The sequence below is a fragment of the Enterobacter sp. UPMP2061 genome, assembly GCF_053709615.1.
The window spans coordinates 801,728-857,023 of record NZ_JBSKJP010000001.1 but is presented as its reverse complement, the minus strand read 5'-3'; the positions used below and the strand labels follow the sequence as shown (position 1 = coordinate 857,023).

The 55,296-nt window shown below is 54.8% G+C and carries 61 protein-coding genes and 2 tRNA genes (2 of these 63 only partly in view); 26 read left to right on the top strand and 37 right to left on the bottom strand.

Annotated features, from left to right (window positions below; translation table 11 throughout):
* On the bottom strand, positions 1-585 hold the 5' portion of the coding sequence (locus ACWKXX_RS04135; protein ID WP_261666302.1) for a LysR family transcriptional regulator. It extends 369 nt beyond the left edge of the window; 585 of the gene's 954 nt are visible here — the first part of the coding sequence; the start codon lies at positions 583-585; its stop codon lies off the left edge, out of view.
* 94 nt (positions 586-679) lie between these two features.
* On the opposite strand from ACWKXX_RS04135, the gene ACWKXX_RS04130 reads away from it, so the two are divergent.
* The gene (locus ACWKXX_RS04130; RefSeq protein WP_045615695.1) at positions 680-1,891 is read left to right on the top strand and encodes an MFS transporter; all 1,212 of its coding nucleotides are present in this window, start codon (positions 680-682) and stop codon (positions 1,889-1,891) included.
* Positions 1,892-1,966: 75 nt separating this feature from the next.
* Here ACWKXX_RS04130 and flgL read toward each other — a convergent pair whose 3' ends face one another.
* From flgL to flgB, 11 genes are all read right to left on the bottom strand, one after another.
* Positions 1,967-2,920, bottom strand: a complete 954-nt coding sequence (gene flgL, locus ACWKXX_RS04125) for a flagellar hook-associated protein FlgL (protein ID WP_017384730.1) — start codon at positions 2,918-2,920, stop codon at positions 1,967-1,969.
* A 16-nt stretch (positions 2,921-2,936) separates the two neighbouring features.
* Positions 2,937-4,577: a flagellar hook-associated protein FlgK gene (flgK, locus tag ACWKXX_RS04120; protein ID WP_017384731.1), complete on the bottom strand. Its 1,641-nt coding sequence runs from the start codon at positions 4,575-4,577 to the stop codon at positions 2,937-2,939.
* Positions 4,578-4,652: 75 nt separating this feature from the next.
* Positions 4,653-5,606, bottom strand: a complete 954-nt coding sequence (gene flgJ / locus ACWKXX_RS04115; protein ID WP_454540762.1) for a flagellar assembly peptidoglycan hydrolase FlgJ — start codon at positions 5,604-5,606, stop codon at positions 4,653-4,655.
* A complete protein-coding gene (locus ACWKXX_RS04110) occupies positions 5,607-6,704 on the bottom strand; it encodes a flagellar basal body P-ring protein FlgI (RefSeq protein WP_017384733.1) in 1,098 nt (365 codons plus the stop codon).
* 12 nt (positions 6,705-6,716) lie between these two features.
* A complete protein-coding gene (gene flgH, locus ACWKXX_RS04105; protein WP_003857987.1) occupies positions 6,717-7,415 on the bottom strand; it encodes a flagellar basal body L-ring protein FlgH in 699 nt (232 codons plus the stop codon).
* Positions 7,416-7,472: 57 nt separating this feature from the next.
* Positions 7,473-8,255 carry a flagellar basal-body rod protein FlgG gene (gene flgG, locus ACWKXX_RS04100; protein WP_000625853.1) on the bottom strand — a complete coding sequence of 261 codons (783 nt, stop codon included), beginning with the start codon at positions 8,253-8,255 and terminating at the stop codon, positions 7,473-7,475.
* Between the two features lie 11 nt (positions 8,256-8,266).
* Positions 8,267-9,022 (bottom strand): flagellar basal body rod protein FlgF, encoded by a 756-nt coding sequence (locus tag ACWKXX_RS04095; protein ID WP_047057612.1) that lies wholly within the window; start codon positions 9,020-9,022, stop codon positions 8,267-8,269.
* 20 nt (positions 9,023-9,042) lie between these two features.
* A complete protein-coding gene (flgE, locus tag ACWKXX_RS04090) occupies positions 9,043-10,251 on the bottom strand; it encodes a flagellar hook protein FlgE (RefSeq protein WP_015570832.1) in 1,209 nt (402 codons plus the stop codon).
* A gap of 26 nt (positions 10,252-10,277) precedes the next feature.
* Positions 10,278-10,988: a flagellar hook assembly protein FlgD gene (gene flgD, locus ACWKXX_RS04085; RefSeq protein WP_003857994.1), complete on the bottom strand. Its 711-nt coding sequence runs from the start codon at positions 10,986-10,988 to the stop codon at positions 10,278-10,280.
* A gap of 11 nt (positions 10,989-10,999) precedes the next feature.
* Positions 11,000-11,404: a flagellar basal body rod protein FlgC gene (flgC, locus tag ACWKXX_RS04080; RefSeq protein ID WP_003857997.1), complete on the bottom strand. Its 405-nt coding sequence runs from the start codon at positions 11,402-11,404 to the stop codon at positions 11,000-11,002.
* A gap of 3 nt (positions 11,405-11,407) precedes the next feature.
* Entirely contained in the window at positions 11,408-11,824 is a 417-nt protein-coding gene (flgB, locus tag ACWKXX_RS04075; protein WP_003857999.1) for a flagellar basal body rod protein FlgB, read from the bottom strand.
* 157 nt (positions 11,825-11,981) lie between these two features.
* Here flgB and flgA point away from each other — a divergent pair, with 157 nt between their 5' ends.
* The 3 genes from flgA to flgN all read left to right on the top strand — a co-directional run bounded on the left by flgA (position 11,982) and on the right by flgN (position 13,458).
* Positions 11,982-12,641, top strand: a complete 660-nt coding sequence (gene flgA, locus ACWKXX_RS04070) for a flagellar basal body P-ring formation chaperone FlgA (RefSeq protein WP_023296301.1) — start codon at positions 11,982-11,984, stop codon at positions 12,639-12,641.
* Positions 12,642-12,734: 93 nt separating this feature from the next.
* Entirely contained in the window at positions 12,735-13,028 is a 294-nt protein-coding gene (flgM, locus tag ACWKXX_RS04065) for a flagellar biosynthesis anti-sigma factor FlgM (RefSeq protein WP_003858002.1), read from the top strand.
* A gap of 4 nt (positions 13,029-13,032) precedes the next feature.
* Entirely contained in the window at positions 13,033-13,458 is a 426-nt protein-coding gene (gene flgN, locus ACWKXX_RS04060; RefSeq protein WP_003858003.1) for a flagella biosynthesis chaperone FlgN, read from the top strand.
* Positions 13,459-13,517: 59 nt separating this feature from the next.
* On the opposite strand, the gene murJ is transcribed toward flgN, so the two are convergent.
* The 4 genes from murJ to rimJ all read right to left on the bottom strand — a co-directional run bounded on the left by murJ (position 13,518) and on the right by rimJ (position 17,353).
* A complete protein-coding gene (murJ, locus tag ACWKXX_RS04055) occupies positions 13,518-15,053 on the bottom strand; it encodes a murein biosynthesis integral membrane protein MurJ (protein WP_261666303.1) in 1,536 nt (511 codons plus the stop codon).
* A gap of 129 nt (positions 15,054-15,182) precedes the next feature.
* Positions 15,183-16,106, bottom strand: a complete 924-nt coding sequence (locus ACWKXX_RS04050; protein WP_261666304.1) for a Gfo/Idh/MocA family protein — start codon at positions 16,104-16,106, stop codon at positions 15,183-15,185.
* Between the two features lie 2 nt (positions 16,107-16,108).
* Positions 16,109-16,759, bottom strand: a complete 651-nt coding sequence (locus ACWKXX_RS04045) for a YceH family protein (protein WP_047057610.1) — start codon at positions 16,757-16,759, stop codon at positions 16,109-16,111.
* A 9-nt stretch (positions 16,760-16,768) separates the two neighbouring features.
* Positions 16,769-17,353, bottom strand: a complete 585-nt coding sequence (gene rimJ / locus ACWKXX_RS04040) for a ribosomal protein S5-alanine N-acetyltransferase (RefSeq protein WP_003858007.1) — start codon at positions 17,351-17,353, stop codon at positions 16,769-16,771.
* Between the two features lie 236 nt (positions 17,354-17,589).
* Between rimJ and mdtH the strand changes: the two genes are divergently transcribed.
* From mdtH to ACWKXX_RS03995, 9 genes are all read left to right on the top strand, one after another.
* Positions 17,590-18,798: a multidrug efflux MFS transporter MdtH gene (mdtH, locus tag ACWKXX_RS04035; RefSeq protein ID WP_003858008.1), complete on the top strand. Its 1,209-nt coding sequence runs from the start codon at positions 17,590-17,592 to the stop codon at positions 18,796-18,798.
* Positions 18,799-18,897: 99 nt separating this feature from the next.
* Positions 18,898-19,458, top strand: a complete 561-nt coding sequence (locus ACWKXX_RS04030; RefSeq protein WP_017384739.1) for a lipoprotein — start codon at positions 18,898-18,900, stop codon at positions 19,456-19,458.
* A 128-nt stretch (positions 19,459-19,586) separates the two neighbouring features.
* Entirely contained in the window at positions 19,587-20,633 is a 1,047-nt protein-coding gene (gene pyrC / locus ACWKXX_RS04025) for a dihydroorotase (protein ID WP_045333974.1), read from the top strand.
* A gap of 74 nt (positions 20,634-20,707) precedes the next feature.
* Positions 20,708-20,953, top strand: a complete 246-nt coding sequence (gene dinI / locus ACWKXX_RS04020; protein ID WP_003858011.1) for a DNA damage-inducible protein I — start codon at positions 20,708-20,710, stop codon at positions 20,951-20,953.
* A gap of 274 nt (positions 20,954-21,227) precedes the next feature.
* Positions 21,228-21,482, top strand: a complete 255-nt coding sequence (bssS, locus tag ACWKXX_RS04015; protein WP_015570838.1) for a biofilm formation regulator BssS — start codon at positions 21,228-21,230, stop codon at positions 21,480-21,482.
* Positions 21,483-21,596: 114 nt separating this feature from the next.
* Positions 21,597-22,715: an N-methyl-L-tryptophan oxidase gene (gene solA, locus ACWKXX_RS04010; protein WP_284329784.1), complete on the top strand. Its 1,119-nt coding sequence runs from the start codon at positions 21,597-21,599 to the stop codon at positions 22,713-22,715.
* Positions 22,716-22,765: 50 nt separating this feature from the next.
* Positions 22,766-22,879, top strand: coding sequence for a YceO family protein (locus tag ACWKXX_RS04005; protein WP_003858014.1), 114 nt, complete (start codon positions 22,766-22,768; stop codon positions 22,877-22,879).
* Positions 22,880-23,105: 226 nt separating this feature from the next.
* On the top strand, positions 23,106-23,672 hold the full coding sequence (locus tag ACWKXX_RS04000) for a cytochrome b (RefSeq protein ID WP_261666305.1): 567 nt from the start codon (positions 23,106-23,108) through the stop codon (positions 23,670-23,672).
* A 1-nt stretch (position 23,673) separates the two neighbouring features.
* Positions 23,674-24,252, top strand: coding sequence for a YceI family protein (locus tag ACWKXX_RS03995; RefSeq protein WP_017384744.1), 579 nt, complete (start codon positions 23,674-23,676; stop codon positions 24,250-24,252).
* Between the two features lie 38 nt (positions 24,253-24,290).
* Here the strand turns inward: ACWKXX_RS03995 and trhO are convergent, their stop codons facing one another.
* The gene (gene trhO, locus ACWKXX_RS03990) at positions 24,291-25,340 is read right to left on the bottom strand and encodes an oxygen-dependent tRNA uridine(34) hydroxylase TrhO (RefSeq protein WP_015570841.1); all 1,050 of its coding nucleotides are present in this window, start codon (positions 25,338-25,340) and stop codon (positions 24,291-24,293) included.
* A 218-nt stretch (positions 25,341-25,558) separates the two neighbouring features.
* On the opposite strand from trhO, the gene ACWKXX_RS03985 reads away from it, so the two are divergent.
* From ACWKXX_RS03985 to ACWKXX_RS03975, 3 genes are all read left to right on the top strand, one after another.
* Entirely contained in the window at positions 25,559-26,485 is a 927-nt protein-coding gene (locus ACWKXX_RS03985; RefSeq protein WP_003858019.1) for a Kdo(2)-lipid IV(A) acyltransferase, read from the top strand.
* A 141-nt stretch (positions 26,486-26,626) separates the two neighbouring features.
* On the top strand, positions 26,627-27,862 hold the full coding sequence (gene mdtG / locus ACWKXX_RS03980) for a multidrug efflux MFS transporter MdtG (RefSeq protein ID WP_017693650.1): 1,236 nt from the start codon (positions 26,627-26,629) through the stop codon (positions 27,860-27,862).
* Between the two features lie 79 nt (positions 27,863-27,941).
* Positions 27,942-28,316 (top strand): MysB family protein, encoded by a 375-nt coding sequence (locus ACWKXX_RS03975; protein WP_015570844.1) that lies wholly within the window; start codon positions 27,942-27,944, stop codon positions 28,314-28,316.
* Positions 28,317-28,323: 7 nt separating this feature from the next.
* On the opposite strand, the gene ACWKXX_RS03970 is transcribed toward ACWKXX_RS03975, so the two are convergent.
* The 3 genes from ACWKXX_RS03970 to mdoG form a co-directional block, all read right to left on the bottom strand.
* Positions 28,324-28,551, bottom strand: a complete 228-nt coding sequence (locus ACWKXX_RS03970) for a YceK/YidQ family lipoprotein (protein ID WP_015570845.1) — start codon at positions 28,549-28,551, stop codon at positions 28,324-28,326.
* A gap of 63 nt (positions 28,552-28,614) precedes the next feature.
* Positions 28,615-31,143, bottom strand: a complete 2,529-nt coding sequence (mdoH, locus tag ACWKXX_RS03965; protein WP_015570846.1) for a glucans biosynthesis glucosyltransferase MdoH — start codon at positions 31,141-31,143, stop codon at positions 28,615-28,617.
* A complete protein-coding gene (gene mdoG / locus ACWKXX_RS03960) occupies positions 31,136-32,689 on the bottom strand; it encodes a glucans biosynthesis protein MdoG (RefSeq protein ID WP_015570847.1) in 1,554 nt (517 codons plus the stop codon). Before mdoG ends, mdoH begins: the two co-directional genes overlap by 8 nt.
* 255 nt (positions 32,690-32,944) lie before the next feature.
* Between mdoG and mdoC the strand changes: the two genes are divergently transcribed.
* Positions 32,945-34,084, top strand: a complete 1,140-nt coding sequence (gene mdoC / locus ACWKXX_RS03955) for a glucans biosynthesis protein MdoC (protein ID WP_017384749.1) — start codon at positions 32,945-32,947, stop codon at positions 34,082-34,084.
* 41 nt (positions 34,085-34,125) lie between these two features.
* On the opposite strand, the gene ymdB is transcribed toward mdoC, so the two are convergent.
* The 5 genes from ymdB to csgB form a co-directional block, all read right to left on the bottom strand.
* The gene (gene ymdB / locus ACWKXX_RS03950) at positions 34,126-34,662 is read right to left on the bottom strand and encodes an O-acetyl-ADP-ribose deacetylase (protein ID WP_015570849.1); all 537 of its coding nucleotides are present in this window, start codon (positions 34,660-34,662) and stop codon (positions 34,126-34,128) included.
* 79 nt (positions 34,663-34,741) lie between these two features.
* Positions 34,742-35,062 carry a type 1 fimbrial protein gene (locus tag ACWKXX_RS03945; RefSeq protein WP_017384751.1) on the bottom strand — a complete coding sequence of 107 codons (321 nt, stop codon included), beginning with the start codon at positions 35,060-35,062 and terminating at the stop codon, positions 34,742-34,744.
* 153 nt (positions 35,063-35,215) lie between these two features.
* Positions 35,216-35,548, bottom strand: coding sequence for a curli assembly chaperone CsgC (gene csgC / locus ACWKXX_RS03940; RefSeq protein ID WP_017384752.1), 333 nt, complete (start codon positions 35,546-35,548; stop codon positions 35,216-35,218).
* 55 nt (positions 35,549-35,603) lie between these two features.
* Complete coding sequence (gene csgA, locus ACWKXX_RS03935; protein ID WP_003858043.1) at positions 35,604-36,059, bottom strand: curli major subunit CsgA; 456 nt, start codon at positions 36,057-36,059, stop codon at positions 35,604-35,606.
* 39 nt (positions 36,060-36,098) lie between these two features.
* Entirely contained in the window at positions 36,099-36,554 is a 456-nt protein-coding gene (csgB, locus tag ACWKXX_RS03930; RefSeq protein WP_017384753.1) for a curli minor subunit CsgB, read from the bottom strand.
* Between the two features lie 743 nt (positions 36,555-37,297).
* On the opposite strand from csgB, the gene csgD reads away from it, so the two are divergent.
* From csgD to csgG, 4 genes are read left to right on the top strand one after another with little or no spacing between them, the layout of a single operon-like run.
* Entirely contained in the window at positions 37,298-37,948 is a 651-nt protein-coding gene (gene csgD / locus ACWKXX_RS03925; RefSeq protein ID WP_017384754.1) for a biofilm master transcriptional regulator CsgD, read from the top strand.
* Between the two features lie 4 nt (positions 37,949-37,952).
* On the top strand, positions 37,953-38,342 hold the full coding sequence (gene csgE, locus ACWKXX_RS03920) for a curli production assembly/transport protein CsgE (protein ID WP_003858052.1): 390 nt from the start codon (positions 37,953-37,955) through the stop codon (positions 38,340-38,342).
* A gap of 26 nt (positions 38,343-38,368) precedes the next feature.
* Complete coding sequence (gene csgF / locus ACWKXX_RS03915; RefSeq protein WP_261666306.1) at positions 38,369-38,785, top strand: curli production assembly/transport protein CsgF; 417 nt, start codon at positions 38,369-38,371, stop codon at positions 38,783-38,785.
* Between the two features lie 26 nt (positions 38,786-38,811).
* Positions 38,812-39,645 (top strand): curli production assembly/transport protein CsgG, encoded by an 834-nt coding sequence (csgG, locus tag ACWKXX_RS03910; RefSeq protein ID WP_003858055.1) that lies wholly within the window; start codon positions 38,812-38,814, stop codon positions 39,643-39,645.
* Between the two features lie 43 nt (positions 39,646-39,688).
* On the opposite strand, the gene ACWKXX_RS03905 is transcribed toward csgG, so the two are convergent.
* The 4 genes from ACWKXX_RS03905 to ghrA form a co-directional block, all read right to left on the bottom strand.
* Entirely contained in the window at positions 39,689-40,171 is a 483-nt protein-coding gene (locus ACWKXX_RS03905; RefSeq protein WP_072203222.1) for a DUF1097 domain-containing protein, read from the bottom strand.
* A gap of 96 nt (positions 40,172-40,267) precedes the next feature.
* A complete protein-coding gene (locus ACWKXX_RS03900; protein ID WP_017693653.1) occupies positions 40,268-40,822 on the bottom strand; it encodes a TorD/DmsD family molecular chaperone in 555 nt (184 codons plus the stop codon).
* Between the two features lie 19 nt (positions 40,823-40,841).
* A complete protein-coding gene (locus tag ACWKXX_RS03895; RefSeq protein WP_261666308.1) occupies positions 40,842-41,579 on the bottom strand; it encodes a phosphatase in 738 nt (245 codons plus the stop codon).
* A gap of 84 nt (positions 41,580-41,663) precedes the next feature.
* Complete coding sequence (ghrA, locus tag ACWKXX_RS03890) at positions 41,664-42,602, bottom strand: glyoxylate/hydroxypyruvate reductase GhrA (RefSeq protein WP_261666309.1); 939 nt, start codon at positions 42,600-42,602, stop codon at positions 41,664-41,666.
* A gap of 229 nt (positions 42,603-42,831) precedes the next feature.
* On the opposite strand from ghrA, the gene ACWKXX_RS03885 reads away from it, so the two are divergent.
* A tRNA-Ser gene (locus ACWKXX_RS03885) sits at positions 42,832-42,919 on the top strand.
* 120 nt (positions 42,920-43,039) lie between these two features.
* Here ACWKXX_RS03885 and ACWKXX_RS03880 read toward each other — a convergent pair.
* Positions 43,040-43,945 (bottom strand): LysR family transcriptional regulator, encoded by a 906-nt coding sequence (locus ACWKXX_RS03880; protein ID WP_015570854.1) that lies wholly within the window; start codon positions 43,943-43,945, stop codon positions 43,040-43,042.
* A 109-nt stretch (positions 43,946-44,054) separates the two neighbouring features.
* Here ACWKXX_RS03880 and ACWKXX_RS03875 point away from each other — a divergent pair, with 109 nt between their 5' ends.
* From ACWKXX_RS03875 to ACWKXX_RS03865, 3 genes are all read left to right on the top strand, one after another.
* Positions 44,055-44,915, top strand: coding sequence for a pirin family protein (locus ACWKXX_RS03875; RefSeq protein WP_261666310.1), 861 nt, complete (start codon positions 44,055-44,057; stop codon positions 44,913-44,915).
* A gap of 19 nt (positions 44,916-44,934) precedes the next feature.
* On the top strand, positions 44,935-45,612 hold the full coding sequence (locus ACWKXX_RS03870; protein WP_003858068.1) for an isochorismatase family protein: 678 nt from the start codon (positions 44,935-44,937) through the stop codon (positions 45,610-45,612).
* A gap of 137 nt (positions 45,613-45,749) precedes the next feature.
* Positions 45,750-45,837 (top strand) — tRNA-Ser (locus ACWKXX_RS03865).
* 244 nt (positions 45,838-46,081) lie between these two features.
* Here the strand turns inward: ACWKXX_RS03865 and ACWKXX_RS03860 are convergent.
* From ACWKXX_RS03860 to efeU, 5 genes are all read right to left on the bottom strand, one after another.
* Entirely contained in the window at positions 46,082-47,587 is a 1,506-nt protein-coding gene (locus ACWKXX_RS03860; protein ID WP_017384761.1) for an alanine/glycine:cation symporter family protein, read from the bottom strand.
* Between the two features lie 418 nt (positions 47,588-48,005).
* On the bottom strand, positions 48,006-48,797 hold the full coding sequence (phoH, locus tag ACWKXX_RS03855; protein WP_017384762.1) for a phosphate starvation-inducible protein PhoH: 792 nt from the start codon (positions 48,795-48,797) through the stop codon (positions 48,006-48,008).
* 500 nt (positions 48,798-49,297) lie between these two features.
* Positions 49,298-50,581, bottom strand: a complete 1,284-nt coding sequence (efeB, locus tag ACWKXX_RS03850) for an iron uptake transporter deferrochelatase/peroxidase subunit (protein ID WP_261666311.1) — start codon at positions 50,579-50,581, stop codon at positions 49,298-49,300.
* Positions 50,582-50,584: 3 nt separating this feature from the next.
* Positions 50,585-51,712 carry an iron uptake system protein EfeO gene (efeO, locus tag ACWKXX_RS03845; protein WP_261666312.1) on the bottom strand — a complete coding sequence of 376 codons (1,128 nt, stop codon included), beginning with the start codon at positions 51,710-51,712 and terminating at the stop codon, positions 50,585-50,587.
* A 40-nt stretch (positions 51,713-51,752) separates the two neighbouring features.
* Positions 51,753-52,586 carry an iron uptake transporter permease EfeU gene (gene efeU / locus ACWKXX_RS03840; RefSeq protein ID WP_261666313.1) on the bottom strand — a complete coding sequence of 278 codons (834 nt, stop codon included), beginning with the start codon at positions 52,584-52,586 and terminating at the stop codon, positions 51,753-51,755.
* 251 nt (positions 52,587-52,837) lie between these two features.
* Here efeU and ACWKXX_RS03835 point away from each other — a divergent pair, with 251 nt between their 5' ends.
* The gene (locus ACWKXX_RS03835; RefSeq protein WP_017384766.1) at positions 52,838-54,022 is read left to right on the top strand and encodes a NupC/NupG family nucleoside CNT transporter; all 1,185 of its coding nucleotides are present in this window, start codon (positions 52,838-52,840) and stop codon (positions 54,020-54,022) included.
* A 72-nt stretch (positions 54,023-54,094) separates the two neighbouring features.
* Here the strand turns inward: ACWKXX_RS03835 and ACWKXX_RS03830 are convergent, their stop codons facing one another.
* Positions 54,095-54,514, bottom strand: coding sequence for a DUF3574 domain-containing protein (locus tag ACWKXX_RS03830; protein WP_017384767.1), 420 nt, complete (start codon positions 54,512-54,514; stop codon positions 54,095-54,097).
* A gap of 72 nt (positions 54,515-54,586) precedes the next feature.
* Positions 54,587-55,296, bottom strand: the end of a protein-coding gene (gene putP / locus ACWKXX_RS03825; protein ID WP_017384768.1) for a sodium/proline symporter PutP. The gene runs 799 nt beyond the window's last position; 710 of the gene's 1,509 nt are visible here — the last part of the coding sequence; the start codon falls outside the window, past its right edge; it ends in the stop codon at positions 54,587-54,589.

Genomic DNA, 55,296 nt, shown 5'->3' with positions numbered 1-55,296 from the left:
CAAATCTTCCGGCGTTTTAACCGCGGGATAACGGGCCAGTAATTCCGGTGAAGCCACCACCGAGCGCGGCACTTCAGCCAGCAGCACGGACACGGTCGCCGGATCGATTTCCACACCCACCCGAATAGCACAGTCAAGGTTGTCGCCGAGGAAATCAACCGAGTGATCGTTGAGCATCCACTCAACAGAAAGCTGGGGATAGCGCTGTAAAAATTCGGTTAACGGTTTCAGAAGCTGATCCTGGCCAAACGCGTGCGGGGCGCGCACCCTCAGCACCCCAACCGGTTCATCTTCCGTCTGCCCTACCTCGTCTTCCAGCGCCAGCCAGCTGTCAATCACCCGTCGGGCATGCTGATAGCAGCGTTCGCCGTCATCGGTCAGCCGGGTCGTATGGGTTGTGCGCAGCATCAGACGTACTCCCAGCATGGTCTCAAGCGACTGCAACCGTCTGCTCACCGTGGCCTGGGTTGTTGCCAGCTGACGTGCCGCCGCAGAAAGAGACCCCGCCTCCACAATGCGAACAAACGTTCGCATCAGTTCTACCCGATCTATACGCTCAGACCTTTTCATACCATTTTTACCCATACGCCACACGTATAAGCGTTTTACCACCGCGCCCGCTACCGTCGCAAGGCGTACTGATAAAAAATAGCCGCACACGACGAATGAGGAACATCTTATGAACACAACTACCACCCGGGCCGTAAGCCGCTGGGTAATCTTAATGCTGGCGCTCGGTGCGGGCTTTAGCGTGGCATCCATCTATTATGCCCAGCCTCTTCTGCCGCTGATGGGCTCAGACCTGCATCTGAGCATCGAAGGCATGGGCATGGTCCCGACGCTCACCCAGGCGGGTTATGCCCTGGGCATCCTGTTTCTGCTCCCGCTCGGCGATCGTCATGACCGCAGAACGCTGATCCTGATAAAAAGTGCGGTTCTGGCGCTGTTCCTGCTGGGTTGTAGCCTGACCGGACAACTGCACTCCCTGCTGCTCACCAGCCTGCTGATTGGCATGGCCGCCACCATGGCGCAGGATATTGTCCCGGCCGCAGCGATCCTCGCGCCGGAAGGTAAACAGGGAAAAACGGTCGGCACGGTGATGACCGGCCTGCTGCTGGGGATTTTGCTCTCCAGAACCGTGAGCGGCGTGGTGGGTGAGGCCTTTGGCTGGCGGGTGATGTATCAGCTGGCTGCTGCAAGCATTGCCTTTGTCGGCGCGGTGATGTGGGCCGTACTCCCACGTTTTGCTATTCACTCCACGCTGAGCTATCCCGCGCTGATGCGTTCCATGGAGCACCTGTGGCGTCGTTACCCGGCACTGCGTCGCGCGGCGCTGGCTCAGGGTTTTCTGTCGATTGCCTTTAGCGCATTCTGGTCAACGCTGGCGGTCATGCTGCTGGAACGGTATCATCTTGGCAGCGCCGTAGCGGGTGGATTTGGTATTGCCGGAGCCGCTGGTGCGCTGGCTGCACCGCTGGCAGGGGGTCTGGCAGATAAGCTGGGCGCCGGTAAAGTGACCCAGCTGGGTGCCGCGCTGGTGACCCTCTCGTTTGCCCTGATGTTCATGATGCCGGCACTGGGTGTACACGGTCAGTTGATCCTGATTGCCCTCTCCGCGGTCGGTTTCGATCTCGGCTTGCAGTCCAGCCTCGTGGCCCACCAGAACCTGGTCTACAGCCTTGAGCCGCAGGCCCGCGGACGCCTGAACGCCCTGCTGTTTACCGTCATTTTCATCGGAATGGCGCTGGGTTCGGCATTAGGCAGCAATATCTATACGCTGGCAGGCTGGTCTGGCGTGGTGGCTCTGGCAACCCTGTGTGGTGCCATTGCGCTGGCTATCAGAGTGATTGAAAGCGCCCGGGTGCTGTCCGCACAGGCAGAACGTGTGTAAAAAAAATGCCCAACCCGGACGGGTTGGGCAGTCAAAACATGCCCAGTTTCAAGACATGTCAAACAGGTCAGAGTCTTATTTGTTCATCTGGAACAAAGACATACCCTGCATATCGCTAAAGGCTTTATACGAGGCCTGCAACGCCGCCTGCTGCATGGTGTAGGACGAAATCACCGAGTTCCAGTCCACGTCAACCAGGTTACTCATCTGCTGCGTCTGACCCAGCGCGCGGTCTTCACCCAGAGCGTCCAGCTTGCCCAGCTCATCCAGCTTGATGCCGAGGTCGGCGCGCACGGTCAGCACGTTGTTGAGGGAGTTGCTCAGGCCACGGTTGGCTTTATCAATAGCCGCCGTAAACGCCTCGGCTTTCGTTTCGTCCTCCCCAATCGGCGTATTCAACGCTTCAATTGCGGAGTCGAGGATCTTGAACAAATTCGTTTCCGGCGCACTACCATCTGGCTCTGGCTTGGCATTGCTGGTGAAGCTATCGAAAACTTCAGTGCCCGTATGGCTAATTTGCATCGTGCGCGCGGAGTCAACCTGCTGGCTGATTGGCGTTCCGCCGCCCTTATAATCACCCGTCGCCTGGTCGAAAGCCGCCGCTTCGGTCTTGTAACCGGAAAAAATATAGCGACCGTTACCGTCCGTGCTGTTAGCCAGGTTCATGAGCTGATCGCGAATACCTTGCAGGTTCGTGGCCAGCGAAGCGCGGTCATCGTCACTTAACGTACCGTTGCCCGCATTGACAATCTTTTCCTGAGCAGCCTGGATGGCGGTTGTCACTTGCGATAACACGTTCTCTTCCAGCGAGACTTTCGTCGTAGCGAAGGAGCGTGCCAGCGCATACTGGCTGTTTTGCGTTTGAGCCTGAGAGAGCACAACGGCCTGCGAGGCGGCAATCGGATCGTCAGACGGACGGTTGATACGCTTCCCCGTAGACATCTGCTCGCCGTAGCTGAGCCAGAGACTTTGGGAGTTCGTCACGCCGCGCATGCTTTGCTCATACATCATTTGAGTACTAATACGCATTTTTTATGCCTCAGCCTTAGCGGATATTGATCAATGCATCAAACAGCGTGCTCGCCGTTTGCAGCACCTGCGCATTCGCCAAATAGTACTGCTGATAGCGTTGCAGGTTGCCATACTCTTCATCCAGGTTAACCCCGGAGATTGACTGCTGTTGTTTGGTCAGCTGCGTCACCACGTTAACTTTGGTTTCGCTGCTGGTTTTCAGCGACGCCGTGGTGCTGCCCACCGTACTGACCAGCGCGGCATAAGCATCGTTAAAGGTTTTGTTCCCTCCCACCAATTTGGCGCTCTGTAAATCCAGCAGCTTCTGGCCATTGGTATTGTCGCTTTCACCGCTTCCTTTCGCGGAGGCCATCGCCAGTTTGGATTCGTCGCTGATCGCTACGTCCATATTCACAATGACGTCATTCACCGGTTTGACGATGAAACTGTCTTTATTATCGGCTGAGCCGCTAATCTTAACGTTGAGACCATCAAACGACAGATTACCGCTGGCGTCAGGCTTGGCCGTGAAGCTGGTATTGTCCGACAGACGCGTGATTGTCCAGTCAGTACCGTTGTACTCAACTTTATAGTTTGTCGCCTGGACCTTTGTACTGTCCGTCATCGTGGCCGTAACGGACGCGCTTCCGGTGTTTTTACCGTTACTCAGCACTGCCGGAGAGCCAAAATCAAACAGCTTGCCGCCTGCATCCCCGTTGGCATCAAAGCCAGCCTGGTGCTGGGTATTCATGGCATCCGCAAACGCCAGCGCCATCTGGTTAAGGGTGTTTCGCGCCTGATCCAGATCCTGAGAACGGAACGTTAACAGCCCCCCAAGCGACCCCGTGGTGATCTGTTTTTCTGAGATCTCCACGTTGCCCGCTGCGGTATCCACATACGCAATTGTTGTACGCGCTGGGTCCGCACTGGATTTCACCGCCGCCAGCTGGCTGGCGTTGCTGCCCTGTACCAGGGTGTAACCGTTGGCGATAGAGATGTTGTAGGTGCCGCTGTCCTGTACGGTGACGTCCACACCGACAATCTTGTTCAGTTCACTCACCAGCTGATCGCGCTGATCGAGCAGTTCATTCGGGGATGCGCCCGCACCGACGCCAGTCAGCCGGGAGATCTGATCGTTAAGATTGGCAATCTGTTTCGCGTAGTTATTGATCTGATCGACGCTGGTAGAAATCGCCGTATTGACCTGCGCATCCTGATCGCGGAGATATTGATCGTTGGTTTTAAACTGGTTTACCAGGCCATCCGCCTTCCCGAGTACCGTCTGGCGAGCAGCCGGATCTTCTGCGTTACTCACCAGCGTTTGCAGGCTTTTAAAGAAATCCTGGAGGTTGGCAGAAAGCGAGTTCGTGGTATCAGAAAGCACGTCGTCAATTTTTGACATCTGCTGGTAGCGCGTGGTCAGCCCACTGCTCTGGTTCTGCGCCGCGCGCAGCTGGTTGGTGATAAACGCATCATATTCACGCTGAACACCGGAGACATAGACCCCGTTACCCACCCAGCCACCGCCGGTCAGGGTGCTGTTTGATGCCCCCAGAATGGTGGTCTGGCGGGTATAACCTGCCACGTTGTAGCTTGAAATATTATTACTGACGGTATTGAGTGCCGACTGCGCAGCACTGAGGCCACTCATGGCGCTGTTAATCAAACTGGACATGGGGGTTCCTTTTATACGTTCAGACACGAGTCCTGATGAAGGTTATCGGCAACCTCCACCGGGACTTGAGAACTTTCAGAACAGATTTTCGAGATCTGTGCTATACGCTTTGCTGACCTTCTCAGACATGGATTTCAGCTGCTGGATCATGCTGGTCAGCTTGCGCGCATAGTTTGGATCGGTCGCGTAGCCAGCATTCTGCAATGCCTGAGCGCCCTGCTCTGGCGTGACGGCCTGGGTCACGGCGGTGTAGCGCGGATTCCGGCTCAGCAGCCCGACATAATCCGACAACGCTTCCAGATACGAGCTGTAGACGCGGAATTTGGCTTTCACCTTCACTGCCGCACCGTTCTCATATTCGGTGGTGGTGATCTCGGTGGTCGGCCCTTTCCAGCTGGAGGTGGCCTTAACGCCAAAGATGTTGAAGCTCGGCTCGCCGTTCTCCCTGCGGATCTGACGTTGCCCCCAGCCCGACTCCAGCGCCGCCTGCGCCAGAATCAGATGGTGCGGCACGCCGCTCTCTTCACTGGCAAGACGCGCCGGGAGGGAGAGCTGCGCCAGGAAGTCTTTGCTGTCGCCGGAGAGCGGCTCGTCACGCGTTTCTGCCGGTTTCGGCATCGCCTTACGCACCATCTGCGTCAGCGCCTGATTTTGATAACTGGTCACCTTTTCCAGATCAAACTTCAGCGGCACCTGCTGCGGGGCCTCTTCAGGCGGGAGCCCCTGAGCGGCTGCGGTCTGCTTCACAATCATATCCGCCAGGCCGAGCCCCTTTCCGGCGGTCATTTGCTGGGCAATCTGCTGATCGTACATGCTGGTGTAAAGCCGCGTGGAATCGCTGCTGAACATGCCATCTTTCGGCAGGGTTTCACGCATGCTTTTCAACATCATCTGTACGAACATGCCTTCCACCTGACGGGCAACCGGGCGGATATTCGCCGCCGGATCCTTGCCCGCTTTGGTTTTCAGCTCGTTGAGCGACTGGGCATCCCAGGCGGCACTGGTCAACAGTTTGCTATCGGTCAGCATTTAGATGATTTCCAGTCTGGCGCGCAGGCAGCCTGCACTTTGCATGGATTGCAGAATGGACATCAGATCCATTGGCGTTGCACCCAGCGCATTCAGAGCACGCACCACGCTGTTCAGGTTGGCGCTGGAGCGCACGCTCTGCAACGAACCGCCGCTCTGTCGTAAATCAATCTGCGTTTGCGGGGTCACTACCGTCTGACCGCCACCAAACGGGGTATCCGGCTGGCTGACGTTGGCCGAGCGGTTAACCGTGACGGAGAGATTGCCCTGCGCCACGGCGCAGCTGTCCAGCGTCACTTCGCGGTTCATCACCACCGAGCCGGTACGGGAGTTGATAATGACTTTCGCATCCTGCACCGGCACGTTCACTTCCATATTCTGGATATCGGCCAGCAACCGCACCTGGTTGCTGCTGCCGGTTGACGTGCGGATCTGCACGGTACGGGCATCCAGCGCGGTGGCGCTGCCGTAGCCCCGGCTGCGGTTGATGGTGTCAGCGATCTGCTGCGCCATCGTAAAGTCTTCGTTATTCAGTTGCAGGTTAATGGTGTTGCCGGTGCCGAACTGGGTCGGCAGCTCACGTTCGATGATCGCGCCGTTGGTAATACGTCCCCCGTTCAGCTGGTTCACCTGCACGCTGCTGCCGCCCGCCGACGCGCCTGCTCCGCCAACCAGAATGTTGCCCTGCGCCAGAGCATACACCTGGCTGTCGACGCCTTTCAGCGGCGTCATCAGCAACGTACCGCCGCGCAGGCTTTTGGCGTTACCCATCGACGAGACAACCACGTCGATGGTCTGCCCCTGACGCGCAAAGGCCGGATAAGACGCGGTCACCATCACGGCCGCCACGTTTTTCAGCTGCATGTTGGTCCCGGCCGGTACGGTAATACCGAGCTGCGAGAGCATATTGTTCAGGCTCTGGGTGGTGAACGGCGTCTGGGTCGTCTGGTCACCCGTCCCATCCAGCCCCACCACCAGGCCGTAGCCAATCAGCGAGTTTTCGCGCACGCCCTGCACGCTGGTGAGATCGCGTATGCGATCGGCCTGCGCAACGGTAGCGACCAGCGACAGCGCCACGGCGAAGAGAAATTTATACATAGGTCACCTCGCTTACATCGGCGATAAGTTAAGGAAGAAGCGTTGCAGCCAGCCCATATTTTGCGCTTCGTTGATGTAGCCGTTGCCGACGTACTCAATGCGCGCATCCGCCACCTGGGTGGACGGTACGGTATTGGTGCCGCTGATGGTGCGAGGGTTAACCACACCGGAGAAGCGAATGAATTCCGTACCCTGGTTAATGGCGATCTGTTTTTCGCCCACCACGTGCAGGTTGCCGTTCACCAGAACCTGGTCAACCGTAACCGTCAGCGTTCCGCTGAAGGTGTTGCTGGCGTTCGCACCACCTTTACCGTTAAAGGTGTTGCCGCCGGAGGCTTCCACATCCGCACGGGCGTTGCCGAACAGCCCTTGCAGATAGCGCGGCACGGTGTCGAAGCCAAAATTGGTTTTGCCATCGCGGCTGGCGTTCGCCGACGAGCTCTTACTCGCACTGACGTTTTCCTGCAACACAATGGTCAGCGTATCGCCAACGTTACGCGGACGACGGTCTTCAAACAGCGGCTGATAACCGTAGTTAATCGGCTGCGCGGTCTGGAAAATAGAGCCGTTCACCACCGGCGCGGGGCCGGGAACGGGTTGGGCGGTAGTCGCACCCTGTACCAATGGTTTAGACGGGATCCAGGCACACCCGCTGAGGGTGACGGCCAGAACAGTCAGGATCGGATAACGAAACGCCGCGTTTTTTTGCATTGCCTTCATCTTCGAAAACAGGGAGCCGGTGCGACGTTTACCGCACCGGGCTACACCTTAGAGTTGCGTCAGTTTTTGCAGCATCTGGTCGGTCGTCGACACTGCTTTACTGTTAATTTCATAGGCGCGCTGGACCTGGATCATATTCACCAGCTCTTCCGCCACGTTAACGTTCGAGGTTTCCACATACCCCTGATACAGCAGCCCCGCCCCGTTCAGGCCCGGGGTACTTTCATTTGGCGTGCCGGAAGACTGCGTTTCGGTGTAGAGGTTCTCGCCGATGCTTTCCAGTCCGGTATCGTTCATGAAGGTGGTCAGGTTGAGCTGTCCAACCTGGACCGGCGCGGCCTGACCTTGCTGAGTGACGCTGACGATGCCGTCACGACCAATGGTGATACTCAGCGCGTTCGCCGGTATGGTGATCGCAGGCTGAACCTGGAAACCGCCCGCCGTCACCAGCTGGCCGTTCTGATCCACCTGGAACGAACCATCGCGGGTATAGGCGGAGGTCCCGTCAGGCAGCTGCACCTGGAAGAAACCCTGACCTTTAATGGCAACGTCTTTACTGTTGTTGGTCTGGGACAGGTTGCCCTGGCTGTGCAGACGCTCGGTGGCGACCGGGCGCACGCCGGTACCAATTTGCAGACCGGACGGCAGCGTGGTTTGCTCAGAAGACTGCGCCCCTGGCTGACGAATCGTTTGATAAAGCAAATCTTCGAAAACCGCACGCTGGCGCTTGAAACCATTGGTGCTGACGTTTGCCAGGTTGTTGGCAATCACATCCATATTGGTTTGCTGTGCGTCCAGACCGGTTTTCGCGATCCATAAAGAACTGATCATAGGGAGTCCTGTTAACTCATAGCCAGAAGTTGGTTAGCCTTGCCTGCGTTTTCATCGACGCTGCTGATGATTTTCATCTGCATTTCGAAGCGGCGGGCGCTGGCGATCATGTCGGTCATGGCTTCCACCGGTTTGACGTTACTGCCTTCCAGCACGCCGGACATCACGCGGATGGTCGGGTCGGCCTGTAACGTGGCGCCACGCGTGGCCTGCGCCGCCTGGGTCAGACGGAACATCCCGTCATCGCCACGCTGCACTTCGTTGCCTTCCGCTTTCACCAGCTTCAGACGACCGACAGGCGCAACGGTGTTCGCCGGGTCGCCCGGGTTTAACGCCGAGATCGTCCCGTCTGCCGCAATGGTCAGCTCTGACCCTTCCGGCACCGTCAACGGACCGGCTTCGCCCATCACCGGATGCCCCTGAATCGTCAGCTGCCCGGTGGCGCTCACCTGGATATTACCGTTGCGGGTATACCCTTCCCGGCCGTCAGCCGTTTGCACCGCCAGCCAGCCGTCCTGCTGAAGGGCAACGTCCAGCGGACGCGCGGTGTAATCCATCTGGCCTGGCGTCATGTCGGCGCCCGGCGTGGAGGCGGTGACCAGCGTACGCGTGGGCAATGACAGCCCTTCTACCGGCACCGCACGCAGCGCGTTGAGCTGCGCACGAAAACCTGGCGTGGAAGCGTTCGCAAGGTTGCTGGCGGTAACAGCTTGCTGATTGAGCGTCTGGCTTGCTGCGCCCATCGCTGTATATATTGCGTGATCCATTGCGCTTTCCCGTCAGCTGCTTAACGCAGGTTAACCAGCGTGTTGAGGATCTGATCCTGGGTTTTGATGGTCTGCGCGTTGGACTGGTAGTTACGTTGCGCGACGATCATGTTCACCAGCTCTTTACTCAGATCGACGTTGGAGGCTTCCAGCGCACCGTTAGTCAGCGTGCCGAAGTTACCGGAACCCGCGGTTCCCAGCAGGGCAACCCCGGAAGACTGCGTGGCAGACCAGACGTTATCCCCTTCGGATTTCAGGCCTTCGTTGTTGGCGAAGTTTGCCAGTACGATCTGGCCCAGCACCTGGGTCTGTTCGTTCGAATAGTTACCGACAACGGTACCGTCATCGTTGATCTGGTAGCTCACCAGATCGCCCGGCTTATAGCCGTTCTGGCTCGTCGCCACGATGTTGTTCGCACCGGTGTTTTGCTGCATGGAGTTGGCGAAGCTCATGTCAAACGTGGCTGGCGTCGCGCCCGGAACGGTGCCCGTTGTGATCTTGATATCATCGCCACCCGTCAGCACACCACTCTCGTTAAAGGTCAGCGTGGTTGCCAGTTTCGCTGCATCTCCCGCTACGCTGCCGTCCTGCGAATACACTTTCCAGGAGTTAGCTGGCGTCTCGTTTTTGACATAAAACAGGTTCATGTTGTGCGCATTACCCTGGCTGTCAAACACCGTCACGGTGCCTTTCTTGTTGTAAGAGTCAGGGTTGGACGGATCGAAGGCGACGGTTGGCGCGGTATCGGTGGAGTTCAGGTTGATCTGCTGAGAGGCAGTGGTGGTGGACTTCGCCGCCATCAGCGTCGTTGGGATGGAGATCGCCTGCGGATTCGCACCGGTTTGCACCGTAGGCGGTGTGCCGGCAACCGGATAACCGGTTAACTGAAGCCCCTGCATGTTCACCAGGTTACGGTTTTCATCCAGCTTGAACTGGCCGTTGCGGCTGTAGAACACGGAACCGTTGGCATCCACCATACGGAAGAAACCGTTCTGGCTGATGGCGACGTCCAGACCGCGACCGGTGTTGGTGGTCGTCCCGTCGGTGAAGTCCTGGGTGATACCCGCCACCTTCACGCCCAGACCCACTTTAGAGCCTGCAAACATATCTGCAAAAGACGCAGAACCGGATTTAAAACCATAGGTCGCGGAGTTGGCGATGTTGTTGCCAATGACGTCCAGGTTGGTGGCCGCAGCATTCAGGCCGCTGACCGCTTGAGAAAAGGCCATGACTTACTCCTGATAAGTATTAAGGCTTAGATAATCTGCCGAACTTCGTCGAGTGTGGTGGTACCGGAGGTACCCAAATCCAGTTTGTTGCCATCGCTACCCTTGATGACGCCCTGAACCAGGGCAAACTGTAGCGGCTGAGCCACCAGCTGAGTGGTGCCGTTGCTGGCGCTAATCGCAACCTGATACGAGCCGTTAGGCGCTTTAGTGCCGTCGGTCAGGCTGCCATCCCAGGTAAAGGTATGAACGCCCGCTTTAAGCTCGCCAATCTCAATCGTGCGCACCACGTTGCCGCTGGCGTCTTTGATTGTGGCGGTGACTTTGTCGGCCGGCTGCTGCAATTCAACGCCAAACGGCGTCGTGGTGGTGGTGGAGGTGCCATCGGTAGTGCTGGTGCCCGCCAGAATCGTGGTCCCCGGGATCATCACCCCGTGACCGATCAGGTTGGCGGCCTGCAAGGACTGGCTGTTATCGATTTGACCGGAGACCGAGCCGAGCGTAGTGTTCAGTTTCTCAATGCCGCTGACGGTACTGATCTGCGCAAGCTGCGTGGTCAGTTCGTTGTTCTGCATCGGATTGGTCGGATCCTGATTTTTCAGCTGCGCCACCAGCAGGGTCAGAAAGCTGCTCTGTAAATCGGAGGCATTGCTCCCGGTGAGAGAGCTAGAACCGGTCGCACTGCTGGTGCTGTTGACGCCGGTATTTGTCGGGTCATTCACGTTTACGGCGATGGACATGCGTGTCTCCTTTACTGGCCGAGAGTGAGTGTTTTGAGCATCATGCTCTTCACGGTATTAAGCACTTCGACGTTTGCCTGGTAGCTGCGCGACGCGGACATGGAGTTCACCATCTCCCCGACCACATCCACGTTCGGCATTTTCACGTAGCCGCTGGCATCCGCGAGCGGGTTGCCTGGCTCGTAAACCAGCTTGTCGGGTGCCTGGCTCTCAACCACGTCCGCCACTTTTACGCCGCCCGTTGCCGCACCCGGTGCAGCATCAACCTGGAAGACAACCTGTTTAGCGCGATACGGTTGCCCGTCAGGGCCGGTCACGCTGTCGGCGTTGGCCAGGTTACTGGCGGCCACGTTCAGTCGTTTGGACTGCGCCGTTAATGCCGAACCGGCGATATCAAAAATATTCAGCAAGGCCATTTACTAATTGCCCCCCTGTAGGACGGTCATCATGCCTTTAATTTGCCCGCCGAGTAGCGTCAGACCTGTCTGGTATTGCAGGCTGTTATCGGCAAACTGTGTGCGCTCCCGGTCCATGTCGACGGTGTTACCATCAAGTGAGGGCTGATCGGGAATACGGTAAAGCAGGTCGGTCGTTGGCGCGGTCATCGCCTGAGCGGGAATATGACGTGAGGATGTCAGGGCCAGTGAGACACCCGTTCCTTCGGCACGTCCACGCTCCATCACTTTTTTGAGTTCACTGGAAAAATCAATATCGCGCGCCTGATACCCGGGGGTATCCGCGTTGGCGATATTGGCGGCTAAAATCTCCTGCCGCTGGGCGCGTAAATTGAGCGCTTCCTGCTGAAAACGTAACGCGGCGTCGAGTTTATCGAGCATGTCTCCTCCGCTGATGAGAAAATTTCAGTTCACAGCTTAAATCTCACCCCGTCTCCCCTATCGACGGAATAAGCGCAAAATGCGTCGCTATTTGTTGCGTTGATGGAAAACCACTGCGGGTAGAATTTGCTAAATTCTGGACATGGTGGAACGTGCGATGCGGACTTTTAAACGTGGCCTGGCGGCGACCCTACTGCTTTTAAGCCCTCTGGTGCAGGCTGAGGGGTTAGAGGACCAGCTCAATGCATTCTTTGCGCAGAAGTTGGCCGGTTTCAGCGATGACGTACGCGTGACCGTGCGCACCCCGCCTAACCTTTACCCTTCCTGCGAAGCCCCGTCATTTAGCGTGACCGGCAGCACCCGCTTATGGGGCAACGTGAACGTGCTGGCGCGTTGCGCCAACGAAAAACGCTATTTACAGGTTGCGGTTCAGGCGACGGGCAATTATGTTGTCGCCGCCGTTCCCATTCCCCGGGGCAGCCTGCTGCAACCTGACAGCGTAACGCTGAAGCGAGGCCGTCTGGATCAGCTTCCACCGCGGACGATGCTGGATATCAACCAGGCTCAGGAGGCGGTCAGCCTGCGCGATGTCGCTCCTGGACAGGCGATACAGCTATCCATGCTGCGCCAGGCGTGGCGGGTGAAAGCGGGACAACAGGTGATGGTGGTCGCCAATGGCGAAGGCTTTAGTATCAACAGTGAAGGAAAAGCGCTGAATAATGCCGCAGTGGCGCAAAATGCCCGGGTCAGAATGTCCTCAGGCCAGGTGGTCAGCGGCACGGTCGGTCCTGATGGGAATATTCTGATTAACCTGTAATCTTTTTAAAGATTTCGCGGCGACTGCCGATAAATATTCAACAAATGATGATGTCAGGCGCAAACGCCGCGAACCCTCGATGAGGACAACACTATGAGCATTGATCGTACATCAGCCCTGAAGCCGGTTAGCACTGTACAACCTCGCGAAACGAATGAGGCTGCCCCGCAAAAAACGCGTCTGGAAAAAACGTCGACGGCTAACAGCACCAGCGTCACGCTGAGCGATGCGCAGTCGAAGCTGATGCAGCCAGGCAGCAGCGATATCAATATGGAACGTGTTGAAGCGCTGAAAACGGCTATCCGTAACGGCGAACTGAAAATGGATACCAGCAAAATCGCTGATGCGCTGATTCAGGACGCACAGAGTTTCCTCCAGAGTAACTAACCGTATGAGTCGACTGTCAGAAATACTGGATCAGATGACGGTGGTCCTGAACGACCTGAAAACGGTGATGGATGCAGAACAGCACCACCTCTCTTCTGGTCAAATCAACGGCAGCGCGTTGCAACGCATAACTGAAGATAAAAGCTCGCTGCTGGCGACCCTGGATTATCTGGAAAAACAGCGACGCGCTGAGCAAGACGCGAAACGCAGCGCCAATGATGAGATCAACGAACGCTGGCAGACCATTACAGAAAAAACCCAGCATCTTCGCGATCTCAACCAGCATAACGGCTGGCTGCTGGAAGGACAGATTATCCGTAATCAGCAGGCGCTTGAAGTGTTAAAGCCCTATAAAGAGCCGGGGCTGTACGGTGCGGATGGTCAGACGGCCACGGCACGTATCACGGGTGGGAAAAAGATTTCGATTTGACGCAGTAGCGGCACGTCATGAAGCGGGGAGCACCTTCTGGTGAACTCCCCTTTTGGCGTTTATACCGTGCGGCGGGTGAACTCTTTCACTTTGAAGCCAAGCACCGCCAGCGTGGCAAAGTACGCCACCACACCGACCACCACCACGGCCATCAGACGCATCAGGCGGTAAGGCATGGTGCCCTGCGCCCACTCAGGCATGACATACAACATGCCAACCAGCGCGGCCGCCATCACCACTACCGCAATCGCCAGACGCAGCAGGAAGCTTGCCCAGCCCGGCTGCGGTGTGAAGATATCCTGCTTGCGCAGCTGCCAGTACAGCAGCCCGGCGTTCAGACAGGCCGCCAGACCAATCGACAATGACAGCCCCGCGTGTTTCAGCGGTCCAATAAACGCCAGGTTCATCAGCTGCGTCATGATCAGCGTCACAATGGCAATCTTAACCGGCGTTTTGATGTCCTGACGTGAATAGAAACCGGGCGCAAGCACCTTCACGACAATCAGCCCCATCAGCCCCACCGAGTAGGCTACGAGCGCACGCTGGGTCATAGCGGCATCAAAGGCGGTGAACTTTCCATACTGGAACAACGACACCGTCAGCGGTTTCGCCAGGATCCCCAGCGCCACCGCGCTTGGCAGCGCCAGCAGAAAACAGAGACGCAGGCCCCAGTCCATCAGGCGGCAGTATTCATCGTGGTTGCCGCTGGCGAAACTTTTCGACAGCGACGGCAGCAGAATAGTCCCCAGCGCCACGCCCAGCACCCCGGATGGAAACTCCATCAGACGATCGGCGTAGTACATCCAGGACACCGAGCCCGACACCAGGAAAGAGGCGAAGATGGTATTGATGATCAGCGAGATCTGGCTAACGGACACGCCGAGTATCGCCGGTCCCATCTGTTTGATAACGCGCATTGCGCCCGCATCTTTGAAATTAATGCGCGGCAGAACCAGCATGCCGATCTTTTTCAGGTGCGGAAGCTGGTAAGCAAGCTGTAACACGCCGCCGACGGTCACGGCCCAGGCCAGCGCCAGCACCGGTGGGTTAAAATGCGGCGCGGCGAACAGCGCAAAGCCAATCATGCTGACGTTGAGGAACGTGGGGGCAAAGGCCGGAACGGAGAAGCGGTTCCAGGTATTCAGGATGGCACCCACCAGCGACGCCAGCGAAATCAGCAGAATATAGGGGAAGGTTATACGCAGCAGTTGCGTGGTCAGGGCAAATTTATCCGCCGTGTCAGCAAAACCCGGCGCCGTCAACATGATCACCCAGGGCGCTGCCAGCATCCCCAGAACGGTCACGATCGCCAGCGCCAGCGTCAGTAATCCAGAAACGTAGGCCACAAAGACGCGGGTGGCATCTTCGCCCTGCTTGCTTTTATATTCGGCGAGGATCGGAACGAATGCCTGTGAGAAGGCCCCTTCGGCAAAAATACGGCGCAGCAGGTTTGGCAGCTTAAAGGCGACGAAAAAGGCGTCAGTCGCCATCCCGGCGCCAAAAACCCTTGCCACAATGGCATCGCGCGCAAAGCCAAGCACGCGGGAAAACATGGTCATCGAGCTGACGGCCGCCAGCGATTTTAATAAGTTCATTAACGTGAAGTTCCACAACCCTACGGATTTCCAGGACGGATAAGCGTTAGCGCCACCCGGCAAAGCCAACAAGCGGCGCTTAGTCTAACCGGATTTCAACGAATTACTATCGGCAGATGTTACAACGCGTTATTCCGACATGGCTTCGCGCCAGAGTCGTTCCACAATGCGCTGCGCCAGAATAGCCTGCTCCCCGGACGTTTCAGGAACCGTCTGATTCTGCACGCAGGTGATGAAGTGACGCGCGCAGCCCACGAAGCCACGCTGCTCCAGGGTGCTTTGCCAGCCGGGAACCGGTAACGCGACCACGCCATTGCGCTTCTCTTCCCGCCACTCTCGCATATCGGTGACGTCATACAGCGCGCCATCCGTAACGGCCTGCACGGACTCGCGCTGGCTGCCCGCCCGACGATGCATGCTGGTCGTCACCTGCAAATGCTCAACGGCAAAATGATGTTCGGCGTAAACCATCTCACCCTGCTCGTTAGTCAGCAGCGTGCCGCTTTGCAGCTGGGCTTTTCCGTTACTCAGCCAAAGGGCCGTATCCACGACGTGGAGATAATCATCCAGCAGCGTGAAGCGCAGGTCGTTCGGCCCCACGCTGTCGGTACGGTGCTTATCCATACGCAGAGAGGCGAACGAGCCGGACTGCGCTTTAAGCTGCTGATAGAGCGGTGCAAAACGGCGGTTGAAGCCGACCATCAGCGTCAACTTTTTACGCGCGGCCAGCTCAATCAGTCGTTCAGCATCCTGTACATTTTCCGCCAGGGGTTTATCCACGCAGACGTGAACGCCTGCGTTAAGCAACTCGCTCACCACCTGATAGTGCGTCGCGGTTGAGGTATGCACAAATACCGCATCACATTCACGGGCTAAATCCTGTAGCGAACCGGCATAAGGGATGCGCCAGGTTTTGCAGATGCGCTCAGCTTTCTCGCGGGTGGGCGACCACGCCCCTTGCAGCGTCCAGTCGGACGCGGCGCCTAAAACGGGCAGCCAGGCTTTTTGCGCAATTCCTCCCAGCCCCACAACACCAATGCGTAATGTTGTCACGATTAATCTCCCAGATGTGCGAGTAACGCATCCAGACGCTGCTTCAGCCCGGCAACCTCGTCTTCCAGGGCTGCCACGCGCGCGGTCAGGCTGTCGTTTGATGCTGGCGTATCAGATTCGACGGCCAGCGCAGAGGCCTCCACGTCGCCGCTAAACAGGTGCATGTAGCGGCTTTCACGCTTGCCCGGCTCGCGGGGCAGACGCACCACGTAAGGACCGTCCTCGCGTGATGCCAGCCCCTCCAGCGTCTGTTCAACGTCCTGCATATCACGAAATTCATGCATGCGAGAGGCGCGTGTGCGCAGTTCACCCGGCGTCTGCGCCCCGCGCAGCAGCAGCGTGGTGATCACTGCCACTTCTGCGGCGCTGAGTTTTAAATCGCCAAATTCGGAATTACAAAAGCGCTGTTCATATTTAGTGACGCGATTACCGAAGCCGCTGACGGTGCGCAGGTAGTGGCGCTTCACCAGCTCGTCAAGGGTATCCTGCACCTCGTGCTCGCCAAGGTTCATCACCGGCTCACGGTTCGTCTTCTGGTTGCAGGCCATCGTGACGGCATTCACGGACAGAGGATACTGTTCCGGCGTGGTGACCTGCTTTTCCAGAAGGCAGCCGACCACGCGCGCTTCGGCGCCATTTAACTGATATTTCATTTTTTCTCCTTAACGACCCGCGGTCCACTCCTGCGTGGTGAGCGCGGTGAGCACATGGTCCCGCCACTCGCCGTCAATCAGCAGATAATCTTTGGCATAGCCCTCTTTCTCAAACCCCAGGCGGGCCAGCAGATCGCCGCTGCGCTTATTGTGCGGCATGTAGTTGGCCATAATGCGATGGATATGTTGCGTGCGCTGCATGTAGCGAATCGCCGCCGTCAGCGCCTCAAACATGAGCCCCTGCCCCTGCCATTTCTGACCGATGGAATACCCGAGGTAACAGGCGTGAAACGACCCGCGTACCACGTTTGAAAAATTGGCAATGCCAACGATCTCTTTCTCTTCCGGATCGAGAAGCGCGAAATAAAACGCACTTCCCTGTTTATGAAATTCCGCAATCATACTGAGGCGCGCCTGCCAGCCAGAGGGGTAGCAGTGGCTCTCGTCCCGAACGGGTTCCCAGGGTTTTAAAAACTGGCGATTCTCGGCGTAATAATCCGCCAGACGCCAGGCATCACGCTCATGCACCAGACGAACGACCAGCCTGTCCGTCGTCAGACGCACTTTTGGCACATTACTGCGATAGCCAAACATCGTTACCACTCCTTCCCGTCGCTTCTGCTCTGCCTGTTAGCTTTACTATACCTGCGCCTGTGCCTTCTGTGAAAACAGTGACATACCATTTTGATCGCTTTTCACATTTTTCGATGAGAACTCTCTATCAAAGCACCTTTTTGATAAAAAAATATTGTCGCCAGCGGGTATGGGAAAAAGCCCGGCGACACCGCAGAATGTTAGCGTGCTCACCTTTTATTTTCCCTGGAGGGGAAATGTCCCGCGTATCACAGGCCAGGAGCCTGGGTAAATATTTCCTGCTCGTCGATAACATGCTGGTCGTGCTCGGCTTTTTTGTCGTTTTTCCGCTTATATCGATTCGTTTTGTCGATCAAATGGGCTGGGCGGCATTGATGGTCGGGATCGCGCTGGGTCTACGCCAGTTTGTACAACAGGGTCTGGGCGTGTTTGGCGGCGCAATAGCCGACCGCTTCGGCGCGAAACCGATGATCGTCACCGGCATGCTGTTACGTGCGGCGGGATTCGCCACCATGGCAATCGCTCATGAACCCTGGCTGCTGTGGTTCTCCTGTTTCCTTTCAGGGATTGGCGGCACCCTTTTCGACCCACCGCGTACCGCGCTGGTGGTTAAGCTTATCCGTCCGCAACACCGGGGGCGCTTCTTCTCCATTTTGATGATGCAGGACAGCGCTGGCGCGGTGGTGGGCGCCCTGCTGGGAAGCTGGCTGCTGCAATACGATTTCCGCCTGGTTTGCGCCACCGGCGCGGTATTGTTTATTCTCTGCGCGCTGTTTAACGGTCTGTTTCTGCCCGCGTGGAAGCTGTCGACGGTGAAGGCGCCTGTGCGGGAAGGGCTTGACCGCGTGCTGAGCGATAAACGCTTCGTCACCTATGTGTTAACCCTGACCGGCTACTACATGCTCGCCGTGCAGGTCATGCTGATGCTGCCCATTATGGTTAACGATATTGCCGGCACGCCGGCAGCGGTGAAATGGATGTATGCCATTGAGGCCTGCCTCTCTCTGACGCTGCTCTATCCGATTGCCCGCTGGAGCGAGCGCCGTTTCCGGCTTGAGCACCGTCTGATGGCCGGGCTGTTGCTGATGACGCTGAGCATGATGCCCATCGGCCTGGTGAGTTCGCTTCAGCAACTGTTTATGCTCATCTGCACCTTCTATATTGGTTCAATCATTGCCGAGCCAGCCCGTGAAACGCTGAGCGCGTCACTTGCCGACGCCCGGGCCCGAGGCAGCTACATGGGCTTCAGCCGTCTCGGGCTGGCGCTTGGCGGCGCACTGGGTTACACCGGTGGCGGCTGGCTGTTTGATGCCGGAAAAGCGCTCCATCAGCCGGAGCTGCCGTGGGTCATGCTCGGCATGGTCGGCTTTATGACGCTGATTGCCCTCTGGTGGCAGTTCAGTGATAAACGCAGCACCCGCGGGATGCTGGAGCCTGGCGCCTGACCCTCTTTCACTATCAGTTTTTTCTGCTGGTTTCTGTTGGATCACCCTGACATACTGGCGTATCAGGACAGATGCGCCGATTTTATGTTGAGGAACGCCATGAAAAAGATCGTTATTGCCGCTGCGTTAATTGTCAGTGGTCTGCTGGTGGGATGTAACCAGCTTACGCAGTACACCGTCAGTGAGCAGGAAATTAATCAGGCGCTGGAAAAACATAATAACTTTTCAAAAGATATCGGCGTGCCCGGCCTTGCGGATGCGCATATCGTCCTGACGAATCTCGCCAGCCAGATTGGGCGCGAGGAGCCTAACAAAGTCACCCTTTCCGGCGATGCCAGCCTCGATATGACCTCGCTCTTCGGCAATCAGAAAGCGGATATCAAGCTGAAGCTCAAGGCGCTGCCGGTCTTTAATAAAGAGAAAGGGGCCATTTTCCTGCAAGAGATGGAAATCGTCGATGCGGTTGTGACGCCGGAAAAAATGAAACCGGTGCTGCAAACGCTGATGCCGTATCTCAACCAGTCGTTGCAGAACTACTTTAACCAACAGCCTGCCTATGTTCTGAGCGAAGACAAGAGCAAAGGCGAATCTCTGGCGAAAAAATATGCCAAAGGGATAGAGGTGAAACCGGGTGAAATCATCATCCCTTTCACCGACTAAACACTCCGGGCGCTCAGGCGCCCGTTTTTTTTAACGGAATAGTGTGCAAACGAAAACGTTTCCGCTTATGATTTGTGTCCGGCAAAAACAGCCCTCTTATGACTGATCTCTTTCAAGCCGGAGCTTCCATGACTGTACAATCCCAGGTTCTCAAAATCCGCCGCCCAGACGACTGGCATATCCATCTTCGTGATGGCGACATGCTGAAAACCGTCGTGCCGTATACCAGCGAAATTTATGGCCGTGCGATTGTTATGCCTAACCTGGTTCCGCCAGTCACTACCGTCGAGGCCGCGATTGCCTATCGCCAGCGTATCCTTGACGCCGTTCCGGCCGGACACGATTTTACCCCATTGATGACCTGCTACCTGACGGACTCGCTGGATCCGAATGAAGTTGAGCTCGGGTTTAACGAAGGTGTATTCACCGCCGCGAAGCTCTACCCGGCGAATGCCACCACCAACTCCAGCCATGGGGTGACCAGTATTGATGCCATCATGCCTGTTCTGGAGCGTATGCAAAAACTGGGCATGCCGCTGCTGGTGCACGGGGAAGTGACCCACGCTGACATTGATATTTTCGATCGCGAAGCACGTTTTATCGAAACGGTCATGGAGCCGCTGCGCCAGCGTCTTCCGGGGCTGAAAGTGGTGTTTGAACACATTACGACTAAAGATGCCGCAGAGTATGTCCGGGATGGAAACGAGCTGATTGCCGCCACCATCACCCCGCAGCACCTGATGTTTAACCGTAACCACATGCTGGTGGGCGGCGTTCGCCCACATCTGTATTGTCTGCCGATCCTCAAGCGCAACATCCACCAGCAGGCGCTACGTGAGCTGGTCGCCAGCGGCTTCCCGCGCGCGTTCCTCGGCACGGATTCCGCCCCGCATGCCCGTCACCGTAAAGAGGCGAGCTGCGGCTGTGCAGGCTGTTTTAACGCCCCGACCGCCCTGGCAAGTTACGCAACCGTGTTTGAAGAGATGAATGCGTTAGACCATTTCGAAGCCTTCTGCTCCCTTAACGGCCCGCGTTTCTACGGTCTGCCGGTCAATGACACGTTCATTGAGCTGGAGCGCAAAGAAAGCCAGGTTGAAGCGTCGATTGCGCTCACCGACGATACGCTGATCCCCTTCCTGGCCGGTGAAACCGTAAACTGGACGGTAAAACGCTAAAAAAATCGCGCCCCCTGTTGTCAAACCGACAATATAACTGTATAAATAAACAGTATATTACACAGGGGGCATTTATGCGTATCGAAGTCACCATAGCCAAATCCACCGTCCTGCCTGCTGGCGCACTCGACGCTCTGGCGGGTGAACTATCCCGACGTATTAACAGCACTTTTCCTGAAAACGATGGCGCCGTAACGGTACGTTATGCGACAGCAAACCATCTTTCCGTCATCGGCGGCGCGAAAGAAGACAAAGAACGCATCAGCGAAATTTTGCAGGAAACATGGGAAAGCGCCGACGACTGGTTCATCACTGATTAAAATTTGCTCCCTCATTGTGTTTTTTTGCCGGGTCGCCCCGGCTTTTTTTCGTTTCGTCTCCTGAAAGTTCAAAATATTTCAGTATCTTCTTAGAAAATCGTGAACAAGATGGCGTTTTATTGTTCGAACAATCCTAAAAAGCATAAAAATGTGTTGCTACCCGTTTATTTTTTCCTTCTGAACCCTTATTAATTGATATACTGAAATTGCTTTCAGAAAAACATGCATTGAACCTCAAAGTCGTTGTCTTCTAACACGCATTAAGGGGGTTATAATGGAAAAGAATAGTGAAGTCATCCAGACCCATCCGCTTGTTGGCTGGGATATCAGCACCGTAGACAGCTACGATGCGCTGATGCTGCGTTTGCACTACCAGACCCCAAATCAGCAAAACCGTGATGAAGCGGAAGTTGGACAGACGCTGTGGCTTACAACAGACGTCGCCCGTCAGTTTATCTCTATTTTAGAAGCAGGCATCGCAAAAATAGAATCTGGCGACTATCAGGAAAATGAGTATAAACGGCATTGACCTTATGCCCCTTTTCACTCAACAGGCACCCTCGCGGTGCCTTATTTATTTCGCTCTTGTATAAGCCCACTTAGTTAATTACTCTGCTAACAAAGCGTTAGTAAAGAGAAGCCTATGAAATACGATTTAATCATTATCGGAAGCGGCTCCGTAGGATCTGCCGCCGGTTATTACGCCACGCAGGCGGGTCTGAAAGTGCTGATGATTGACGCCCACCTTCCCCCCCACTCTGAAGGAAGCCATCATGGCGATACCCGTCTGATCCGTCACGCTTACGGTGAAGGTGAACGTTATGTACCGCTGGTGCTTCGGGCTCAGACGCTGTGGGATGAGCTGGCCACACTCACCGAAGATCGCATTTTTGAGCGCACCGGGGTCGTTAACCTGGGGCCAGCCAGCTCCACGTTTCTGGCGACCGTCGAGGAGAGCGCGAAAGCCTACCGCCTGGACGTCGAGCGTCTGGATGCAAACGGCATCATGGCGCGCTGGCCGGAAATTTCTGTTCCTGAAGACTACATTGGATTGTTTGAAGCCAATTCCGGGGTACTGCACAGCGAAACGGCCATTAAGACCTGGATTGATCTCGCCGCCAAAGCGGGCTGCGCGCAGTTGTTTAACTGTCCGGTCACGGGCATCACCCACCATGCCGGGGGTTCAACCGTCACCACCGCTGAAGGTGAATATACCGCCACGCGCCTGCTGGTGAGTGCGGGAACGTGGGTGACGAAACTGCTGCCGGACCTGCCCATCCAGCCGGTGCGAAAAGTCTTCTCCTGGTTCCAGTCTGACGGGCGTTACAGCAGTCAGAACAAATTCCCGGCGTTTACAGGCGAGCTACCCAATGGCGACCAGTTCTACGGTTTTCCCTCGGAAAAAGACGCGCTCAAGATTGGCAAACATAACGGCGGGCAGGTAATTTCCTCTGCGGAAGAACGCAAGCCTTACGGTGCTTATCCGCAGGATGGTTCCGAAGCCTTCACGTTCCTGCGTAATATCCTGCCGGGCGTAGGCGGGTTGCTTTACGGCGCAGCGTGCACCTATGACAACACCCCAGATGAAGACTTTATCATCGACACCCTGCCGGGACACGATAACACCCTGCTCGTAACCGGGCTCAGCGGTCACGGGTTTAAATTTGCCTCTGTGTTAGGTGAAATCGCCGCCCAGTTTGCGCAGGGGATCACACCTTCGTTTGATCTCAAGCCCTTCGCGCTCTCGCGCTTTAACCGATAATACCTCTACAGGCTCCGAATAACCGGGGCCTGTTTAGCGAGAGGGGCATGATGCGCAGACTGGTGAATTACCTTATCAATAACATACGCGAGCATTTCATGCTCTACATTGTTCTTTGGTCGCTGCTGGCGATCATTGACGTTATCTATATTGTATTCTTCTGAAAATTCTCGCTGACGTTTATTGACACTCCTTTAAATTTATTTAACTTATATTTTTTAAAAAACGTCACCTCAAATTTATTGAACGAAGCGATTGAAATACATTGCGGAAACATATTCAAATTCGCTGAAATAAATTAAATAAAAAACATTATTCATTTTTTTCAGTTGCATTATTTATTTAACCCGTCCATTTTTATTGCTCAGTCATTTGAGAACGGAAATTCATATGCAATGGCGTAACTCCTCCCGTCGCTACGGAATAATATCCATGTGTTTACACTGGCTATTTGCACTTGCCGTTTATGCCATGTTTGGTCTCGGCCTCTGGATGGTGACATTAAGCTATTATGACGGTTGGTATCATCAGGCCCCCGAATTGCACAAAAGCATTGGGGTTCTGCTGATGATGGGTCTGGTTTTTCGCGTGATCTGGCGACATATCTCTCCGCCCCCAACAGCGCCCAAAAGCCATAGCCGACTTACCCGCATAAGCGCTGTTGGCGCGCATATCGCACTCTATGCCCTGCTGTTCGCCATTCTGATCAGCGGCTATCTCATTTCCACCGCAGACGGTAAACCGATCAGCGTGTTTGGGCTTTTTGACGTCCCAGCCACATTGGCTGACGCCGGTTCACAGGCTGACACCGCAGGTGTGGTTCATCTGTGGCTGGCATGGAGCGTGGTGATCCTGTCTGTCCTGCATGGCCTTGCGGCCCTGAAACATCACTTTATTGATAAAGACGATACGCTGAAGCGCATGCTTGGCCGTTCGTCAGTTGACTCTGGAGCATAAAATGAAAAAACGCCTGTTGGGTATCGCATTAGGTTCGCTGCTATTTACCACCGGTTCGGCCATTGCCGCTGACTATAAAATTGATAAGGAGGGCCAGCATGCCTTTGTCAATTTCCGTATTCAGCATCTGGGTTACAGCTGGTTATATGGCACATTCAATGATTTCGATGGCACATTTACTTTCGACGAGAAAAACCCTGCTGCCGATAAAGTGAACGTCACCATTAATACCAACAGCGTCGACACTAATCACGCCGAGCGTGATAAACATCTGCGCAGCGCTGAATTTCTGAACGTGGGCAAATTCCCGCAAGCTACTTTCGCGTCGACAGAGGTGAAGAAAGACGGTGATAAGCTCGCTATTACCGGTAATCTGACGCTGAACGGCGTAACAAAACCGGTCACACTGGATGCCAAATTAATTGGACAGGGCGACGATCCGTGGGGTGGCAAACGTGCTGGCTTTGAAGCCGCAGGCAAAATTCATCTAAAAGATTTTAATATCACCACGGATTTAGGCCCGGCATCGCAGGATGTTGAGTTGATTATTTCGGTGGAAGGCGTTCAGCAGAAGTCATAAAACAGGCCCGGCAGGCTTTCGCGCCGCCGGGCAGTGTTTTACTCCGGGTCCGGAATACCCAGTTTGGTATTCAGTCGGCCCCGGGATTTATTAAAGATCTTATTCCCGTTCTCGCGTCCGGCACGGCGACGACGTTGCTCTTCTTCAGGCAAGATACTCTCTTCACTGCACAGCTCGCTACAGCAGCCATTAAACTTCTCGGCACATGCAGGGCACTGAATAAACAGCAGATGACATCCGTCGTTTTTGCAGTTGGTATGCGTATCGCACGGCGTACCGCACTGGTGGCAGTGCGCGATCACGTCCTCTGAAATTCGCTCGCCCATACGCTCGTCAAACACAAAGTTCTTACCGATAAAACGCACCGGTAAACCCTGCTCACGGGCGCGACGGGCATACTCAATGATCCCACCCTCAATGTGCCAGACTTTATTAAACCCGTTGTGCTTCATCCAGGCGCTGGCTTTTTCACAGCGGATCCCCCCGGTGCAGTACATAACGATCTTTTTGTCTTTATGCTCCTGCATCATCTCAACGGCTTTTGGCAGTTGCTCGCGGAAGGTGTCGGCAGGAATTTCCATCGCATTCTCGAAGTGCCCCACTTCATATTCGTAGTGGTTACGCATATCAATGAACACCGCATCCGGATCGTCGAGCATCGCGTTCACTTCAGCGGCCTTCAGGTACTCCCCCACATTAGCGGCATTGAAGCTCGGATCGTCAATGCCATCCGCCACAATACGCTCGCGCACCTTCATGCGCAGCACCCAGAATGATTTACCGTCATCATCCAGCGCAATGTTCAGGCGTAAGCCGTTAAGCGCCGGATCAAACCCGTAAAGGAGGTCGCGGAAGGCGCTGACCTTGCTTTCCGGCACGCTGATCTGCGCGTTAATCCCCTCACGCGCCAGATAGACGCGACCAAACACGTTCAGGGCGGTAAAAGCCTGGTAAAGCGCATCGCGGGTCGCCTGGGGATCATCAATGGTGAAATACTTATAGAAAGAGATCGTTGTGCGCGGTTCAGTTTCGGCCAACATACGCGCTTTCAACATCTCATTCGAAACGCGGTTGTGTAACACTGGCATGGTGTACAAGTCCTGCAATCGTTGAGAATTAAAAATCGGTCGGCATGATATAGCAAACAAAGACAATTTACATCCACACAATTTACGCTACATTTCAGTCAACCTGATTAATCAGACTTAACATTTGCATATTCTTTCATGTTTCGATGACAGACATTTTGGCTATGCCTTAAAAAATGAGACAATATCCTTTCAGGACGTTAGAACACAGGACAGACATGACCCAGTTACCGAAATTTACTGCCGCGCTTTTGCATCCCCGCTATTGGTTAACATGGTCAGGCATTGGCTTGTTGTGGCTAATTGTACAGCTGCCTTATCCCGTCATTTTCCGCATGGGTAAAGGACTGGGCCGCATTGCTCAGCAGTTTATGAAGCGTCGCGCCAGGATCGCGTATCGTAACCTTGAGCTTTGTTTTCCTCAGATGAGTGAATCTGAGCGCCACGACATGGTGGTTAAAAACTTCGAATCTGTCGGCATGGGGCTGATGGAGACCGGTATGGCCTGGTTCTGGTCGGATAAACGCATGGCGCGCTGGACGGAAGTGGCCGGGACCGGCATGGAGCCGGTGCATACTCTTCAGGCCAACCAGACTGGCGTCCTGCTGATTGGCGTTCATTTCCTGACGCTCGAAATTGGCGCGCGCATGTTCGGCATGCAGGCCCCGGGTATTGGCGTTTATCGTCCTAACGATAATCCGGTGATCGATTTGATCCAGACCAACGGACGCATGCGCTCCAATAAAAGCATGATCGATCGCAAAGACCTGAAAGGGATGATCCGCGCCCTGAAATCAGGTGAAGTGGTCTGGTATGCCCCGGATCATGACTATGGCCCGCAATCCAGCGTGTTTGTCCCGTTCTTTGCGGTGGAAGATGCAGCGACGACCACCGGGACCTGGATGCTGGCGCGGATGTCCAAAGCGGCTATCGTGCCGTTTGTACCGCGCCGTAAACCAGACGGTTCAGGCTATCAGCTCATCATGCTGGAGCCGGAACTCGCGCCACCGCTGATTGATGCAGAAACCACCGCCCGCTGGATGAACGGCGTTGTCGAGAAATGCATTATGCTCGCGCCGGAGCAGTACATGTGGTTGCATCGCCGCTTTAAAACCCGGCCTCAGGGCGTCCCTTCCCGGTATTAACCTGCGTGCGGCCTTCCGGGCCGCATGTTGTTTTAGCTTTAAAAGCTCCCCGTCATTGCGGCAATCATACCCCGGGCGCATAATTAGCAGGCTTATTACCTCACTGTTCACGGTGCCCTGCACCTCATTATGCGGATAGTTATGTCCCCCACAGATGCTCCCATAAACTGGAAACGTAACCTGACGGTTGCGTGGCTGGGTTGTTTTCTTACTGGCGCCGCCTTTAGCCTGGTGATGCCCTTCCTGCCCCTCTACGTTGAACAGCTCGGCGTCACCGGACATAGCGCCCTGAATATGTGGTCCGGCCTGGTGTTCAGCATTACGTTCCTGTTCTCCGCCATTGCGTCGCCTTTCTGGGGTGGGCTGGCGGATCGCAAAGGCCGCAAAATTATGCTGCTGCGCTCCGCGCTCGGCATGGCGATCATTATGCTGCTGATGGGGGTGGCGCAGAATGTCTGGCAGTTCCTGATACTACGCGCGCTTCTGGGCCTGCTCGGGGGATTTATCCCTAACGCCAACGCCCTGATCGCCACCCAAATCCCGCGCCAGAAAAGCGGCTGGGCGTTGGGCACGCTATCCACTGGCGGCGTAAGCGGCGCACTGCTGGGCCCACTGGCGGGCGGGCTGCTGGCCGACCACTACGGACTGCGGCCGGTATTCTTCATTACCGCCAGCGTGCTGTTCCTCTGCTTCCTGGTGACGCTTATCTGTATCCGCGAGAATTTCACGCCCGTGGCCAAAAAAGAGATGCTGCACGCCCGGGATGTGCTGGCCTCGCTGAAAAACCCAAAGCTGGTGCTGAGCCTGTTTGTAACCACCATGATTATCCAGGTGGCCACCGGTTCAATCGCGCCTATACTGACGCTCTACGTACGCGACCTGGCGGGAAACGTCAGCAATATCGCCTTTATCAGCGGCCTAATCGCCTCTGTTCCCGGCGTGGCGGCGCTACTGAGCGCGCCGCGGCTCGGCAAGCTGGGAGACCGTATCGGCCCGGAAAAGATCCTGATCTGCGCCCTGATCGTCTCCGTCCTGCTGCTGATCCCCATGGCGTTGGTGCAGTCTCCGTGGCAGCTCGGCGTCCTGCGCTTCCTGCTGGGGGCTGCGGATGGTGCGCTACTCCCGGCTGTACAGACGCTGCTGGTCTATAACTCCACCAACCAGATAGCCGGTCGTATTTTCAGTTATAACCAGTCGTTTCGCGATCTGGGTAACGTCACCGGACCGCTGGTCGGCGCGGGGATTTCGGCCAGCTTCGGTTTCCGGGCGGTCTTTATCGTGACGGCAGGCGTCGTGCTGTTCAACGCCGTTTATTCGTGGCTCAGCTTATCCCGGGCGCTTCGCCCGGCGCGAATAAGACCACATCGTGACGGCTAATTTTCGCATTCATACTTGCAAAATCACATAATCAGCTATTCTTTCCCTGAATACCTTCACGAAAAACAGGGAGACACCAATGACCATGTACGCCACGCTGGAAGAAGCAATTGATGCCGCTCGCGAAGAGTTCCTCGCCGATAATCCCGGCGTTGAGGAAGAAGATGCTGACGTGCAACAACTCAATATCCAAAAATACGTCCTACAGGACGGCGATATTATGTGGCAGGCCGAATTCTTTGCTGATGAAGGTGAAGATGGTGAATGTCTGCCGATACTGAGTGGTGAAGGTGCACAGGCGGTATTCGACGGCGACTATGACGAAATTGAGTTACGTCAGGAGTGGCTGGAAGAAAATACGCTGCACGAATGGGACGAAGGTGAGTTTCAGCTCGAACCGCCGCTGGATACCGAAGAGGGTCAGGCCGCAGCGGACGAATGGGACGAGCGATAAGTCACCGCTACTCGTAGGGGCCGTGGCTGGCATCGATGGGCAGCAGTAGCGTGTCGAAAATCAGCGAAAACGGCAGATCGAGCACGGTGAGATAGCGCCATGCGGAATCACGGACATCCCACTGTACGCCGGGGTAGTACTGATTCCCGTGGCCCTGCCCGGGGATGGTGCGGCTGATGATGCTGCCGCAGCCGCTGAGCAGGCATGCCATCATGATTACAATGACGACTTTCATTGTTAAACCTCTAAAAAAATACCGGCGCTTAAGCCGGTATTTTATTTGGCGGGCAAAGAAGCGTTACTTCGCCTTCAGGGCCAGCGGATTGAGCTTCACGTCCTTGTAGTAGTTCACCCACGAAGAGTATCTCTCCGGCGCGGACCACACGCGGTAGTGAAGCCGTGCCATCGTCACCGGATCGCTCAACAACACCAGACGACGGTCGCGGTTAAGCTTTTCTGGCGTCTCGTTCAGCGCCTGCTCAACGTGGCGATCGCGGGCGATCTCCAGCACCTGGCTGGCGCGGTGACGCGCCGTCGCCATCGCGGTTGCCAGCGCGTTGAATGACGGGTTAAACACGGCATGCATAAAGCCATCATCCAGCGTGCGTTTGCGGTTCTGCTCCAGATAGGTATCGGTATCCACCAGCACCTGCGGCGGAGAATACTCTTCCGGGATCAGGAACAGCTTCCAGCGTTTGGTACGCAGGCCCACCGTGGAACGGCTGGAGATCACCGATACAAACGGCGACAGGATCAGCGAGAACACAATCGGCGCAAGCCAGAACAGGAAACGCAGATCCAGCCAGGCCATACCAACGGCCCACACCAGGCCCAGCAGCAGCTGAGAGCCGTGGCGCATAAAGGCTTCACTCCACGGCGTAGAGTCATCGTCACGCTGCGGTGAATTCCACACCACTTCCCATCCCAGGAACGCGCTCACCACAAACACCGTATGGAACAGCATACGCACCGGCGCCAGCAGGACCGAGAACAGCACTTCCAGCAGCAGTGAAAGGGTCACGCGGCAGAAACCACCGTACTCCTTCGAACCTTTGCACCAGATCAGAATGATACTGAGCAGCTTAGGCAGGAACAGCAGCACCATGGTCGACGCGAACAGCGCGATCGCAAGCTCCGGACGCCACTGCGGCCACACCGGGAACAGCTGGCGCGGTTGCAGGAAATACTGCGGCTCCGTCAGGGCATGCACAACCTGCAACGCGGTTGAGAGCGCCAGGAACATAAACCACAGCGGCGCAGACAGATAGGACATAACGCCCGTCAGGAACACCGCACGGTGAACAGGGTGCATCCCTTTCACCAGGAACAGGCGGAAGTTCATCAGGTTACCGTGACACCAGCGGCGGTCGCGTTTGAGCTCATCCAGCAGGTTCGGCGGCAGCTCTTCATACGAGCCAGGCAGATCATAGGCAATCCAGACGCCCCAACCTGCGCGACGCATCAGCGCAGCTTCCACAAAGTCATGCGACAGAATGGACCCGGCAAACGACCCTTCACCCGGCAGCGGCGCCAGGGCGCAGTGCTCGATGAATGGCTTCACGCGGATAATGGCGTTGTGGCCCCAGTAGTGGGATTCACCCAACTGCCAGAAGTGCAGACCGGCAGTAAACAGCGGCCCGTAGACGCGGGTCGCAAACTGCTGGCAGCGCGCATACAGCGTGTCCATACCGGACGCTTTTGGCGAGGACTGAATAATTCCCGCGTTCGGGTTGGCTTCCATCAGACGGACCAGCCCGCTCAGGCAGTCGCCGCTCATCACGGAGTCTGCATCCAGTACCACCATGTAGCTGTACTGGTTACCCCAGCGACGACAGAAGTCATCGATGTTTCCGCTCTTACGCTTAACACGACGACGACGACGACGGTAGAAGATCTGCCCTTCGCCCTGCACCTCGGCAATCAGCTCCATCCAGGCTTTTTGCTCCGCCACGCAGATATCCGGATTGTAGCTGTCGCTCAGGATATAGACGTCGAAATGCGCCGCGTTACCGGTCGCCTTCACGGACTCCCAGGTAGCACGCAGCCCGGCGAATACGCGGTCAACGTCTTCGTTACAGATAGGCATGATCAGCGCGGTACGGTGCTCAGGATTGAGGGGCTCATCCCCGACCGTCGACGCGGAAATGCTGTATTTGTCACGCCCCATCAGCAGTTGCAGGAAGCCCATCAGCGCCGTCCAGAACCCGGCGGAGACCCAACAGAACAGCACCGCGAACAGCAGAAGAATGCCGCTCTGTAAAATATACGGCAGCAGCTGCATGAAGGAGACCCAGATATCCTGGCCAATCATGTCAGCAGGGTTAATCAACGCCCAGCCCTGGTACGGCAGAATGGTTTTCATGTACCAGGTGGCGACAACCGTCTGCGCCAGCGTCAGCAGCAGCAGAATGTAACGACGAATCGTTCCCACGGTACGCCATTTCTGCTCGGATGCCTGCTGTTCTTTGGTCAGACGTGACAGATAGCGCGGCGTCACGTCACGCCCACGCAGGCGATCCCAGAAGCGGCCCACCGGGTTGGTGCGCCACGGATCGGGGAACATGGAGGAACGCGTGGCCTTCGGCATCGCCTGTAGCTGGTCACGCCCTTCGTCATCCTTGATTAGCTGCCCTTCTGCCAGCGAGTCCGGCCATGCCTGCTCCAGACGTGCCTTCACTGACCCCAGCGGCGTATCATCATCACGGGAAAAGTGACGATGTTCACCATCCAGCGCGGTGTGAACCGCGCGGATGTCGCTCGCAGGGAGTGCCGCTTTTTCAATGTCCGTCAGCGGCATGGCATCAATATATTCAGATGTATTATTCATTGGCAGGTAGCTGATAGCTCCAGGTTTCACTCAGCGGCTTATCGTTACTGACCAGCGCGGCGCGCATTTCAGTGGTCTGTTTCGGATCTTTCACCTTCACGCGCAGGGTCAAACGCCACCCTTTGGTGACCGGGTTGTAACGCACGGCGTTCTCAACGATTTCACCGTTATCGCCAATGCTGGCCTGTGCCGTCACGGCAGTATCCGGGGCCAGTTTTTTCATATCCTGCCCGGTGAAGTCCACGATAAATGCCAGCGTGCCATCCGGCTGACGAATCAGGTTGGACTGCTTCACGTCACCCGTCGAACGACGCGTCTGCATCACATACGCGTTATCCGGCGCATGCAGCTTGTCTTCGTCACGGCTGAAGGTGATCGCATACTTGAAGTTCATCTCTTTACCGGCTTCCGGCAACTGATCCGGTGTCCAGTACGCCACAATGTTATCGTTGGTTTCATCGTTAGTTGGAATTTCAACCAGCTCAACCTTGCCTTTACCCCAGTCGCCTTTCGGCGTAACCCAGGCGCTTGGACGGAGATCGTAGCGGTCATCCAGATCTTCAAAGCGGGAGAACTGACGGCCACGTTGCAGCAGACCAAAGCCCTGCGGGTTTTCCATCGCAAAGCTGCTGACGGCGAGGTGTTTCGGGTTGTTCAGCGGACGCCAGATCCACTCGCCGTTACCCGCATGAATGGAAAGGCCATTGGAATCATGCAGTTCAGGACGGAAGTTGGTCGCCGGAGAGGGCTGGTTCGGCCCGAACAGGAACATGCTGGTCAGCGGCGCGACGCCCAGTTTGCCCACTTTATCGCGCAGGTAAACTTTAGACTGTACGTCAACCACCGTGTCACGCCCTGGCATGATCACGAAGCGATAAGCGCCTGTCGCACGAGGGGAGTCCAGCAGCGCATAAATTGTCAGACGTTTGTCGGTTGGTTTTGGACGTTCGATCCAGAACTCGCGAAAACGTGGAAATTCTTCACCTGATGGCAGCGCGGTATCAATTGCCAGACCGCGCGCAGAAAGCCCGTACACCTGCCCCGCGCCAATCACGCGGAAGTAGCTGGCGCCAAGCATGCTGACGATTTCGTCGTTTTTATCTTTGCTGTTAATCGGATAAAGCACCTTGAAGCCTGCGAAGCCGAGGTCTTTTACCGTGTCTTTATCGTGTTGCACATCGCCAAAATTGAAATAATCCGGGCTGTACTTGATTTTGCGTACCGCGGTCGCCGTCACTTCGTTGATGGCAACCGGCGTGTCGAAGTACATACCCTGGTGGTAAAATTCAAGCTTGAACGGGGTTTTAATATTGTTCCAGTACGCTTTATCGTGATTGAACTGGATCTGCTGATAGTCCGCGTATTTCATGTCGCGGAAAACGGAGGGCAGGTTACTTTTTGGCGCTTCGTAGCTCTTGCCCGCCATCGATTTAGCCTGTTTTGCGACATCATCGATGTTAAAGGCCAGTGCAGATGAGGTATACAGTGACAACAGCACTGCTACACCCAACCAACGCATTTTCATCATTTGTGGTTTATGTTTCATAATAAGTAAGCACTTCCCCCTTTGTGTGCTTATATCGATCCGATCCATTTTAATGGAAACTCAGGCAATCCGACAACATTATCACTGCTTTGTTCAGCTCGCTGGCTCATGGATTAAGCAAATGAAAGAACCCGCTTTTCACTTTGCGTGCTTATCCTGGAGACAGGGTGTCGGTCTTGGTGTAGGGTTGGCTCCGAATGTAACCATTATGAGCCTTAGGGATAAGGCGAAAAGTCTGAGAATGCGCAAAGTTATATGAGCACAACCCCTGTACAACGTGAATATTTCCTCGACTCGATCCGCGCATGGCTCATGCTATTGGGGATCCCTTTTCATATTTCACTGATCTATTCCAGCCACACCTGGCACGTGAACAGCCAGATGCCCTCCTGGTGGCTGACGCTGTTTAATGATTTTATCCATGCCTTCCGCATGCAGGTGTTTTTTGTCATTTCCGGTTATTTCTCTTACATGCTCTTCTTGCGCTACCCCCTCAAACGATGGTGGAAAGTGCGCGTGGAGCGCGTGGGCATACCGATGTTGACGGCCATTCCGCTGCTGACGCTGCCGCAGTTCATCATGTTGCAGCATGTTAAAGGCAAGGCGGAAAACTGGCCGAATCTCTCCTTCTATGAGAAATACAACACCCTGGTCTGGGAGCTGATTTCCCACCTCTGGTTCCTGCTGGTACTGGTGGTGCTAACCACGGTGAGTTTGTTGATCTTCAGCCAGCTGCGCCAGCGTGCGAGCACCGCATCCTCGACCTTCTTCGCCAACATCACCCTGGGCAAGCTGTCTCTGCTGTTTCTTGCGCTGGGGGTCGCGTATGCCGCCGTCAGGCGTACCCTGCTCATTGTCTACCCTCCCATTCTGAGCGATGGGCTGTTTAATTTCGTGGTGATGCAGACCCTGTTTTACATTCCCTTCTTCCTGATTGGGGCGCTGGCATTTATTCATCCTCGGCTTAAAGCGCTGTTTACCACCCCCTCCCCCTGGTGTGCGGTGGGTGCTGCGCTGGCCTTTGCCGCCTATCTTCTCAATCAGCGCTATGGCAGCGGGGACGCGTGGATGTATGAGACAGAGAGCGTGATAACGATGCTGATGGGCCTGTGGATGGTTAACGTGGTGTTCGCCCTTGGCCATCGTCTGCTGAATTTTAAATCCAGTCGCGTCACCTATTTCGTTAATGCTTCGCTGTTTATCTACCTGGTTCACCATCCGCTGACGCTGTTTTTCGGGGCGTACATAACGCCGCATATCGCCTCGAATGCGCTGGGCTTCTTCACCGGCCTGGTCTTTGTGGTTGGCATTGCCATCGTGTTGTATGAAATCCATCTGCGGATCCCGCTTTTGCGTTTCCTGTTCTCAGGCAAACCTCAGGTTAAAGCGGGATAACAAAACGGCGCCTCCAGGGCGCCGTTTTTGCACTTCAGACATCAAAATGCCTGGCTGCGCGCGGTCAAAATCCGCTGATACAGGTCGGCGGTGTGCTCATCGAAACAGACAAAAATGACTTTTTCCGGCATGGGTTTGAGGGAAAGGTAGTGATAAACGGTATTCACGGCGATTGTAGCTGCCGCTTCCTTTGGATAACCGTACACGCCGGTGCTAATGGCGGGGAACGCCATGGTCTTATACCCGTTATCCGCCGCAAGCCGCAGGCAGTTCCGATACGCCTGCTCCAGAATCTCAGCCTCATGGCGGTCGCCACCGTGCCAGACGGGTCCAACGGTATGGATCACCGCTTTGGCCGGGAGATCGCCTGCAAGCGTAATAACAGCATGCCCCGGCGGGCACTCTCCCTGCTGCTGACGCACGGTTTTGCATGCTTCAAGGAGTTGAGGGCCTGCGGCCCGGTGAATGGCACCGTCCACCCCGCCCCCACCCATCAGGGAGGAATTGGCTGCGTTGACGATCACGTCAACGTGTACCGTCGTGATATCGCCATGAATAACGTCGATTTGCGGTCTCATAAACACCCTCTGCAACCCGCCTTTTTCATCAGTGTATCGCAGAGGGAGAAGGAGAAAAACTGCCGTGAAAAAACGTCGGTTAGCGGTAATCCACCTGAACGACCGCAAGCGTTTTCTGTTCATTCAGGTATTTCATGCTGACAGCGGCCAGAGCTGAATGAGGATGATGGCCCCGGAGCGCCTCGTCATAACTGATGGTATGCGTTTTCATACGGTTATTTTCCGGACAGGAGATCGCAAACTGCTGATGCCGGGGCGTGACTTCGCACGGGTCAGCGACCACCGCGCCACGAAAATGAATCACCCCACCATTTTCTATAGTTGCTGAATAAGCCGGAGATAAAAAAGAGGACAGGATCAGTCCCAGACCAGAAATAATACACGCTGCGGATTTGAACATTATTTGTACTCCTCAATGAAATTCGTCCTTGAGGGGTAAAAACGCTCCGTTATGACGTATCAATTTAAGCAACCCGATGACTGGGTTCTTGATATCAGCATAGCTTACCTGTGCAGCGCCGCCACTTTATTAAATCATTGATTTCATGAATTATTAAAGCGTACTTACCGGTGCGTTCCACTGCTGTGATAAATGAAGCGATTTTCCATCGGAAACGGTGACGATTATTTTTACCGCATCCCCTGAACGAATATTTAAACTGATTCGCGTTAAATCAATCGGCTGATTAGCGGGTATAAAAAGAGTATTTTTCTGCCGCGATGTACTTTGTCCCGCTTGCCCCTGTCGGACAGATAACACCTCAACCTGACATTCGCAGGCGTCTGCCAGCGTGACCTGAGGAATAATGGTTGTCATATTTGCCTGCTGTGAGGTGCTGAACGTTATCTGGCTGGCAAGCGCGGCAAGGAGAATGAAGGTGCTCATGAGATCCTCCCGAAAAAAAACAGGGCACATGCCCTGTTTTTGGTACAGAAATGAATCAGTACTGATGTGCGGTCGCGTTGTTGCCAAAGCCAACCTGGTGCACAGTCACCGTTGAGCCGGACGCTGTCTGGTCTACCGCCGCGCCGTTGCCGCCGCCGAACTGTTTCACGTTGATAACAGAGTCTTTGCTATTCCACTGGTCGATGGTGGCGCTGTTACCAAAGCCTTTTTGCAGCAGATCGATAGAACTGTCATCAGAGCCCTGACCAACATCTGCGCCGTTACCGCCACCGTGCTGGGTAATGGTCAATTCAGAATCTCGGGCGTCCGTCTGCAAAGCAAGCGCGGAGTTACCGCCGCCGTACTGGTAAATGCTCAGGGTTGAGTCAGGGCCGTTATTGCCGCCACCCCAGCCACCTCCGTGGCCGCCGCCAAATTGTGGTACCGCACCTGCGAAAGCACTGCCAGAAACTACGATTGCTGCAATAACTGCCACTTTGAAAAGTTTCATGGTAAACCCCCATCGGATTGATTAAGGCGTCACACATCGCTAGCGTTGAATAACGCGAATAGCCATTTGCGACTGTCTCTGTACTACAACTGCTGTTTTCTGCGTACCATACTGCGTTATATTCGCCCTGTTACCCGAGCCTTTCTGGATAATCATGGCGGTGTTGCCAAAAGCGCCCTGCTTAATACTCGCATCGTTGCCGTTACCGGTCTGATCGATATAAGCAAGGTTATACGTCCCTGACTGATCAACATGCGCGCGGTTATTCCCGCCCTCCTGGGAAATAATGGACAGCAATTTAGAACCGCCCTGGCGTACATCAGCATTATTACCTGAACCCTGTTGACCAATAATGGCTGCCTGATTGTATGAAGCTTTACTTAATTCATTTATCGCAAAATTATATTCAGAACTGGCTAAATCTGAATCACCTGCGATTACAAACCCAGGCGCACCCAGTAATGTAAACATCATAAATAACATTTTGTTTTTCATGCTGTCACCCTGGACCTGGCTATAAAATAGGTATGTCTTTACCCGTTAACGCGATTCGTTTTGTTAACGCCGCGTTACGGAAAAGAGTATGTCTGCCGAAACATATTTAATATCTCACCCGTGTGCCTTATTTTTATATGCTCATTCACCTCAAAGTCGTAAATCTCGCCTGAAACGACGCGACACACCACTAATGCAGAAATAAATTCTTGTCTGAGCGTCTGGACAACAGCGAGACAGGCTGTCCAACCTGTACCGGCTTCTACAGACAAACATGGCAATGTCTTTTGCCAGGTGCGTGACACGAAGCAAGTTTTCTTAAGAAAAATTTCCAGCTTAGAGAAGTCTTAACTTTTTAGCTGAGTTCATACTTTTTACCGGCTGGCTTACAATAATTAAAAGCTCAATAATTCAACTCTTTATAATATATTGTATGACTTTCAAAATCTGTGCACGTTTATACACCTGTACAACTTTCCCCTTATCTTAAAATCTATTCACTCTGCAAAATACACAACTTAATATCGAATTTTACATTCTGTTACATGATTAACACTTGCTTTAAAGTTTGCAATAGCTAGATTGAAAACAGCAGTACGTTATTTGTTTTTAATTTTACCGCCTCCTTTGGAGGAAGGTTTTTTAACTACACACAGCAGTGCCACACCTGTCAGTACTTCTGGTGCCTTTTTCAATAATACGAGGGCAGCTGCCGGGTGTCATAAATAACGTGGGGTTTCATCATGTTTAATGAAGTCCATAGCTTACCCGGTCATACATTATTGTTGATCACAAAACCTTCCCTACAAGCGACAGCGTTATTGCAGCATTTAAAACAATGCCTCTCGCTTAACGGGAAACTGCATAATATTCAACGTTCTTTTGATGATATCGCTCCTGGCAGCATCATTCTTCTCGATATGATGGAAGCGGATAAAAAACTGGTCCATTACTGGCAGGATAATTTAAGCAGGAAAAACAATAATATCCGCGTATTGTTATTAAATACGCCTGATGAGTATCCTTTCCGCGATATTGAGAGCTGGCCGCATATTAACGGCGTGTTTTACGTCACTGAAGAAGAAAACCGTGTCGTGGAGGGTTTGCAGGGCATATTGCGGGGGGAGTGTTATTTCTCGCAAAAACTGGCCAGCTACCTCATTACCCACTCCGGAAATTATCGCTATAACAGTTCAGAATCTGCACTTCTGACGCACCGTGAGAAAGAGATCCTGAACAAACTGCGTATTGGTGCTTCAAATATTGAAATCGCCCGTTCGTTATTTATCAGCGAAAATACGGTTAAGACGCATCTTTATAATCTTTTCAAAAAGATAGCTGTTAAAAATCGCACGCAGGCGGTGTCGTGGGCAAACGATAACCTCAGGCGTTAATAGCATGAAACGCACCCTAAGTTGGATTGCCGCAGCAGGCATTATGCTTGCTGCCGGAAACCTTCAGGCTGTTGAGGTGGAAGTTCCCGGACTGTTGACCGACCACACCGTCACCTCTGTCGGACACGATTTTTATCGTGCCTTCAGCGATAAGTGGGAAAGCGATTATCCGGGTAACTTAACCATCAACGAACGGCCCAGTGCGCGGTGGGGAAGCTGGATCACAATAACCGCTAATCAGGACGTTATTTACCAGACTTTTTTATTCCCAACGAAAAGAGACTTCGATCAGAACGTCGCTTTCGCGCTGGCACAAACAGAAGAAGCTATTAACCGCCTACAGTTAGACAAAGCCCTTTTGAGCACAGGCGATTTAGCAAAAGATGAGTTCTAGCAACGACACCTATTTCGGAGGCTGTAATGCGTCTCGCACACACAGTGATTTCGTTAATGCTCATTGCGCCGTTGAGCTGGGCCGGAAATATGACATTCCAGTTCCGCAACCCTAATTTTGGCGGCAACCCGAATAACGGAGCCTTTATGCTTAACCAGGCTCAGGCTCAACACTCTTATAAAGACCCCAGCTATGACGATGATTTCGGTATCGAGACCCCGTCGGCCCTGGATAATTTCACTCAGGCCATCCAGTCGCAAATATTAGGTGGCTTATTAACCAACATTAATACCGGAAAACCCGGCCGGATGGTCACTAACGACTTTATCGTCGATATTGCCAATAAAGACGGGCAGCTTCAGTTAAATGTGACAGACCGAAAAACCGGTAAAACGTCGACAATCCAGGTTTCCGGTTTGCAGACCAGTTCAACTGATTTCTAAACAACCCCGAAATAAGGACAATTATTATGCAGCGCTTTTTTATTTTAGTTGCAGTGTGCTTATTAAGCGGTTGTTTAACTGCCCCGCCAAAAGAAGCCGCTAAACCCACCCTGATGCCTCGTGCCCAGAGCTACCGGGATCTGACGCATCTGCCGGTCCCTACCGGGAAGATATTCGTCTCGGTCTATAACATTCAGGATGAGACGGGCCAGTTCAAACCGTATCCGGCCAGTAACTTCTCGACGGCCGTACCGCAGAGCGCCACCGCGATGCTGGTCACCGCCCTGAAAGATTCTCGCTGGTTTATCCCGCTGGAACGTCAGGGGCTGCAAAACCTGCTTAACGAACGAAAAATCATTCGTGCCGCGCAGGAGAATGGTACCGTTGGCGTCAATAACCGCATGCCGCTACAGTCTCTCACCGCAGCCAATATCATGGTGGAAGGCTCGATTATCGGCTACGAAAGTAACGTGAAATCGGGCGGCGCGGGTGCGCGTTACTTTGGCATCGGGGCCGACACGCAGTATCAGCTGGATCAGATTGCCGTCAACCTGCGCGTGGTTAACGTGAGCACGGGTGAGATATTATCCTCCGTGACCACCAGCAAAACGATTCTCTCTTATGAAGTGCAGGCCGGGGTGTTCCGGTTTATCGATTACCAGCGTCTGCTGGAGGGTGAAATTGGCTATACCTCTAACGAGCCGGTCATGCTGTGTCTGATGTCGGCCATCGAAACCGGCGTGATTTTCCTGATTAATGACGGTATCGATCGCGGCTTGTGGGATCTTCAGAATAAAAGTGACGTGAGTAATGCGGTGCTGGTGAAATACCGTGAGATGTCGGTGCCGCCGGAGTCATAATCGGCGGCGCATAAAAAAGGCGAGATTTCCGTCTCGCCTTTTTTTATTTACTTACCGCAGGAACGCTCTGGCTCTTCTCGCGTCGGGCCGCAAGCCAGAGGCCGCTGTTCTTCATGGCGTAGCCAAACAGTAATCCCAGCATGAGCGAAGGGACCACCAGCTTCCAGTCCCCCTGCCCCGCAAAGGTCGCGCAGGCACCCATGAACGTGCCGGGCACAAAGGACAACAGCAGATGTTTTGCCTGAACGCACATCAGGAAGGCCACAATGCCGGTGATGGCGTACCCCAGGATTTCCACCTGCGGCGCCAGCGCGCTGCCTTTCATAATGACCAGCGCCCAAATCACACCGCTCATCAGAGTACAGCCGGAGATGAAGAGCCCTTTGAGACCACCCTGCGGGCAGGCGAAATAGGCCGTGCAGCCAAGAAAACCAGCCCAGCTCAACAAGCCGAGAGAGACAGCCACCCAACCCCAGAGGCCGGAGAGGATGCCAGTCGTGATTGCAATACAAAGTAGTATGTTCATGGTGCGCATCTTAGCAGATGCGCACCATAGAAATGAGATCAGAAGCACATTACGTGCAAGTTGAAATGTATCGTTGCAGGATTTTTGTGATTCAAATCACTCTTCGTTCTCTTCTTCCAGCTCGTCCCACATGGCAGCGATGGCGTCACGCGTCAGCGGAGCCAGCGCTCTCCAGAACGGCGAGGTGGCATGGGCTTCAACTTTACCCAGGAAGGTGCCAACCCACGGAAGCAAATACGTTTCGAACAGGGTTTCAATCGCCTCGTTCTCATCATCACCTGCATTATCTTCAATCCAGGAGGCCGCCAGCAGCAGGGTACCGATATGATCGGCAGGCATATCCGTCAGCGGCATGCCGCGTTCTGAAAGAAACGCCCGAACTTCCGCTTCGGTCGCACCTTCCTGCCAGGCAGAACGATACGGCGACACGCGACACTCTTCCCCCACAAACAGCGCGTTGTAATCCGTTGAAATCTGCTGCATATCGCAGCTTTTTTGCAAGCGTTCCAGCAACTCATCCTGTTCCAGCGGCCAGCTCTGCGCCAGTTTACCTTCACGAATCAGGGTAAACAGCGGAACCAGCAGCGGATCCTGCGGCTGGCGGTAATATAAGGTGCCCAGCACGCGGCAAAGGATGGAAAACTCATTCATGTTTTTATTCCGTTATTAATTAAAGATCGGCAAATTCATCAATCGGTGCCATGCCGCGCGACTCAAGGAAGTCGAGCATACGACGCGGCGTGACGTTCAGGATCTGTTCTTCCGGGAAATTCACGTCCCGCAATATTTTCAGGCACTCGCTGAAATCACCCAGCGTGAAGGCCGTGTGTGAATCAGAGCCCAGCGCCACCATGCCGCCCGCGTCACGCACGGCCGCCGCCACTTCGCGGCAGTTGGCTTCACTGCCCCTACGCGAGTGAACAAAGGAGGAGTTGTTAATCTCCAGCGCCACGCGGTGCTTCGCTGCCGCCTGCGCCACGGCCTGAATATCAATCGGGTATTTCGGATTTCCCGGGTGGCTGATAATGTGCACGTTGCCGCTGGCAATAGTGGCAATCATCGCTGCGGTGTTGGTCTCTTTATCCTGGGGCGCAAAGACCGGCTCGTGGAAGCCAGCGAGGATCAGATCTAACGAGGACAGCATCGGGCCGGTGCAGTCAATCTCACCGTCAGTATTTTTGATGTTCGCTTCGATGCCGCGCAGTATCCCGATACCGTCCACCAGGCGTGGCCAGATACGCATATTCACAAAATGCCAGTAGTGCGGCGCATCCGCCATATCCGGACCGTGATCGGTTATCGCAAACAGTTTAATGCCTTTCAGCTTCGCCTGAGCGATATAATCATGGAGGTTACTGTAAGCGTGGGTACTGGCGACGGTGTGCATATGCAGGTCAACGGGATACATCTTTCTCTCCTCTGCGGTTTTTCCAAAGGATAGCAGTTATCAGCGGCGAATATTAGCAAAAACCCGGCGAACGCCGGGTTTCTCTCAGTAGCCTCGCTGTCTGTCGACCTGTCCGGTCACCGAGTTGCCCTTCTCTATTTCGCTGATGGTATGCGAGATGTACGCCACGGCCTCCGCCGGTCGCGTCACGGCCGCAATATGAGGCGTCATCGCCACGCGCGGATGTGCCCAGAGCGGGCTGTCTTTTGGCAGCGGTTCGCGGCTATAGACATCCAGCATTGCGCCTTTCAGTTTACCGCTATCCAGCGCTTTCAGCAGATCGTCTTCCACAACGTGTACCCCGCGCGCCAGGTTCATTAAGTAGCTGTCTTCTGCCAACTGGTTGAGGAGCGTGCCATTGATAATGCCGACCGTTTCCGCCGTATTCGGCAGCAGGTTAATAAGGACGCGAGTCCCTTTCAGGAACGCCGGGAGTTCGTCCGTTCCGGCAAAGCTCTCGACGCCTGGATAATCCTTACGGCTCCGGCTCCAGCAGCGCAGTGGGAAGCCCCACGGCGCGAGCGCTTCGGCGACTTTCGAACCCAGTACACCCGCGCCGAGGATGCCGATGGTGAAATCTTCATGCTGATAATCCGGAAGCGGTTCCCAGTGGGATTGCTGTTTAAACGCCTGATAATCGTCGAAACGTCGGAACCAGTGCAGCACCTGGCTCACGGCATATTCCTGCATCTGCTGCCCCATACCGGTATCTTCCAGACGAAACAGGGGAATATCTTCCGGCAGCATTTCAGGGTGTGCCTTCAGCTTACTGAGAATGGAATCCACCCCCGCACCAAGAGCAAACACCGCCTTTAAACGGCGTCCCTGAAGCATTTCGACCGGGGGATGCCAGACCAGCGCGTAGTCGGCATGTTTATTATCGCCCTGTTTCCATTCGCGAACGCGTGCGCCAGGCAGTGCCGCCGTGAGCGCGTTAATCCAGTAAGCCGTATCAAAAGTGGGGTGATAGAAGATAATATCCATAGTCATTGCCTTTTATTGCGCTGTTTTATTTTCATTTTCAACTGGCTTGCCAGCATAACAAATTTATCGCTAAACCGCGTTGCTGATAAAAGAGGCGCATTTCGCACATTTAGGAATCAGGTTGCCTGAAGTTTGTCTAAACACGCTAAATTACTGAAAAAGTGGGTTGACGGCAGTACGGCTTTTCCTTACATTAGCGCCCGTCCCGACAACAACGGGATGACAATATGGTGAGGTGTCCGAGTGGCTGAAGGAGCACGCCTGGAAAGTGTGTATACGGCAACGTATCGGGGGTTCGAATCCCCCCCTCACCGCCATATTCAAGACAAGAGCTCGTACGAAAGTACGGGCTTTTTTCTTTTATATTCTCCGTAAGGAGATTCGCTCCCTGCGTTCTTTATGTCGGGTGGCGCTACGCTTACCCGACCTACAAAAAGCTAGTCTTCAACCATCTTTGCATACTCTTCGGTGAGAAAATCCACCAGCGTCCTGACCGATGGCAGCAGGCCGCGCCGGGATGGATACACCGCGTGGATCACTTCCCGTCTGGGTTCCCAGGCATTCAGCACCCGAACAAGTTCACCTGAAGCCAGCTGATCCTTCACCATCAAAATGGGCAGCTGTACCACGCCCACGCCCGCCATCGCCGCCTCCCGCAGCGCCAGCATGTCGGTAGTCACCAGGCGCGGCGTGAAGTGAATTTCTGCCTTTGCGCCCTCCGGCCCGCTCAATTCCCACTTATGCAGGTGCTTGCCCGCCCCCATACTTAACCCCGGCCACTCGCTGAGTTCAGAGGGCATCGCCGGGTTGCCCATCCGTTCAATCAGTGCCGGCCCGGCAACCAGACAGTGCCCCCTGTCCGCCAGCACCCTTAATACCAGATCGCTGTCATCAAACGGGCGCGGACGAACGCGGATCGCCACATCCACCCCCTCCGCCACCAGATCGACCCGGCGGTTGGTGGCTTCGAGCTGGAGGTTGATCCCTGGATAGCGCGCCATAAACCGCGCCAGCATGGGCCCCACGTGAACGTGCAGCAAGGTGACAGGACAGGTGAGCCTGACCATACCGCGCGGCTCAGCCTGTAAAGCAGCCACCGCCTCCTCCGCAGCTTCAGCTTCCACCAGCATGGCTTTACAGTGCTGATAGAACGTCTGCCCCACCTCCGTCACCGCAAACTGCCGCGTGGTACGTTGGATCAACCGAACGCCCAGGCGTTCTTCCAGCTGCGCAATCCTACGGCTCAGTTTCGACTTTGGCTGATCGAGCGCCCGACCCGCCGCCGCAAAGCCACCATGCTCCACCACCTTCACAAACCATACGAAATCATTGAGATCCTGCATACGCCTCCATTGTTCCATTTAAGGAACAGTGAATGTCATTTTTGCTATCTACCGGGATATTAACCCTGAATATAAGCTAATTCCATCAACAGGACATCAGGAGTTAATCATGAAAAACGTAACAGGCGTGTATACCGCACCTCGTCCGCACTGGGTCGGTGACGGTTTTCCGGTTCGTTCGATGTTTTCTTACCAGACGCACGGCGAGCCCCTGAGCCCGTTCCTGCTGCTGGACTACGCCGGACCGCATACCTTCCCGGCGGACGGCGCGAAACGCGGCGTGGGCGAGCATCCTCATCGCGGTTTTGAAACGGTGACCATCGTCTACTCAGGCGAAGTCGAGCACAGTGATTCCACCGGCAGAGGCGGCGTTATTGGCCCAGGCGACGTGCAGTGGATGACGGCAGGCGCAGGCATTTTGCACGAGGAGTTCCACTCCAGCGCGTTTTCGCAGAAAGGCGGTGAACTGAAAATGATGCAGCTGTGGGTCAACCTGCCCGCCAAAGACAAAATGGCGACGCCTGGCTACCAGAGCATCACTCAGGCGGATATCCCGGTGGTCACCCTGCCGGATAACAGCGGAACATTGCGCGTGATTGCTGGCCGTTTTGGAGAGGTAACCGGCCCGGCGCATACCTTCTCACCGCTGAACGTGTGGGATCTCGCGCTGCGCCAGGGTAGCCATCTGACGCTCAATCAGCCCGAAGGCTGGAGCACGGCGCTGGTTGTCGTTGAAGGCAGCGTGACGGTGAACGGCACCACGCCTGCCGGTGAGGCGCAACTGGTCGTGCTGAGTCAGAGCGGTGACAAACTGCATCTCGAAGCCAGCAGCGATGCCAAAGTGCTGCTGATGGCCGGGGAGCCGCTGAATGAACCCATCGTGGGCTATGGCCCGTTTGTGATGAACAGTAAAACCGAAATTGCCGAGGCTATTCGCGATTTCAACTCCGGCCGCTTTGGCCAAATCTAAACGTAATAAGGAGCGCATTATGTCTACCCCTGCAAACTTCAACGGTGCACGTCCCGTTATTGACGTAAACGATGCCGTTATGCTGCTTATCGATCACCAGAGCGGGCTGTTCCAGACCGTAGGAGACATGCCAATGCCTGAGCTGCGCGCCCGTGCAGCAGCGCTGGCAAAAATCGCCTCGCTGGCGAAGATCCCGGTGATCACCACGGCGTCGGTTCCACAGGGACCGAACGGCCCGCTTATCCCGGAGATCCACGCCAACGCGCCGCACGCACAGTATGTGGCACGCAAGGGTGAGATCAACGCCTGGGATAACCCGGAGTTCGTGGCGGCGGTGAAAGCCACCGGGCGCAAAACGCTGATTATCGCGGGGACGATCACCAGCGTCTGCATGGCCTTCCCGTCCATCAGCGCGGTGGCGGACGGATATAAAGTGTTTGCGGTGATTGATGCCTCCGGCACCTACAGCAAAATGGCGCAGGAGATCACCCTGGCGCGCGTGGTGCAGGCAGGCGTGGTGCCGATGGACACGGCTGCTGTTGCTTCCGAAATTCAGCGCACGTGGAACCGTGAAGATGCGGGTGAATGGGCTGAGGTGTACACACACATCTTCCCGGCCTACCAGCTGCTGATCGAAAGCTACAGCAAAGCGCAGGACGTGGTGAAAAATAGCGAAGTGCTCGATTCGCAGCGTTAATCCTGCGCGCTGCGACATAAGCTGATTAAGGCTTAACCGAACAAGCACGAATGCTGAAAATCTGCTTGACCGTTTTAGCGCAACTCCCTATAGTAGCGCCCCGTTGCCCCCCAAGCGGTCAGGCAGCAAAACAATATGGTGAGGTGTCCGAGTGGCTGAAGGAGCACGCCTGGAAAGTGTGTATACGGCAACGTATCGGGGGTTCGAATCCCCCCCTCACCGCCATATTTAAGATGAGAGCTCGTACGAAAGTACGGGCTTTTTTCTTTTATATTCTCCGAAAAGGGGGGGATGAGAACCCCCGACTGGGGTTCGACAACTGGCGGCAGCCAGTTGGACAGACTGAGAGCATAGCGAACAGGCTGCCCGCAGGGCGAGCGAAGCGAGTCAATCCCCCCCGGTGCGACACGAGCTGCCTCACCTACAAAAAAAAGCCCGTACAAAAGCACGGGCCTGTCTCAACCATTCCTCAGCTATTCAGCTTTCCAGCCGGTTGCTTTCCCTCGGGAGCAAGTCTCTGGCCAATATTCAAACCCGCTTCATCCTTACGCTCCTCCAGCCAGTAATCCGCATTTTTAATCCCCAGCCGAACCGGGTCAAAGTGTGGATCCAACCCCTGTGCATTCTGGATTTCATAATCCTTCAGGCTGGCAAACGCTTTTTTATGCAACAGAACGATGGCAATAATGTTGAGCCATGCCATCAGCCCTACGCCGATATCCCCTAATCCCCAGGCCAGATCCGCGGTGCGTACCGTGCCATATACCGTCGAAGCCATCAGACACAGCTTGAGCAGGAACGTCAGCCACGGGCGATGAATCTTACGGTTGATGTAGGCGATATTCGTTTCAGCGATGTAGTAGTAAGCAATGATCGTGGTGAAGGCAAAGAAGAACAGCGCGATGGCAACAAAATAATTACCGAAGCCCGGCATCATACTTTCCATTGCCGTCTGGACATATCCCGGTCCTGCGGCCACGCCCGCTATTCCGGTATAGAGCGCTGCGCCGTCGACGCCCTGCACGTTATACAGCCCGGTGATCAACAGCATAAACCCGGTCGCGGAGCAGACAAACAGCGTGTCGATGTACACGGAGAACGCCTGAACCAGCCCCTGTTTCACCGGATGGCTTACGGCCGCCGCCGAGGAGGCATGTGGCCCGGTACCCTGCGCCGCCTCGTTGGAATAGACGCCACGCTTCACGCCCCACATGATGGCCTGGCCCAGAATAGCGCCAAACCCAGCTTCAAGGCCAAAAGCACTTTTCCAGATCAGCAATATAACTGAAGGAAGCTGATCAATATTGATAGCGATAATCACGCACGCGACAATAATATAGCCGAGCGCCATAAACGGAACCACCATGCTGCTAAAGCTGGCAATCCTTTTTACGCCACCAAAAATAATAAAACTCAACAGCACAGCAAGTAACGCCGCCGTGACATTTGGGCTCAGACCAAAGGCAATATCCAGGCTCGCACCAATAGAGTTTGCCTGCACACCTGGCAGTAATAATCCGCAGGAGAAAATCGTTACGATGGCAAATAACCATGCGTACCACTTCACGCCTAACCCTTTCTCAATATAAAAGGCAGGACCACCACGATATTCGCCGTTAATTTTCTCTTTATAAACCTGACCTAACGTGGATTCGACAAAAGCAGAGCTTGCCCCCAAAAATGCCACGATCCACATCCAGAAAAGCGCACCGGGTCCACCAAAGGTAATGGCGGTCGCTACACCGGCAATATTCCCTGTCCCCACGCGGCCCGCCAGGGTCATCGTCAGCGCCTGAAACGACGACACGCCTGCCTCGGTAGGACGCCCCTGAAACATCAGGGTAATCATAAGTTTTATATGCCGTAATTGCAGAAAGCGACTACGCAGCGAGAAATAGAGGCCGACACCCAGACATAAAAATATTAACGCCGGGCTCCAGATAACACCATTAATTGCACTAACCAGTTCGTTCATGTATGACCCTTAGCGTGATGTTCCAGAGGAAACGATCCCCTGGCGAGTTTCTTTTTAGAATTTTGTCTGAACAAGTACGAAACATAGATAATTACCCAAAAGACACCAACTTAATTTTTACTGCTTAGTCATGTTCTGTGACAACATTCACGTTTAATTTTAAACCAATAATTAGCATGATCATTATATTCATAGATATTTTGTGGGTATTATAAATACATATCACATTTCCGTGACCTGTATAAAAAGCGTTCGCAGCAAATTAACAGTAATATTATTATTACCGCAAAACGGGGCGTAAATCCTGTTGAATGCTATAGGAAATAAATATGATTTAAAAAAGCCACGCGTGCAGAGGGAATAAAGGAAGCTTCCCGGCATAACGCCGGGAAGAAATGACTTAAAATGTGAAATGATCTTAGTCGGAGTACACTTCCAGCGTTCGTTGGCACAGCGCTGAGCGGACGCAGTCCTCTTTTGTGAAGCGGACCACCCCTATCATCTCATCTTCCTCAAAACGTGACATGGCATCGCTCAGGCCGGACTTCACGCCCGACGGCAGGTCACACTGGGTAATATCGCCGTTGACGATAACCGTCACGTTCTCCCCGAGGCGCGTTAAAAACATCTTCATTTGCGCAGCGGTCACGTTCTGAGCCTCGTCAAGAATGACGACCGCATTTTCAAATGTACGTCCGCGCATATAGGCGAACGGCGCGATTTCCACCTTGCCAATCTCTGGTCGCAGGCAGTACTGCATAAAGGAAGCGCCCAACCGCTTCACCAGCACGTCATAGACGGGCCTGAAGTACGGGGCAAACTTCTCGGAAATATCGCCGGGCAGGAAGCCCAGATCTTCATCCGCTTGCAGTACCGGACGGGTAACGATGATCCTTTCCACGTCCTTATGAATCAGCGCCTCCGCCGCTTTGGCGGCGCTGATCCAGGTTTTCCCGCATCCGGCTTCCCCGGTTGCAAAGATGAGCTGTTTACTCTCGATAGCATTCAGGTAGTGCGCCTGAGCTTCATTCCGCGCCACAATTGGCGATGCATCGCGGCTGTCCCGCGCCATGCCAATGGATTCTACGCCGCTCATCTGCACAAGCGAGGTGACCGATTCTTCTTCACGCTGCTTATGGCTACGTGAATCCCGTCTCAGCACACGTTTTGCTTCACGACGAGCTTTGATCACTGCTTTCTGTCTTCCCATGGATAGCACCTTGAGTTGTTGGTATTCATCACACGCGCCAGCATCGGCACGATTATGCGCACGAACATCAGAGGGTTGGCTTCCTTGTAAGCCATTGCTTGCATTACCGGATGACGATATACAACGGCTACGCGCACCGTTATGCACGTCTGTAGAAAAAGGTTCTTGAGGTGAAGGAGAGAATTTGGTGGTGAAGAAATCGCTGCCGGAGTCTGAGCCTCCGCGCCGGGTACTGCGGTTGATGTGTTTACCTTGTCCAGTACAGGACGCAACCATTCGCGATCTCCATAGTGAGTTAGCATCACTGCCGGGAACTACCGCTGTCTTCTCTTAAGTACATCAGGAATTATCATAAATGCAACATTTATTTTACCTGAATGCAACTTTTAGGACTACCCCTACATGGAAAATCAGTCTTATATAGAAATATTACAGAAATATAACAATAAGATAGTCCTTCGAAAAAATAATGTCCCCGCGAACTGTCGCAGGGACGATTATCAGGCTTCTATCAGACCCTGAGCGAGCCAGGCGTTCGCGTCACGCGCGCCGGGCAGGGCAAAGAAATAGCCGCCGCCGATGGGCTTAATATATTCCTCCAGCGCTTCGCCGTTGAGCCGCTTCTGCACGGTGAGGAATCCCTTCTCCAGATCGTGCTGATAGCAGACAAACAGCAGCCCCATATCAAGCTGACCGGAGTTGGTAACCCCCAGCGAGTAGCTGTAGCCCCTGCGCATCATCAGGCTGGATTGCGTCTCTTTGGTGCGAGGATTGGCGAGGCGAATATGGCTGTCCAGCGCGATGACATCCCCGTTCGGATCGCGGGCGTAGTCGGGTTCATCGTGCTCGTGCTTCATGCCGAGCGGTGCGCCGGTTTGCTTATCGCGACCGAAGATAGTTTGCTGCTCTTTCAGCGGCGTGCGGTCCCAGAACTCCACGTGGAACTGAATGATACGCACCGCCTGATAGGTGCCTCCGACCGCCCAGGCCGGTTCGCCCTGATCCGCCGTCACCCATACCACGTTCTTCATCAACGCGGTATTGCTGCTGTCCGGGTTGGCGGTGCCGTCTTTGAAGCCCAGCAGGTTGACCGGCGTCTCTTTCCCTTTACTGCGCGCGGCGTGGTCAGAGATAAAACCTTCCCGCTTCCAGCGCACGCTCAGCAGATCCGGGGTGTGCTTGATAATATCGCGCAGGGCATGGATCACCGTATCCTGGGTATTAGCGCAGATCTGCAACAGCAGATCGCCGTGGCACAGCGCCGCGTCGAGAGAATCATTCGGGAATCGCGTCATTTTTTGCAGCGCTTTCGGCTTCTGCTTCGCCAGTCCGTAGCGATCATCAAACAGCGATTCCCCCACCGACACGGTGATGGTCAGATTATCGGGAGCGATAAACGCGCCGAGGATGCCGGAATCCATCGGCGGCAGGCGCGGATTCGGTGTTTCCGGTGCGGGACCGCCGGCGGTGAGGAAGGCAATACGCGTGGTTAACAGCCTGAACAGACGCTCAAGGTCGGCTTTATCACTCGCCAGCGAATCGAAAGCCACCAGCATCATCGAGGCCTGCTGCGGCGTCAGGATCCCCGCCTGGTGCTCACCATAAAACGACTGCGTTTCCATACGCGCATCCGGGGAGAGCGTGCCAGGGGCGCTTTGCGGTTTTGCCGCATGCGCCACCGGACAGCCTCCCGCCAGGGCAAACGCGCCGCCCAGCGCCCCTACCCCTTTTAACAACCGACGTCGGGAAGGTTCCGCCACGTCGTATTCGTCATGCTTGTTCATCGCTTAATCCAGACCCAGTACGCCACGCAGCAGGGAGAGATCTTCCGCCAGGGTGGTTATCGGGCCTTTCAGCGCGTTACGGTCAGCATCGGTCAGCTTGTCGTAGGTTTCGAACCCGTCTTTGGTGCGGTATTTCGCCAGGATAGCGTCAACTTTCTTAAAGTTGGCATCCACTTTCGCCAGCAGCTCGCCGTTCTCTTTTTGCAGCTGAGGCCGCAGCAGCTCGACAATTTTCTGTGCGCCGTCGACGTTCGCCTGGAAGTCCCACAGGTCGGTGTGGCTGTAACGATCTTCTTCACCGCTGATTTTGCTGGCGGCCACTTCTTCAATCAGGCCCGCTGCGCCACCCACCACTTTCGACGGCGGGAAGGCCAGCTCGCTGATGCGTTTTTGCAGCTCCAGCACGTCGCTGTTGAGCTGATCGGCGTATTTCTCCATCCCACTGGTGGAGTTATCGCCAAACAGGGCTTTTTCCAGACGGTGGAAACCAGTGAATTTTGGATCGGCGGCCTTCTGCTCGTAGTCGTCTTCGCGGGCGTCAATGCTGCCATCAAGGTCAGAGAACAGTTCGGCAATCGGCTCGATGCGCTCGTAGTGCTGACGGGTAGGCGCATACAGGGATTTCGCTTTTTCGATGTCGCCCGCTTTCACCGCGTCGGTAAAGGCTTTGGTGCCTGCCACCAGGTCCGCTGTCTCTTTGGTGACGTAGGCTTTATAGGCGGTAATGGCGTCGCCGAGGCTCAGCAGCGCCGTGCCTTTGGCCGCGTCCGCCGTCGCTGCGCCTTTGACGATCAGCTTACCTTTCGGGTTAGTCAGCAGGCCGCAGGTCATGTCATATTCCCCGGGCTGAAGATTTGCGGTCATCTTCTGGCTGAAGCCCGGCGCGATATTCTCGCGCTCTTCCACCACCATCACGCCTTTCAGGATTTCCCACTCCAGCGCCTTCTGGCTGTGGTTCTGAATAATAAAATGCGTTTTACCGCTGTTAACCGTGATGGTCATCGGCTCGCACTGTTTATCGTTGACGGTGACTTTTACCTGCGGAATATCTGCCGCCTGAGCGGTGAAGGCAGACACGAACAGCGCGGCAATGCCTGCGCATAACGCACTACGACGGAACTGAATGGCCATGACTCTTCCCTTTAAAAGTATGTTGTAACTAAAACAGCACTTACGGCGCTACCCGCGACGTCTGCGAGCCGGTACGCGGCGGCATAGCGAACAGGATCAGCGCCGGAACCAGATAGATAAAGTACATCGCCACTTCGCTGACGCTCGGCGTTTCCTGGTAGCCGAAGATCCCTTCGAGCAGGGTACCGGTCAGTGAATGGGTCGACAGGACGTTGCTGAGATCGAACGCCACGTCCTGGAAGTGGTTCCACAGACCCGCTTCGTGGAAGGCGCGGATCGCCCCTGCCGCCAGCCCTGCGGCCACCAGCAGAATAAACAGGCTGGTCCACTTGAAGAACGCGCCCAGGTTAAGACGAATGCCGCCCCAGTAGAGCAGGAAGCCAAGCACAACCGCCGTGGCCAGCCCGAGCACCGCGCCCAGCGGCGGCCAGATGCCCACGTCCTGCTGAAAAGCCGCGAGCAGGAAGAACACAGACTCCAGGCCTTCACGCGCCACGGCGAAAAAGACCATCATGATCAGCGCCCAGCCGTGGTGGTTGCCTTTTTGCAGGGCGTTATCCACCGCCTGCTCAAGCTGTACCCTCACGTTACGGGAGACCTTGCGCATCCAGAACACCATCCAGGTGAGGATCACCACCGCAATCACGGCGACGATCCCTTCAAACAGCTCCTGCTCTTTCTGCGGGAACTCCCCGGTGGTTTCGTTGATGAGGATACCGAGGCCCAGGCAGAGCGCCGCAGCAAAGAAAACCCCAACCCACATGACGCCAATCCAGCGTCCGCGCTGGGTACGCTTCAGATAACTGGCGATAAGGCTAACAATCAGGGCCGCTTCAAGGCCTTCACGTAACATAATGAGAAAAGGAACAAACATGCCGACACCTTAAATGTTTATCGCGGTCAACTGATGCAAAGAAAAGTAAATTCTTGTGATAGTGATTATCATTACGGCAACAAGAAAAACAAGCGAAATGTGTTGCGTTTTGATGACCAGATGTAAACGCATTGCGGAGTAATAATTGCCTGAGTAACCGTTACGTTTATAAGGTATAACGAAAATGCCCATTTACGGTTAACCGGGGCTGTGGCTAAATGTCCGCCTCGAAAACCAACTGAAAATAAGCCATGTTTAAAATTGTCCATTTCCTGCTGGCGCTGGTGATTATTCTTGCGCTCGCCTGGCTGGTGAGTTTCGACCGCCGAAAAATTCGTATTCGTTTCGTTTTACAGCTGATCGTGATCGAAATCGCGCTGGCGTTCTTTTTCCTCCACGCAGAAAGCGGCCTGTTTATTATTAAATACGTTTCCGGTTTCTTTGAGTCGCTGCTTAAATTCGCTGCCGAAGGGACGAATTTTGTCTTTGGCGGGATGGGTGAAAAAGGGCTGGCGTTCATTTTCCTTGGCGTGCTCTGCCCCATTATTTTTATCTCGGCGCTGATTGGTATTCTTCAGCACTGGCGTATTCTGCCGATCTTTATTCGGGTGATCGGGACGCTGCTGTCAAAACTGAACGGCATGGGCAAGCTGGAATCCTTTAACGCGGTGAGTTCGCTGATCCTCGGTCAGTCGGAAAACTTCATTGCCTACAAAGGCGTGCTGGGCGATCTCTCCTCGCGTCGTCTGTTTACGATGGCTGCCACGGCCATGTCGACGGTTTCGCTGTCGATTGTCGGGGCCTATATGACTATGCTCGACGCCAGGTTTGTCGTCGCGGCGCTGATCCTGAACATGTTCAGCACCTTTATTATTCTTTCGGTCATTAACCCGGCCCGCCCGGAAGCGGAGCCGGATATCAGGCTGGAAAAACTGCACGAATCCCAGAGCTTCTTTGAAATGCTGGGCGAGTATATTCTGGCCGGTTTTAAGGTGGCGATGATTATTCTGGCGATGCTGATTGGCTTTATCGCCCTTATTAGCGCCATTAACGCCCTCTTCTCCGGCATATTTGGCATGAGCTTCCAGCAGATTCTGGGTTATGTGTTTTATCCGCTGGCGTGGCTTATTGGTATTCCGCTGAGCGATGCCTTAAGCGCGGGGAGCATTATGGCAACTAAACTGGTGGCGAATGAATTTGTGGCGATGATCGAGCTGCAAAAAATAGCCCATCAAATGTCACCGCGCGGGCTGGGGATTTTATCCGTGTTCCTGGTATCGTTCGCTAACTTCGCTTCCATTGGCATTGTGGCGGGGGCAATAAAAGGTCTGAATGAGCAACAGGGTAACGTGGTGTCGCGGTTTGGTTTACGCCTTGTATACGGGGCAACGCTGGTAAGCCTGCTGTCGGCGAGCTTTGCGGGGTTGGTGCTGTAAGTTTTGTGCCCGGCGGCGCTTCGCTTGCACGGGCCTACGATACAACAACGGCGGGTTTCCCGCCGTTTTTCATTAAAACTGCACGCACACCGGCTGGTCCACCCGCATCACCGACTCCTGCGCGAAGCGTGACTTATAGATCCCGCGCAACGCTTCGATATTCTTCTCACTCTGCGCGTCTTTAGCGTGGATCAGCATCAATGCCTTGCTCGGCTCGCGCGCCACTTTTCCATCATTCCCCAGCCACTGACCGCGCGCATCAAATACCGTTAAACCATCGCGAAAGCGTGGCGTCACGTCCTGGTCGACAAACTGCTGCCATTCGTTGCCTGTGATTTGCGCCCCGGCAGGACGGTTTAAGCCGAAATAAAGCGTGGTCTGCTGCATCTGATTTTCTGCTTTGCAGGTTTCCACCGCCGCGTGCTGTGCGGGTGCGCTACAGCCCGACAGCATCACGAATGCTGCCACCATTAACCCTGTTTTAATTCTCATTGATGAAGACTCACATAGGTGAAAGGACTATCCCCTCTCCCCACCGGGGAGAGGGTTAGGGTGAGGGGAAAATTACTCAGCCTGGAGCTTAGACGGCGGCGCTGAGTGATAGTGCGCGTCCGCCTCCGCAAAGCGTTTCTGCATAGACGCAGACGGCGCTTTGCCCAGCAGGCTAAACACCACGATACCGAGGCTGCCGAAGATGAAGCCCGGAATGATTTCGTACAGGCCCAGCCACGCGAACTGTTTCCAGACGATAACGGTTACCGCACCGATAATCATCCCCGCCAGCGCGCCGTTGCGGGTCATGCGTGACCACAGTACAGAGAACAGCACCACCGGACCAAATGCCGCACCGAAGCCCGCCCAGGCGTAGCTCACCAGCCCCAGGACGCGGTTTTCCGGGTTTGCCGCCAGCGCAATCGCCACCAGCGCAACCACCAGCACCATAAAGCGCCCTACCCACACCAGCTCTTTCTGGCTCGCGCCCTTACGCAGGAACGCTTTGTAGAGGTCTTCGGTGATGGCGCTGGAGCACACCAGCAGCTGACAGCTCAGGGTGGACATCACCGCCGCGAGGATCGCGGAGAGCAGAATACCGGCAATCCACGGGTTGAACAGGATCTGCGCCAGCTCGATGAACACGCGCTCGGCGTTCTGGTTCACCGCGCCCGCCTGCGCCGGGTTGTTGTTGAAGTACGCGATACCGAAGAAGCCGACCGCACACGCCCCCGCCAGACACAGGATCATCCACGTCATGCTGATGCGACGCGCGTGAACGA

Bases quoted from the DNA above. Each gene is read 5' to 3' on its own strand.
- mdoH (WP_015570846.1), bottom strand. From the start codon at position 31,143: ATGAATAATACATCTGAATATATTGATGCCATGCCGCTGACGGACATT.
- efeO (WP_261666312.1), bottom strand. From the start codon at position 51,712: ATGGCCATTCAGTTCCGTCGTAGTGCGTTATGCGCAGGCATTGCCGCG.
- ACWKXX_RS03985 (WP_003858019.1), top strand. From the start codon at position 25,559: ATGACCCAGTTACCGAAATTTACTGCCGCGCTTTTGCATCCCCGCTAT.
- flgJ (WP_454540762.1), bottom strand. From the start codon at position 5,606: ATGCTGACCGATAGCAAACTGTTGACCAGTGCCGCCTGGGATGCCCAG.
- ACWKXX_RS03905 (WP_072203222.1), bottom strand. From the start codon at position 40,171: ATGAACATACTACTTTGTATTGCAATCACGACTGGCATCCTCTCCGGC.
- trhO (WP_015570841.1), bottom strand. From the start codon at position 25,340: ATGCCAGTGTTACACAACCGCGTTTCGAATGAGATGTTGAAAGCGCGT.
- efeB (WP_261666311.1), bottom strand. From the start codon at position 50,581: ATGAACAAGCATGACGAATACGACGTGGCGGAACCTTCCCGACGTCGG.
- ACWKXX_RS04045 (WP_047057610.1), bottom strand. From the start codon at position 16,759: ATGAAATATCAGTTAAATGGCGCCGAAGCGCGCGTGGTCGGCTGCCTT.
- ACWKXX_RS03970 (WP_015570845.1), bottom strand. From the start codon at position 28,551: ATGAAAGTCGTCATTGTAATCATGATGGCATGCCTGCTCAGCGGCTGC.
- efeU (WP_261666313.1), bottom strand. From the start codon at position 52,586: ATGTTTGTTCCTTTTCTCATTATGTTACGTGAAGGCCTTGAAGCGGCC.
- ACWKXX_RS03830 (WP_017384767.1), bottom strand. From the start codon at position 54,514: ATGAGAATTAAAACAGGGTTAATGGTGGCAGCATTCGTGATGCTGTCG.
- csgB (WP_017384753.1), bottom strand. From the start codon at position 36,554: ATGAAAAACAAAATGTTATTTATGATGTTTACATTACTGGGTGCGCCT.
- dinI (WP_003858011.1), top strand. From the start codon at position 20,708: ATGCGTATCGAAGTCACCATAGCCAAATCCACCGTCCTGCCTGCTGGC.
- csgD (WP_017384754.1), top strand. From the start codon at position 37,298: ATGTTTAATGAAGTCCATAGCTTACCCGGTCATACATTATTGTTGATC.
- csgF (WP_261666306.1), top strand. From the start codon at position 38,369: ATGCGTCTCGCACACACAGTGATTTCGTTAATGCTCATTGCGCCGTTG.
- rimJ (WP_003858007.1), bottom strand. From the start codon at position 17,353: ATGTTTGGCTATCGCAGTAATGTGCCAAAAGTGCGTCTGACGACGGAC.
- flgG (WP_000625853.1), bottom strand. From the start codon at position 8,255: ATGATCAGTTCTTTATGGATCGCGAAAACCGGTCTGGACGCACAGCAA.
- pyrC (WP_045333974.1), top strand. From the start codon at position 19,587: ATGACTGTACAATCCCAGGTTCTCAAAATCCGCCGCCCAGACGACTGG.
- ACWKXX_RS03895 (WP_261666308.1), bottom strand. From the start codon at position 41,579: ATGTATCCCGTTGACCTGCATATGCACACCGTCGCCAGTACCCACGCT.
- ACWKXX_RS04005 (WP_003858014.1), top strand. From the start codon at position 22,766: ATGCGCAGACTGGTGAATTACCTTATCAATAACATACGCGAGCATTTC.
- flgA (WP_023296301.1), top strand. From the start codon at position 11,982: ATGCGGACTTTTAAACGTGGCCTGGCGGCGACCCTACTGCTTTTAAGC.
- ACWKXX_RS03995 (WP_017384744.1), top strand. From the start codon at position 23,674: ATGAAAAAACGCCTGTTGGGTATCGCATTAGGTTCGCTGCTATTTACC.
- murJ (WP_261666303.1), bottom strand. From the start codon at position 15,053: ATGAACTTATTAAAATCGCTGGCGGCCGTCAGCTCGATGACCATGTTT.
- ghrA (WP_261666309.1), bottom strand. From the start codon at position 42,602: ATGGATATTATCTTCTATCACCCCACTTTTGATACGGCTTACTGGATT.
- csgC (WP_017384752.1), bottom strand. From the start codon at position 35,548: ATGAGCACCTTCATTCTCCTTGCCGCGCTTGCCAGCCAGATAACGTTC.
- ACWKXX_RS03945 (WP_017384751.1), bottom strand. From the start codon at position 35,062: ATGTTCAAATCCGCAGCGTGTATTATTTCTGGTCTGGGACTGATCCTG.
- csgA (WP_003858043.1), bottom strand. From the start codon at position 36,059: ATGAAACTTTTCAAAGTGGCAGTTATTGCAGCAATCGTAGTTTCTGGC.
- ACWKXX_RS03870 (WP_003858068.1), top strand. From the start codon at position 44,935: ATGTCTACCCCTGCAAACTTCAACGGTGCACGTCCCGTTATTGACGTA.
- ACWKXX_RS04110 (WP_017384733.1), bottom strand. From the start codon at position 6,704: ATGTATAAATTTCTCTTCGCCGTGGCGCTGTCGCTGGTCGCTACCGTT.
- ACWKXX_RS03900 (WP_017693653.1), bottom strand. From the start codon at position 40,822: ATGAATGAGTTTTCCATCCTTTGCCGCGTGCTGGGCACCTTATATTAC.
- mdoC (WP_017384749.1), top strand. From the start codon at position 32,945: ATGAGCACAACCCCTGTACAACGTGAATATTTCCTCGACTCGATCCGC.
- ACWKXX_RS04000 (WP_261666305.1), top strand. From the start codon at position 23,106: ATGCAATGGCGTAACTCCTCCCGTCGCTACGGAATAATATCCATGTGT.
- ymdB (WP_015570849.1), bottom strand. From the start codon at position 34,662: ATGAGACCGCAAATCGACGTTATTCATGGCGATATCACGACGGTACAC.
- flgH (WP_003857987.1), bottom strand. From the start codon at position 7,415: ATGCAAAAAAACGCGGCGTTTCGTTATCCGATCCTGACTGTTCTGGCC.
- csgG (WP_003858055.1), top strand. From the start codon at position 38,812: ATGCAGCGCTTTTTTATTTTAGTTGCAGTGTGCTTATTAAGCGGTTGT.
- bssS (WP_015570838.1), top strand. From the start codon at position 21,228: ATGGAAAAGAATAGTGAAGTCATCCAGACCCATCCGCTTGTTGGCTGG.
- csgE (WP_003858052.1), top strand. From the start codon at position 37,953: ATGAAACGCACCCTAAGTTGGATTGCCGCAGCAGGCATTATGCTTGCT.
- ACWKXX_RS03880 (WP_015570854.1), bottom strand. From the start codon at position 43,945: ATGCAGGATCTCAATGATTTCGTATGGTTTGTGAAGGTGGTGGAGCAT.
- flgN (WP_003858003.1), top strand. From the start codon at position 13,033: ATGAGTCGACTGTCAGAAATACTGGATCAGATGACGGTGGTCCTGAAC.
- mdtH (WP_003858008.1), top strand. From the start codon at position 17,590: ATGTCCCGCGTATCACAGGCCAGGAGCCTGGGTAAATATTTCCTGCTC.
- ACWKXX_RS03975 (WP_015570844.1), top strand. From the start codon at position 27,942: ATGACCATGTACGCCACGCTGGAAGAAGCAATTGATGCCGCTCGCGAA.
- flgB (WP_003857999.1), bottom strand. From the start codon at position 11,824: ATGCTCGATAAACTCGACGCCGCGTTACGTTTTCAGCAGGAAGCGCTC.
- flgL (WP_017384730.1), bottom strand. From the start codon at position 2,920: ATGCGTATTAGTACTCAAATGATGTATGAGCAAAGCATGCGCGGCGTG.
- ACWKXX_RS04130 (WP_045615695.1), top strand. From the start codon at position 680: ATGAACACAACTACCACCCGGGCCGTAAGCCGCTGGGTAATCTTAATG.
- mdtG (WP_017693650.1), top strand. From the start codon at position 26,627: ATGTCCCCCACAGATGCTCCCATAAACTGGAAACGTAACCTGACGGTT.
- phoH (WP_017384762.1), bottom strand. From the start codon at position 48,797: ATGGGAAGACAGAAAGCAGTGATCAAAGCTCGTCGTGAAGCAAAACGT.
- mdoG (WP_015570847.1), bottom strand. From the start codon at position 32,689: ATGAAACATAAACCACAAATGATGAAAATGCGTTGGTTGGGTGTAGCA.
- ACWKXX_RS04095 (WP_047057612.1), bottom strand. From the start codon at position 9,022: ATGGATCACGCAATATATACAGCGATGGGCGCAGCAAGCCAGACGCTC.
- ACWKXX_RS03875 (WP_261666310.1), top strand. From the start codon at position 44,055: ATGAAAAACGTAACAGGCGTGTATACCGCACCTCGTCCGCACTGGGTC.
- flgM (WP_003858002.1), top strand. From the start codon at position 12,735: ATGAGCATTGATCGTACATCAGCCCTGAAGCCGGTTAGCACTGTACAA.
- flgE (WP_015570832.1), bottom strand. From the start codon at position 10,251: ATGGCCTTTTCTCAAGCGGTCAGCGGCCTGAATGCTGCGGCCACCAAC.
- ACWKXX_RS03835 (WP_017384766.1), top strand. From the start codon at position 52,838: ATGTTTAAAATTGTCCATTTCCTGCTGGCGCTGGTGATTATTCTTGCG.
- flgD (WP_003857994.1), bottom strand. From the start codon at position 10,988: ATGTCCATCGCCGTAAACGTGAATGACCCGACAAATACCGGCGTCAAC.
- flgK (WP_017384731.1), bottom strand. From the start codon at position 4,577: ATGTCCAGTTTGATTAACAGCGCCATGAGTGGCCTCAGTGCTGCGCAG.
- solA (WP_284329784.1), top strand. From the start codon at position 21,597: ATGAAATACGATTTAATCATTATCGGAAGCGGCTCCGTAGGATCTGCC.
- ACWKXX_RS04030 (WP_017384739.1), top strand. From the start codon at position 18,898: ATGAAAAAGATCGTTATTGCCGCTGCGTTAATTGTCAGTGGTCTGCTG.
- ACWKXX_RS03860 (WP_017384761.1), bottom strand. From the start codon at position 47,587: ATGAACGAACTGGTTAGTGCAATTAATGGTGTTATCTGGAGCCCGGCG.
- flgC (WP_003857997.1), bottom strand. From the start codon at position 11,404: ATGGCCTTGCTGAATATTTTTGATATCGCCGGTTCGGCATTAACGGCG.